Annotated in this window: 57 protein-coding genes, 1 pseudogene and 1 riboswitch (2 of these 59 cut by a window edge); of the genes and pseudogenes, 51 read left to right on the plus strand and 7 right to left on the minus strand. The window is 66.9% G+C overall.

All coding sequences use genetic code 11. The features are described from left to right. Positions 1–970 carry the 5' end (the start) of a penicillin-binding protein 1A gene (locus AC1Z3W_RS20220; RefSeq protein ID WP_141661776.1) on the minus strand. Its footprint begins 1418 nt before the window's first position, so 970 of the gene's 2388 nt are visible here — the first part of the coding sequence; its start codon is at positions 968–970; the stop codon falls past the left edge of the window. Positions 971–1197: 227 nt separating this feature from the next. Here AC1Z3W_RS20220 and AC1Z3W_RS20225 point away from each other — a divergent pair, with 227 nt between their 5' ends. The 12 genes from AC1Z3W_RS20225 to ugpQ all read left to right on the plus strand — a co-directional run bounded on the left by AC1Z3W_RS20225 (position 1198) and on the right by ugpQ (position 13343). Continuing rightward, positions 1198–2121 (plus strand): type IV pilus biogenesis protein PilM, encoded by a 924-nt coding sequence (locus tag AC1Z3W_RS20225; protein WP_057924799.1) that lies wholly within the window; start codon positions 1198–1200, stop codon positions 2119–2121. After that, positions 2118–2753, plus strand: coding sequence for a fimbrial protein (locus tag AC1Z3W_RS20230; RefSeq protein WP_124834837.1), 636 nt, complete (start codon positions 2118–2120; stop codon positions 2751–2753). The genes AC1Z3W_RS20225 and AC1Z3W_RS20230 overlap by 4 nt, the downstream gene beginning before the upstream one ends. Next, on the plus strand, positions 2750–3619 hold the full coding sequence (locus AC1Z3W_RS20235; RefSeq protein ID WP_483508350.1) for a pilus assembly protein: 870 nt from the start codon (positions 2750–2752) through the stop codon (positions 3617–3619). The genes AC1Z3W_RS20230 and AC1Z3W_RS20235 overlap by 4 nt, the downstream gene beginning before the upstream one ends. Next, positions 3616–5268, plus strand: coding sequence for a type IV pilus secretin PilQ (locus AC1Z3W_RS20240; protein WP_483508352.1), 1653 nt, complete (start codon positions 3616–3618; stop codon positions 5266–5268). The genes AC1Z3W_RS20235 and AC1Z3W_RS20240 overlap by 4 nt, the downstream gene beginning before the upstream one ends. Positions 5269–5308: 40 nt before the next feature. Further along, positions 5309–5863 carry a shikimate kinase gene (locus AC1Z3W_RS20245; RefSeq protein ID WP_063124306.1) on the plus strand — a complete coding sequence of 185 codons (555 nt, stop codon included), beginning with the start codon at positions 5309–5311 and terminating at the stop codon, positions 5861–5863. Then, the gene (aroB, locus tag AC1Z3W_RS20250; RefSeq protein ID WP_057924794.1) at positions 5860–6939 is read left to right on the plus strand and encodes a 3-dehydroquinate synthase; all 1080 of its coding nucleotides are present in this window, start codon (positions 5860–5862) and stop codon (positions 6937–6939) included. Before AC1Z3W_RS20245 ends, aroB begins: the two co-directional genes overlap by 4 nt. A 41-nt stretch (positions 6940–6980) precedes the next feature. Further along, positions 6981–8189, plus strand: coding sequence for a deoxyguanosinetriphosphate triphosphohydrolase (locus AC1Z3W_RS20255; RefSeq protein ID WP_124834834.1), 1209 nt, complete (start codon positions 6981–6983; stop codon positions 8187–8189). 90 nt (positions 8190–8279) lie between these two features. Continuing rightward, entirely contained in the window at positions 8280–9614 is a 1335-nt protein-coding gene (ugpB, locus tag AC1Z3W_RS20260; protein ID WP_057924792.1) for a sn-glycerol-3-phosphate ABC transporter substrate-binding protein UgpB, read from the plus strand. A gap of 92 nt (positions 9615–9706) precedes the next feature. Further along, on the plus strand, positions 9707–10591 hold the full coding sequence (gene ugpA, locus AC1Z3W_RS20265) for a sn-glycerol-3-phosphate ABC transporter permease UgpA (protein ID WP_057924841.1): 885 nt from the start codon (positions 9707–9709) through the stop codon (positions 10589–10591). Then, complete coding sequence (gene ugpE, locus AC1Z3W_RS20270) at positions 10588–11433, plus strand: sn-glycerol-3-phosphate ABC transporter permease UgpE (protein WP_057924791.1); 846 nt, start codon at positions 10588–10590, stop codon at positions 11431–11433. Before ugpA ends, ugpE begins: the two co-directional genes overlap by 4 nt. Before the next feature lie 31 nt (positions 11434–11464). After that, a complete protein-coding gene (locus AC1Z3W_RS20275; RefSeq protein WP_483508354.1) occupies positions 11465–12550 on the plus strand; it encodes a sn-glycerol-3-phosphate import ATP-binding protein UgpC in 1086 nt (361 codons plus the stop codon). Positions 12551–12578: 28 nt separating this feature from the next. Then, entirely contained in the window at positions 12579–13343 is a 765-nt protein-coding gene (ugpQ, locus tag AC1Z3W_RS20280) for a glycerophosphodiester phosphodiesterase (protein WP_483508355.1), read from the plus strand. A gap of 165 nt (positions 13344–13508) precedes the next feature. Here the strand turns inward: ugpQ and AC1Z3W_RS20285 are convergent, their stop codons facing one another. Further along, positions 13509–14240, minus strand: coding sequence for an OmpW/AlkL family protein (locus tag AC1Z3W_RS20285; protein WP_057924788.1), 732 nt, complete (start codon positions 14238–14240; stop codon positions 13509–13511). A 194-nt stretch (positions 14241–14434) separates the two neighbouring features. Here AC1Z3W_RS20285 and AC1Z3W_RS20290 point away from each other — a divergent pair, with 194 nt between their 5' ends. From AC1Z3W_RS20290 to thpR, 5 genes and pseudogenes are all read left to right on the plus strand, one after another. Next, positions 14435–15148 (plus strand): transposase, encoded by a 714-nt coding sequence (locus tag AC1Z3W_RS20290; RefSeq protein WP_057924787.1) that lies wholly within the window; start codon positions 14435–14437, stop codon positions 15146–15148. Positions 15149–15437: 289 nt separating this feature from the next. Then, positions 15438–20141, plus strand: a complete 4704-nt coding sequence (locus AC1Z3W_RS20295; RefSeq protein WP_483508356.1) for a glutamate synthase-related protein — start codon at positions 15438–15440, stop codon at positions 20139–20141. Positions 20142–20226: 85 nt separating this feature from the next. Continuing rightward, on the plus strand, positions 20227–21693 hold the full coding sequence (locus tag AC1Z3W_RS20300) for a glutamate synthase subunit beta (protein ID WP_057924785.1): 1467 nt from the start codon (positions 20227–20229) through the stop codon (positions 21691–21693). A 327-nt stretch (positions 21694–22020) separates the two neighbouring features. Continuing rightward, a pseudogene (locus AC1Z3W_RS20305) lies at positions 22021–22434 on the plus strand (alanine:cation symporter family protein); the annotation flags it as partial. Beyond that, the gene (thpR, locus tag AC1Z3W_RS20310; RefSeq protein WP_057924783.1) at positions 22431–22997 is read left to right on the plus strand and encodes an RNA 2',3'-cyclic phosphodiesterase; all 567 of its coding nucleotides are present in this window, start codon (positions 22431–22433) and stop codon (positions 22995–22997) included. The pseudogene AC1Z3W_RS20305 and the gene thpR, both read left to right, overlap by 4 nt. Before the next feature lie 97 nt (positions 22998–23094). Here the strand turns inward: thpR and AC1Z3W_RS20315 are convergent, their stop codons facing one another. The 4 genes from AC1Z3W_RS20315 to AC1Z3W_RS20330 all read right to left on the minus strand — a co-directional run bounded on the left by AC1Z3W_RS20315 (position 23095) and on the right by AC1Z3W_RS20330 (position 28445). After that, entirely contained in the window at positions 23095–24423 is a 1329-nt protein-coding gene (locus AC1Z3W_RS20315) for a D-amino acid dehydrogenase (protein ID WP_483508357.1), read from the minus strand. A 22-nt stretch (positions 24424–24445) separates the two neighbouring features. Further along, positions 24446–25708: an MFS transporter gene (locus tag AC1Z3W_RS20320; protein WP_483508358.1), complete on the minus strand. Its 1263-nt coding sequence runs from the start codon at positions 25706–25708 to the stop codon at positions 24446–24448. A gap of 194 nt (positions 25709–25902) precedes the next feature. Continuing rightward, positions 25903–26679: an SDR family NAD(P)-dependent oxidoreductase gene (locus AC1Z3W_RS20325; RefSeq protein WP_483508359.1), complete on the minus strand. Its 777-nt coding sequence runs from the start codon at positions 26677–26679 to the stop codon at positions 25903–25905. After that, positions 26676–28445, minus strand: coding sequence for an ABC transporter ATP-binding protein/permease (locus AC1Z3W_RS20330; protein WP_057924779.1), 1770 nt, complete (start codon positions 28443–28445; stop codon positions 26676–26678). The genes AC1Z3W_RS20325 and AC1Z3W_RS20330 overlap by 4 nt, the downstream gene beginning before the upstream one ends. A gap of 268 nt (positions 28446–28713) precedes the next feature. Beyond that, positions 28714–28837, plus strand: a riboswitch (TPP riboswitch). A gap of 234 nt (positions 28838–29071) precedes the next feature. Here AC1Z3W_RS20330 and AC1Z3W_RS20335 point away from each other — a divergent pair. From AC1Z3W_RS20335 to tatC, 29 genes are all read left to right on the plus strand, one after another. Then, positions 29072–30208 carry an FAD-dependent oxidoreductase gene (locus AC1Z3W_RS20335; protein WP_057924778.1) on the plus strand — a complete coding sequence of 379 codons (1137 nt, stop codon included), beginning with the start codon at positions 29072–29074 and terminating at the stop codon, positions 30206–30208. 32 nt (positions 30209–30240) lie between these two features. Then, entirely contained in the window at positions 30241–30438 is a 198-nt protein-coding gene (gene thiS, locus AC1Z3W_RS20340; RefSeq protein ID WP_014898319.1) for a sulfur carrier protein ThiS, read from the plus strand. Between the two features lie 39 nt (positions 30439–30477). Further along, the gene (locus tag AC1Z3W_RS20345) at positions 30478–31293 is read left to right on the plus strand and encodes a thiazole synthase (protein ID WP_039322226.1); all 816 of its coding nucleotides are present in this window, start codon (positions 30478–30480) and stop codon (positions 31291–31293) included. Then, positions 31290–32414 (plus strand): thiamine phosphate synthase, encoded by a 1125-nt coding sequence (thiE, locus tag AC1Z3W_RS20350; RefSeq protein WP_483508360.1) that lies wholly within the window; start codon positions 31290–31292, stop codon positions 32412–32414. Before AC1Z3W_RS20345 ends, thiE begins: the two co-directional genes overlap by 4 nt. Before the next feature lie 84 nt (positions 32415–32498). Next, complete coding sequence (locus tag AC1Z3W_RS20355; RefSeq protein WP_057924777.1) at positions 32499–33320, plus strand: ABC transporter ATP-binding protein; 822 nt, start codon at positions 32499–32501, stop codon at positions 33318–33320. Beyond that, a complete protein-coding gene (mlaE, locus tag AC1Z3W_RS20360) occupies positions 33317–34084 on the plus strand; it encodes a lipid asymmetry maintenance ABC transporter permease subunit MlaE (protein WP_057924776.1) in 768 nt (255 codons plus the stop codon). The genes AC1Z3W_RS20355 and mlaE overlap by 4 nt, the downstream gene beginning before the upstream one ends. A gap of 24 nt (positions 34085–34108) precedes the next feature. Continuing rightward, positions 34109–34678 (plus strand): outer membrane lipid asymmetry maintenance protein MlaD, encoded by a 570-nt coding sequence (gene mlaD / locus AC1Z3W_RS20365; RefSeq protein ID WP_057924775.1) that lies wholly within the window; start codon positions 34109–34111, stop codon positions 34676–34678. A 32-nt stretch (positions 34679–34710) separates the two neighbouring features. Next, positions 34711–35676 (plus strand): MlaA family lipoprotein, encoded by a 966-nt coding sequence (locus tag AC1Z3W_RS20370; protein ID WP_057924774.1) that lies wholly within the window; start codon positions 34711–34713, stop codon positions 35674–35676. A gap of 110 nt (positions 35677–35786) precedes the next feature. Next, the gene (locus tag AC1Z3W_RS20375; protein WP_057924839.1) at positions 35787–36416 is read left to right on the plus strand and encodes an MlaC/ttg2D family ABC transporter substrate-binding protein; all 630 of its coding nucleotides are present in this window, start codon (positions 35787–35789) and stop codon (positions 36414–36416) included. After that, positions 36413–36688: an STAS domain-containing protein gene (locus AC1Z3W_RS20380; protein WP_057924773.1), complete on the plus strand. Its 276-nt coding sequence runs from the start codon at positions 36413–36415 to the stop codon at positions 36686–36688. The genes AC1Z3W_RS20375 and AC1Z3W_RS20380 overlap by 4 nt, the downstream gene beginning before the upstream one ends. Positions 36689–36880: 192 nt before the next feature. After that, positions 36881–37807, plus strand: a complete 927-nt coding sequence (locus AC1Z3W_RS20385) for an ABC transporter ATP-binding protein (protein ID WP_057924772.1) — start codon at positions 36881–36883, stop codon at positions 37805–37807. Further along, on the plus strand, positions 37804–38658 hold the full coding sequence (locus AC1Z3W_RS20390; RefSeq protein ID WP_242431758.1) for an ABC transporter permease: 855 nt from the start codon (positions 37804–37806) through the stop codon (positions 38656–38658). The genes AC1Z3W_RS20385 and AC1Z3W_RS20390 overlap by 4 nt, the downstream gene beginning before the upstream one ends. 51 nt (positions 38659–38709) lie before the next feature. Continuing rightward, a complete protein-coding gene (locus AC1Z3W_RS20395) occupies positions 38710–38949 on the plus strand; it encodes a BolA family protein (protein ID WP_006477131.1) in 240 nt (79 codons plus the stop codon). A gap of 13 nt (positions 38950–38962) precedes the next feature. Continuing rightward, complete coding sequence (gene murA, locus AC1Z3W_RS20400; protein WP_483508363.1) at positions 38963–40312, plus strand: UDP-N-acetylglucosamine 1-carboxyvinyltransferase; 1350 nt, start codon at positions 38963–38965, stop codon at positions 40310–40312. Continuing rightward, positions 40309–40962: an ATP phosphoribosyltransferase gene (gene hisG / locus AC1Z3W_RS20405; protein WP_006751807.1), complete on the plus strand. Its 654-nt coding sequence runs from the start codon at positions 40309–40311 to the stop codon at positions 40960–40962. Before murA ends, hisG begins: the two co-directional genes overlap by 4 nt. A gap of 24 nt (positions 40963–40986) precedes the next feature. Continuing rightward, positions 40987–42303, plus strand: coding sequence for a histidinol dehydrogenase (gene hisD / locus AC1Z3W_RS20410; protein ID WP_483508364.1), 1317 nt, complete (start codon positions 40987–40989; stop codon positions 42301–42303). Between the two features lie 119 nt (positions 42304–42422). Beyond that, on the plus strand, positions 42423–43496 hold the full coding sequence (hisC, locus tag AC1Z3W_RS20415; protein ID WP_057924768.1) for a histidinol-phosphate transaminase: 1074 nt from the start codon (positions 42423–42425) through the stop codon (positions 43494–43496). A 65-nt stretch (positions 43497–43561) separates the two neighbouring features. Continuing rightward, positions 43562–44149, plus strand: coding sequence for an imidazoleglycerol-phosphate dehydratase HisB (gene hisB, locus AC1Z3W_RS20420; RefSeq protein WP_057924767.1), 588 nt, complete (start codon positions 43562–43564; stop codon positions 44147–44149). Between the two features lie 61 nt (positions 44150–44210). Further along, the gene (locus AC1Z3W_RS20425; RefSeq protein ID WP_057924766.1) at positions 44211–44831 is read left to right on the plus strand and encodes a MarC family protein; all 621 of its coding nucleotides are present in this window, start codon (positions 44211–44213) and stop codon (positions 44829–44831) included. Then, on the plus strand, positions 44828–45469 hold the full coding sequence (gene hisH / locus AC1Z3W_RS20430; protein ID WP_057924765.1) for an imidazole glycerol phosphate synthase subunit HisH: 642 nt from the start codon (positions 44828–44830) through the stop codon (positions 45467–45469). Before AC1Z3W_RS20425 ends, hisH begins: the two co-directional genes overlap by 4 nt. Positions 45470–45632: 163 nt before the next feature. Continuing rightward, positions 45633–46388: a 1-(5-phosphoribosyl)-5-[(5-phosphoribosylamino)methylideneamino]imidazole-4-carboxamide isomerase gene (gene hisA / locus AC1Z3W_RS20435; protein ID WP_057924764.1), complete on the plus strand. Its 756-nt coding sequence runs from the start codon at positions 45633–45635 to the stop codon at positions 46386–46388. A gap of 119 nt (positions 46389–46507) precedes the next feature. Beyond that, positions 46508–47281 (plus strand): imidazole glycerol phosphate synthase subunit HisF, encoded by a 774-nt coding sequence (gene hisF, locus AC1Z3W_RS20440; protein WP_483508365.1) that lies wholly within the window; start codon positions 46508–46510, stop codon positions 47279–47281. Next, positions 47281–47697 carry a phosphoribosyl-AMP cyclohydrolase gene (gene hisI / locus AC1Z3W_RS20445; RefSeq protein WP_048251404.1) on the plus strand — a complete coding sequence of 139 codons (417 nt, stop codon included), beginning with the start codon at positions 47281–47283 and terminating at the stop codon, positions 47695–47697. Before hisF ends, hisI begins: the two co-directional genes overlap by 1 nt. Further along, a complete protein-coding gene (locus AC1Z3W_RS20450) occupies positions 47694–48059 on the plus strand; it encodes a phosphoribosyl-ATP diphosphatase (protein ID WP_044845953.1) in 366 nt (121 codons plus the stop codon). The genes hisI and AC1Z3W_RS20450 overlap by 4 nt, the downstream gene beginning before the upstream one ends. Before the next feature lie 71 nt (positions 48060–48130). Continuing rightward, entirely contained in the window at positions 48131–48523 is a 393-nt protein-coding gene (locus tag AC1Z3W_RS20455; RefSeq protein WP_057924762.1) for a DUF4870 family protein, read from the plus strand. A 29-nt stretch (positions 48524–48552) separates the two neighbouring features. Continuing rightward, positions 48553–48918, plus strand: a complete 366-nt coding sequence (locus tag AC1Z3W_RS20460; RefSeq protein WP_057924761.1) for a histidine triad nucleotide-binding protein — start codon at positions 48553–48555, stop codon at positions 48916–48918. 93 nt (positions 48919–49011) lie between these two features. Then, positions 49012–49242 carry a Sec-independent protein translocase subunit TatA gene (tatA, locus tag AC1Z3W_RS20465; protein WP_057924760.1) on the plus strand — a complete coding sequence of 77 codons (231 nt, stop codon included), beginning with the start codon at positions 49012–49014 and terminating at the stop codon, positions 49240–49242. A 26-nt stretch (positions 49243–49268) separates the two neighbouring features. Further along, positions 49269–49799, plus strand: a complete 531-nt coding sequence (gene tatB / locus AC1Z3W_RS20470; RefSeq protein WP_057924759.1) for a Sec-independent protein translocase protein TatB — start codon at positions 49269–49271, stop codon at positions 49797–49799. Between the two features lie 41 nt (positions 49800–49840). After that, on the plus strand, positions 49841–50623 hold the full coding sequence (gene tatC / locus AC1Z3W_RS20475; RefSeq protein WP_057924758.1) for a twin-arginine translocase subunit TatC: 783 nt from the start codon (positions 49841–49843) through the stop codon (positions 50621–50623). A 227-nt stretch (positions 50624–50850) separates the two neighbouring features. Here tatC and AC1Z3W_RS20480 read toward each other — a convergent pair whose 3' ends face one another. Further along, entirely contained in the window at positions 50851–52056 is a 1206-nt protein-coding gene (locus AC1Z3W_RS20480) for a Do family serine endopeptidase (RefSeq protein WP_057924757.1), read from the minus strand. Positions 52057–52077: 21 nt separating this feature from the next. Here AC1Z3W_RS20480 and AC1Z3W_RS20485 point away from each other — a divergent pair, with 21 nt between their 5' ends. From AC1Z3W_RS20485 to AC1Z3W_RS20505, 5 genes are all read left to right on the plus strand, one after another. Next, on the plus strand, positions 52078–52824 hold the full coding sequence (locus tag AC1Z3W_RS20485) for a Nif3-like dinuclear metal center hexameric protein (protein ID WP_057924756.1): 747 nt from the start codon (positions 52078–52080) through the stop codon (positions 52822–52824). A 218-nt stretch (positions 52825–53042) separates the two neighbouring features. Then, complete coding sequence (gene petA / locus AC1Z3W_RS20490) at positions 53043–53663, plus strand: ubiquinol-cytochrome c reductase iron-sulfur subunit (RefSeq protein WP_057924755.1); 621 nt, start codon at positions 53043–53045, stop codon at positions 53661–53663. Beyond that, entirely contained in the window at positions 53660–55042 is a 1383-nt protein-coding gene (locus tag AC1Z3W_RS20495) for a cytochrome b (RefSeq protein WP_124834822.1), read from the plus strand. Before petA ends, AC1Z3W_RS20495 begins: the two co-directional genes overlap by 4 nt. A 21-nt stretch (positions 55043–55063) precedes the next feature. Further along, entirely contained in the window at positions 55064–55822 is a 759-nt protein-coding gene (locus AC1Z3W_RS20500; protein WP_057924753.1) for a cytochrome c1, read from the plus strand. 94 nt (positions 55823–55916) lie between these two features. Continuing rightward, positions 55917–56193, plus strand: partial view of a glutathione S-transferase N-terminal domain-containing protein gene (locus AC1Z3W_RS20505; protein ID WP_006400565.1) — the start only. The gene runs 335 nt beyond the window's last position; the window shows 277 of its 612 coding nt (coding positions 1–277); its start codon is at positions 55917–55919; its stop codon lies off the right edge, out of view.

The raw sequence follows: 56193 nt of genomic DNA on the forward strand, positions 1-56193 counted from the left end.
GCGCGGTGTACGCGACCTGCTGGTCGGCGGAATCGATCGTCGTGACGACATTGAAGCCGCGCGTATAGGTTTCCTCGCGGTACTGCGCGTACATCATCTGCCGGACCATTTCCGCGACGTACTCGGCGTGCACGCTGAACTCGCGACCCGCGCCCTTGACGACGAGCGGTTGCGCGACGGCCTCGTCGTACTGCTCGCGCGTGATGAAGTTCAGCTCGAGCATCCGCTGCAGGATGTATTCCTGGCGGACTTTCGCGCGCTTCGGATTGACGACCGGGTTATACGCGGACGGCGCCTTCGGCAGCCCCGCGAGCATCGCCGCTTCGGCGAGCGTGATGTCCTTCAGGTCCTTGCCGAAATACACGCGCGCGGCGCTCGCGAAGCCGTACGCACGCTGGCCGAGATAGATCTGATTCATGTACACCTCGAGAATCTGATCCTTCGTCAGCGCGCGCTCGATCCGGTACGCGAGCAGCATCTCGTAGATCTTGCGCGTGTAGGTCTTTTCGCTCGACAGGAAGAAGTTGCGCGCGACCTGCATCGTGATCGTGCTCGCGCCCTGCGACGCATGGCCGTTCGTCAGCGCGACGAAGCCCGCGCGGGCGATGCCGGTGAGGTCGACGCCGCCGTGATCGTAGAAGCGCGCATCCTCGATCGCGAGGATCGCTTTCTTGAGCGAGTCGGGCACGTCCTTGAAATGGACGATGTCGCGGCGTTCCTCGCCGAATTCGCCGATCAGCACGTGATCGGACGTATAGATGCGCAGCGGTACCTTCGGACGATAGTCGGTCAGTGCGTCGAGCGACGGCATGTTCGGCCACGCGACGACGAGCGCGTAGCCGAGCACGAGGCCGCCGGCCACGACGAGGGCCACGCACATCGCGGCGACGCCGATCAGGACTTTCTGCCACCAGGGCCGCTTCTTCGGCTCGGGCGCGGGAGGCGGGGACGTAGGAGACGTGGATTGCATAGGCATACCGGAAAACAGTCCCGCGATTATAGCTGCCCGGTAAGACCGGTCCTGACGCGGGCGGGCGCCCGCCGGAAAGCGGCGGATCGCGGTGCCCCCAGCATAGCGTCCGCGAGGCCGTTGCGCGCCATGCCTGGCCGTTCGGCCGACTGTCGGACAAACGCGCCGCTTTGCAGAATCAGGCATCGGAAACGCGGCGTGGGCCGCAACGATCGCGGGAGGCAGGGATGACAGGACGATGGGCGGCGCGGTTCGCGCCGGGCAGGCACCGTTCGACGGGAATCGACGTCGGGGCGGACGAGGTGAGGGTGGCCGTGCTGAGCCGGCGCGGCCGGGTCGCGGATGTGCGGGTCGAAGGGCTCGAGCGGGAGCCGGTGGGGCTGGCGGACGGTCCGGAGGACGCGCGCTGGGCCGCGGTCGCAAGGGCGCTGGCGGCAGCTATGTCGCGGCTGTCGGCGGCTGGTGTGCGCTGCGATGCGCGCGGCGTGATGGCGCTGCGCGACGACGAGATGCGGACCGCGACGCTCGACCTGGCCGGGCGCGACGACGTCGCCCATGCCGCCCGGCAGGCGGCTGAGCGCATTTCGGGGCTGGCGCCGGACAGCCTCGCGTTCGACTGGCGGCAGGACGACGGCGCGTGTCCTGATGAGATTGCGGTCGCCGTGGCGCCGCAGGCATTGCTCGAGCGGCGGATCGACGTGGCCGCGCAGGCCGGCATTGACCTGACGGCCGTTGACGGCGAGTCGGCTGCCGCGCTGCGCGCGTTGCGCTATGCCGCGCAGTTCGAAATCGACGCGCACGGCCCGTACGCCGCGTTCTGGTTCTGCGACACGGGCGTGCACGGCTGGCGGGTCGACGGCGCGGTCGCCGCACCGGTGCTCGCGGTGTCTGGCGACGTGCAGGCGGCGCTCCCCGACGCATTGCGCCAGTGCGCATTCGCGCCGGTGCGCTGCGTGCTCGTGGCCGGCGACACGCGCTGCATCGCCCGCTGCGGCACATCGGTCGCCGATATCGGCGATGCGCTCGGTGTGGCTGCGGTGCCGTTCGACTGCACCGGATGGAACGGGCTGCCCCGCGGGCCCGCCGGTGGGCCGGGCGCTCCGGCATTTGCCGTCGCGGTCGGGCTGGCGCTGCGCGGGGTGTGGGAATGATGGCCGATACGGGGGGCGGGCGGGTTGTCGTCGGCCACGCCGCGCTCGGCGGCTTCAATCTGCTGCCGTATCGTGAGCGGCTGGCGCAGGCGTTGCGGCGGCGCCGTGCCACGCAGTGCGGGGCAGCGATCGTACTCGGCGTATTCGGGGCCAGCGTCTGGGCGGGGGCGCAGACAGTGTGGAGATGGCGCGTGGATGCCGAGCGTACGCGTGTGGAGGCGCAATTGCGGCAATTGCAGCCACAGGTCGATGCCGCGCGGCGCGCCGCTGGCGCGGCCGCTGATCTTGCGCAACGCGATGCGCGGTCGGTCGTACTTGCCGCGCCTTACCGGCGTGCCACCGGGCTCCTCGCGACGCTGGCGCGGGTGCGCGACGACACCGTTCGGCTCGACGCATTGCGCGCGACTTCGTCTGGCGCCGTGCTCGACGCACGCGCGACGAGTTACCGGGCGGCCGCACGATGGCTCGCGCGGATTGCGGCCGGCCAGCGCGACTGGCGATTCGATATCGGTGCGCTGACGCCGGCTTCGGTCACGCCGGTCACGGGGGCAGTCGTGCCGTTCCGGTTTTCCGTACAGGTGCGCTGGCACGACGCGTCGCCGCGGCAGGGCGCAGCGGGAGGCGGTGCATGACAGCGGTCGCGCAACGGTTCATGCCAGGCGTTGCCGGGTCGCTCGGCCGCATGACGCGGGTGTCGCCGGCCACGGCACACGCCGTTGGCTGCGTGGTGGCATTCGTGTTCGTGATGGCGGGCGGCATTCATCTGACGGATGCCGTCGACTGGAGCGGACTCGCACGCAGTCGCGCGCTGCTGGCAACGGCACGGGTGCGTGCCGCCGACACACAGCGGTTGCTCGCGACCGCCGCGCGGCGGCGCGACACCGACCCGGCTGCCGGGCGCAATGTCCGCTCGCCGAGTGCGCTGGCGTGGCCCGCGCTGATGCTGGAGCTGGCCGACTTGGCCGGGGCGAGCGGATTGCGGATCGTGTCGATCGAGCCGCGGCGCCCGGACGAGGCGGCGCCGGATGGCCGGCGCACGGTGCGGATCGTCGCGGACGGTGGCTTTGCAGCGCTGCTGCGGCTGATGGGCGGGCTGGCGGGTTTTCCCGCGCTGGTGGTGCCGTCGGTGCTGTATATCGAGCGAAAACCGCCCACGTCGCGGGTGGACATGACGATCGACGTGTTTCCGGCGCTGACGGGTGCCCGTTTTCCGGGCGGCTCGCTGCCCGTGCTGGCCGGTACACCCGGCGACGATCCATTCGGTGGCGCAGGTTTGCCCACGGTGGCCGACGATGCTGTGCCGCGCCTGGCCGGTACGTTTCGCGACGCGCGCACCGGGCTTGCGTTGTTCGACGCCGGTGACGGCGTGTTCGCGGCCGTCGCGCCGGGCGAAGCGCTCGGGGCGTCGCGAGTGATGCGTGTCGACGCCGAAGCCGTTACGCTTGCGACGGCCGATGGCGCGCGCCGGTTGGTCGTGGACGACGGAGGCCGCCCATGACGAAGTTCGGAGGATGGGCAATCACGTGCTGGATCGGATTGGGCGTGGCTGCGGCACACGCGGCGCTACCGCCTCTGCCGCCCTTGCCACCGGCAGGCTGGCCGATCGCACCGCCGCAGGTGCTCACTCAGGACACGCCGCTGCCGCAGGACGCGCTCGATGGCGCGGCCGGTATGAATGGGACCGCATCCGCGCAGGAGGGGCCACCGCCGTTCGATCAGGCAGCACGTGCAGCGCGTCAGGCGGACACAACCGCACCGGTGCCGCTGCTGGAAGGGCCGCCGGTCCCATTGCCGCCGCCGACGCGCATGAGCGACGCCGCCGCGCGGCACCCCGGCGATGCGGACGACGCGCGGCGGATCTCGCTGAATCTGCAAGGCGCCGGGCTCGCGGCCGCGTTCGACGCGCTCGCGCGCTTCACCGGACTCAACATCATCGTCGGCGAACAGGTGCGCGGCACCGTGACGTTACGTCTGAACAAAGTCCGCTGGCGCGATGCGTTCGATACGTTGCTCGACACGCACGGGCTCGCGATGTCCCGGCGCGGCAACGTGATCTGGGTCACGCCGGCGGCCGAGCTCGCCGCGCGGGAGCGCGAGCGCTTCGAAACGCACGCCCGTGCGGCCGAACTGGAGCCGCTCGCGAGCCGGACCTTCGCACTGCGCTACCCGCGCGCGCTGGACGTGCAGCGGCTGCTGGCCGGTGCGACCGGCCAGCGCCTGCTGTCGAAACGTGGTGCCGCCGCGGCCGATCCGCGCACGAACCTGCTGTTCGTCACCGACCTCGAGCCGCGCATCGTGCAGATCGCGGGCCTGATCGACGCGATCGACCGGCCGTCGCGGCAAGTCCGGATCGAGGCGCGCATCGTCGAAGGCGAACAGGGCTTCTCGCGCAACCTCGGCGCACGCGTCGCGCTGCGCGCGCAGGGGCGGGCGCCCGCCACCGACGGTGCGGCATTCGCGACAGACACGCGTAACGCGCTCGACCTGGCCGCGCGGCCGCTCGGCGGGTTCGAGGCGGCGACGGCGGGCTTCACATTGTTCGCCGCGCCGCTCAGCCGCGTACTCGACGTCGAGCTGAGCGCGCTCGAGGCACAGGGGCGGGGCCAGATCGTCTCCAGCCCGCGCGTGGTGACGGCCGACCGCGTGAAGGCGATCGTCGAGCAGGGTTCGGAGCTGCCGTACCAGGCCAAGGTCGGCAACGGCGTGAGCGGCGTGCAGTTCCGCCGCGCGACGCTGAAGCTCGAGGTTGAGCCGCAGATCACACCCGACGGGCGCGTCGTGCTCGACCTGGACGTGACGAAGGACAGCATCGGCGAGCCGACCGCGGCCGGCCCGGCGATTCATACGAAGCACGTGCAGACGCGCGTGGAGGTCGAGGATGGCGGGACGGTCGCGATCGGCGGGATTTACGAGCAGTTGAACAGAGACGATGTGACGCGGGTGCCGCTCTTGGGCAAAATACCGGTTCTGGGCGCGCTTTTCCGGCACCGCGCGCGGCGCGACCAGCGCAGCGAACTGGTCGTCTTCATTACGCCGACGGTCGTCGTCGCGCGTTGCGGGACAGCCAGCGCGGGCGACGCGGATGCAGGAAAAACGGGGCCTGAAGCCGATGGCGCAGGCTCGACAAGGCAGCCGCTTTGCCAGTAAGCTGCGCCACACACCAGCAAGATTCAAGCAGAGGAAGCCGTTGCAAGCGCGGGACCCACATGCAAACGTATTTTTCGTCGGCCTTATGGGAGCGGGTAAGACCACCGTGGGCCGTGCGGTCGCGCGCCGGCTCGACAGGACGTTCTTCGATTCCGACCACGAAATCGAGGCCCGCACGGGTGCGCGCATTCCTGTGATCTTCGAGATGGAAGGCGAGGCCGGCTTCCGCGACCGCGAATCGCAGGTGATCGCCGATCTGACGCAGCGCGAGAACATCGTGCTCGCGACGGGCGGCGGCGCGGTGCTGCGCCCCGAAAATCGCGATTGCCTGAAAGGCAACGGCATCGTGATCTATCTGCGTGCCAATCCGCACGATCTGTGGCTGCGCACGCGCAAGGACAAGAACCGCCCGCTGTTGCAGACCGAAGATCCGAAGGCGCGTCTCGAAGCGCTCTACGAAGTGCGCGACCCGCTGTACCGCGAATGCGCGGACTTCATCATCGAGACCGGCCGTCCGTCGGTCAACGGCCTCGTCAACATGGTGCTGATGCAACTCGAACTGGCAGGCGTCATCGCCAAGCCGCTACAAGCATGATTACCGTCAACGTCGATCTGGGCGACCGCGCCTACCCGATTCACATTGGTGCCGGCCTGATCGGCCGCACCGAACTGTTCGCTCCTCACATCACCGGTTCGTCGGTCACGATCGTCACGAACACGACGGTCGATCCGCTCTACGGCGACGCGCTGCGCGCGGCGCTCGCGCCGCTCGGCAAGCGCGTATCGACGGTCGTGCTGCCTGACGGAGAGGCCTACAAGAACTGGGAAACGCTGAACTTGATCTTCGACGGCCTGCTGACCGAGCGCGCCGATCGCAAGACGACGCTCGTCGCACTCGGCGGCGGCGTGATCGGCGACATGACCGGCTTTGCCGCTGCGTGCTACATGCGCGGCGTGCCGTTCATCCAGGTGCCGACGACGCTGCTGTCGCAGGTCGATTCGTCGGTCGGCGGCAAGACCGGCATCAACCATCCGCTCGGCAAGAACATGATCGGCGCGTTCTACCAGCCGCAGGCGGTGATCGCCGATATCGGCGCGCTGACCACGCTGCCCGATCGCGAGCTGGCGGCCGGCATGGCCGAGGTCATCAAGACGGGCGCGATCGCCGATGCGGAATTCTTCGACTGGATCGAGGCGAACGTCGACGCGCTGAACCGCCGCGAGCCGGCCGCGCTCGCGCATGCGGTGAAGCGCTCGTGCGAGATCAAGGCGAGCGTGGTCGCGGCAGACGAACGCGAAGGCGGCCTGCGCGCGATCCTGAACTTCGGCCATACGTTCGGCCACGCGATCGAAGCCGGGCTCGGCTACGGCGAGTGGCTGCACGGCGAAGCGGTCGGCTGCGGGATGGTGATGGCGGGCGACCTGTCGGTGCGGCTCGGCCTCTTCGACGAAGCGTCTCGGCAGCGGCTCGATGCGGTGATCGCCGCCGCGCACCTGCCGGTCCGCGGGCCGGCACTCGGAGACGCGCGCTACATGGACCTGATGCGTGTCGACAAGAAGGCCGAAGCCGGCGCGATCAAGTTCATCCTGCTGAAGCGATTCGGCGATACGCTGATCACCCAGGCGCCCGACGAAGCCGTATTCGCTACTCTGGCGCAGACGACCCGGTAACGGCGCCCCGGATGGCCCGGCGCCCCTGACGTGGAGGAGACGTGAGCGAGACATCCAGCAGCAAACTGCCCGAGGCCGGCCGTGCATCCGTCGCGGCGCCGGCCGAGCCGCCGACGCTGGCGGCGCTGGAAGCCCATCTCGCTCCGTATGCCGCCCACGCGTCGCAGTCGCGCGGCCGCCGTCATCAGGAAACGCCGCCGGCGGCACGCACCGAATTCCAGCGCGACCGCGACCGCATCGTTCATTCGACCGCGTTCCGCCGGCTCGAATACAAGACGCAGGTCTTCGTCAATCACGAAGGCGACCTGTTCCGCACCCGCCTCACGCACAGCCTCGAAGTCGCGCAGATCGCGCGTTCGGTCGCGCGCAACCTGCGCCTGAACGAGGATCTCGTCGAAGCGATCTCGCTTGCGCACGATCTCGGCCATACGCCGTTCGGCCATGCCGGACAGGACGCGCTGAATGCGTGCATGCGCGAGCACGGCGGCTTCGAGCACAACCTGCAGAGCCTGGCCGTCGTCGACGAGCTCGAGGAGCACTACGGCGCGTTCAACGGCCTGAACCTGTGCTTCGAGACGCGCGAAGGCATCCTCAAGCACTGCTCGCGCGAGAATGCACGCAAGCTCGGCGCGCTCGGCGAGCGTTTCCTGCAAGGCCGCCAGCCGTCGCTGGAAGCGCAGCTCGCGAACATCGCGGATGAAATCGCATACAACAACCATGACGTCGACGACGGCCTGCGCTCCGGCCTGATCACGGTCGAGCAGCTCGCCGAAGTCGAGCTCTGGCAGCGCCACTACGACGCCGCGCTCGCCGAATTCCCGCACCTCGAAGGCCGCCGCCTCGTGCACGAGACGGTGCGCCGCATCATCAACACGCTGATCGTCGACCTGATCGACGAGACCACGCGCAATCTCGCCCGCGTCGCGCCCACGTCGCTCGACGACGTGCGCGCGGCGCCGCCGCTCGTCGCGCACAGCGAAGCGGTCGCCGCGCAGGCGGCCGCCCTCAAGCGCTTCCTGTTCAAGAACCTGTACCGCCACTACAAGGTGATGCGCATGGCGAACAAGGCGCAGCGTGTCGTCACCGGGTTGTTCGACGCGTTCATCGACGATCCGCGCCTGCTGCCGCCGCCATACCAGTCGGACGACGGCGCGCAGCAGCCACGCCTCGTCGCGCACTACATCGCCGGCATGACCGACCGCTTCGCGCTGAAGGAATATCAGCGCCTGTTCGTCATCAACGACAACTGACTGTCACAAACGATCACTAGACTTCGCCGGTTCAATGGCGACGGGAATGTTGCACACGCTGTTGGTAACGTTTTCATAGGAGAGAGGTCGATGAAGAAGAAGCCTGCGGGGACCCTGGTTCGTTCGATCGCGCTTGGCGGCGCGCTGATGTTCGGTGTGCAGCATGCGGCGTTCGCCGTGACGGAGATCCAGTTCTGGCATGCGATGGAGTCGGCGCTTGGCGAGCGCGTGAACGAGCTCGCCGCGCAGTTCAACGCATCGCAGAGCGACTACAAGATCGTGCCGGTCTTCAAGGGCACCTACGACCAGGCGCTCGCGGCGGGCATCGCCGCGTATCGCAGCGGCAATGCGCCGGCGATCCTCCAGGTCTATGAAGTCGGCACCGCGACCATGATGCAGGCGAAGAAGGCCGTCGTGCCCGTCTACGACGTGTTCAAGCAGGCCGGCATGCCGCTCGACGAAAAGGCGTTCGTGCCGACCATCGCGAGCTACTACAGCGATGCGAAGACGGGCCATCTCGTGTCGATGCCGTTCAACAGCTCGACGCCGGTGCTGTACTACAACAAGGACGCGTTCAAGAAGGCCGGGCTCGATCCGAACCAGCCGCCGAAGACGTGGGCCGACGTGCAGGCCGACGCGGAGAAGCTGCGCAAGTCGGGCATGGCGTGCGGCTTCACGACCGGCTGGCAGGGCTGGATCCAGCTCGAGAACTACAGCGCGTGGCATGCGCTGCCGTTCGCGAGCCGCAACAACGGCTTCGACGGCACCGACGCGGTGCTCGAATTCAACAAGCCGCAGCAGATCGCCCACATCGCGTTCCTGCAGCAGATGATGAAGGACGGCACGTTCACGTATGCGGGCCGCAAGGACGAAGCGTCGGCGAAGTTCTACAGCGGCGACTGCGGGATCATGACGACGTCGTCCGGCGCGCTCGCGAACGTGCAGAAGTTCGCGAAGTTCAGCTACGGCACCGGGATGATGCCGTACGACGCGAACGTGAAGGGCGCACCGCAGAACGCGATCATCGGCGGTGCGAGCCTGTGGGTGCTGGCCGGCAAGGATCCGGCGACCTACAAGGGCGTCGCGAAATTCCTCGCGTTCCTGGCCTCGCCGCCGATCGCCGCGAAGTGGCACCAGGAAACGGGCTACCTGCCGGTCACGACGGCCGCGTACGACCTCACGCGCCAGCAGGGTTTCTATGCGAAGAACCCGAGCGCGGAAACCGCGATCAAGCAGATGATGAACAAGCCGCCGCTGCCCTACACAAAGGGGCTGCGTCTCGGCAACATGCCGCAGATCCGCACGGTCGTCGACGAAGAGCTGGAGCAGGTCTGGGCGCAGAAGAAGTCGCCGAAGGACGCGCTCGACTCGGCGGCCTCGCGCGGCGACGAACTGCTGCGCCGCTTCGAGAAGTCGGGCGGCTGAGCCCGCATCGCGTTCGTGCCGCCGGCCGCCGCGTCGCGCGTGCGCGCCGGCGGCGCGGCTCCCTTTCCGTTTTGCCTGACCGGATGCCCGCGATGCAATCCCGTTCCCGTTTCGGCGCGAGCCTGCTGCCGTACCTGCTGATCGCGCCGCAGCTCGCGATCACCGCCGTATTCTTCCTGTGGCCGGCCGGCGTCGCGCTGTGGCAGTCAACGCAGATGCAGGACGCGTTCGGCACGTCGAGCGAATTCGTCGGCTTCGCGAACTTCACGCACCTGTTTGCCGATCCGCTGTACCTCGACTCGTTCCGCACGACGCTGGTGTTCAGTTCGCTCGTCACGGTCAGTGGGCTCGTCGTGTCGCTGCTGCTCGCCGCGTGCGCCGACCGCGTGATCCGCGGCGCGCGTGTGTACCGCACGCTGCTGATCTGGCCGTACGCGGTCGCCCCGACGATCGCCGCCGTGCTGTGGGCGTTCCTGTTCAACCCGAGCATCGGCCTCGTCACCTATGCGCTCGCGAAGGGCGGCATCGTGTGGAATCACGCGCTGAACGGCGGCCAGGCGATGTTCCTCGTCGTGCTCGCATCGGTGTGGAAGCAGGTGAGCTACAACTTCCTGTTCTTCTACGCGGGGCTGCAGGCGATCCCGCGCTCGCTGATCGAGGCGGCGGCGATCGACGGCGCGGGGCCGGTGCGGCGCTTCTTCAACATCGTGCTGCCGCTGCTGTCGCCGACGAGCTTCTTCCTGCTGGTCGTGAACCTCGTCTACGCGTTCTTCGACACCTTCCCGGTGATCGACGCGGCCACCGCGGGCGGCCCCGCGCAAAGCACGAAGACGCTGATCTACAAGATCTTCACGGAAGGTTTCCAGGGGCTCGACATCGGCAGTTCGGGTGCGCAGTCGGTCGTGCTGATGATCATCGTGGTCGGGCTCACGGTAATCCAGTTCCGCTTCGTCGAACGCAGGGTGCAATACGCATGATCGAAAATCGCAAGGGCTTCGACCTGTTCTGCCACGCGGTACTGATCGCGGGCGTCGTGCTGATCGTGTTCCCCGTGTACGTCGCGTTCTGCGCGGCGACGATGAACGCGCAGGAAGTGTTCACGATCCCGCTGTCGCTGGTGCCGAGCACGCACCTGCTGGAGAACATCGCGTACATCTGGGGGCACGGCAGCGGCGGCACGACCGCGCCGTTCGGCCGGCTGCTCGTGAACAGCTTCGTGATGGCGCTCGGCATCGCGGTCGGCAAGATCGCGATGTCGATCCTGTCCGCGTACGCGATCGTCTACTTCCGCTTCCCGTTCCGCAACACGGCGTTCTGGCTGATCTTCATCACGCTGATGCTGCCGGTCGAGGTGCGGATCTTTCCGACGGTGCAGGTCGTGTCGACGCTGCATCTGACGAACACCTACGCCGGACTCACGCTGCCACTGATCGCGTCGGCGACCGCGACGTTCCTGTTCCGCCAGTTCTTCATGACGCTGCCCGACGAGCTGATGGACGCCGCACGCATCGACGGCGCGGGGCCGCTGCGCTTCTTCTGGGACGTCGTGCTGCCGCTGTCGAAGACGAGCATCGCGGCGCTGTTCGTGATCACGTTCATCTACGGCTGGAACCAGTATCTGTGGCCGATCCTGATCACGACGGAGGCGTCGCTGTCGACGGCGGTGGTCGGCATCAAGACGATGATCGCGAGCGGTGACGCCGCGACCGAATGGCAATACGTGATGGCGGCGACGCTGCTGGCGATGATTCCGCCGCTCGTCGTCGTGCTGGCGATGCAGCGCTGGTTCGTGCGCGGCCTCGTCGATTCCGAGAAGTAACCAACGACGGTAACCGGGAGAAGGACCAAGTATGGCTGCGCTGAGCTTGAAGGGCGTCAGGAAATCCTACGACGGCAAGCAGCACGTGTTGCATGGCATCGACGTGGAGATCGCCGATGGCGAATTCATCGTGCTGGTCGGCCCGTCGGGCTGTGGCAAGTCGACGCTGCTGCGAATGATCGCGGGGCTCGAGACGGTGACGGACGGTGAGATCGCGATCGGCGATCGCGTGGTCAACGCGCTGGAGCCGAAGGATCGCGACATCGCGATGGTGTTCCAGAACTACGCGCTGTATCCGCACATGACGGTCGCGCAGAACATGGGCTACGGGCTGAAGATCCGTGGCATCGAGCGCGCGGCGATCGACGCGCGGGTGGCAGCGGCCGCGAAGATCCTCGAACTCGAGCCGCTGCTCGCGCGGCGGCCGCGTGAGCTGTCGGGCGGCCAGCGGCAGCGCGTCGCGATGGGGCGTGCGATCGTGCGCGAGCCGTCGGTGTTCCTGTTCGACGAGCCGCTGTCGAACCTCGATGCGAAGCTGCGCGTGCAGATGCGGCTCGAGATCCAGCGGCTGCATGCGCGGCTCGCGACGACGAGCGTGTATGTGACGCACGACCAGATCGAGGCGATGACGCTCGCGCAGCGCGTGATCGTGATGAACCGCGGCTATGCGGAGCAGATCGGCGCGCCGGTCGACGTGTACGAGAAGCCGGCGACGGTGTTCGTCGCGGGCTTCATCGGCTCGCCGGCGATGAACCTGATGCACGGCCGGCTGTCGGAGGATGGCGCGACGTTTACGGTCGCGGGCGGCGGCCTGGCGCTGCCGGTCGCCGGCGCGCCCGGCATCGGCACCGCGATCGCCACCGGGCGCGACTGGGTGCTCGGCGTGCGTCCCGAACACATGACGCCGCAGCCGGGTGTCGCGCAGGCGGCGCTGCCGGTCGACTCGTGCGAGCTGCTCGGCGCGGACAACCTCGCGCACGGCCGCTGGGGCAACCACGACGTCGCGGTGCGCCTGCCGCACGCGGATCGTCCCGCGCGCGGCACGGCACTCGCCGCCGCGCTGCCCGCGCACCGGCTGCATTTCTTCGATCCCGAGACCGGCAAGCGCGCCGGCTGATCCTGACGAACCTGCTGCGAGGCCCACGATGACTTCCCGTACCGACTGGCCCTATCCGCGCGTCGTAGCCCATCGCGGCGGCGGCACGCTCGCGCCGGAGAACACGCTCGCCGCGCTCGACGAGGGCGCGCGGCGGGGTCACCGGATGGTCGAGTTCGACGCGAAGCTGTCCGCCGACGACGTGACGTTCCTGCTGCACGACGATACGGTCGACCGCACGTCGAGCGGCAGCGGGCCGGCGGCAGGCATGCGTTATGCGGCGCTGGCCGCGCTCGACGCGGGCGCCTGGTTCGACGCGTGCTTCGCAGGCGAACGGATGCCGACGCTCGAGGCGGCGGCGGCGCGCTGCATCGCGCATGGGCTGGCGGCGAACGTCGAGATCAAGCCGTGCCTGGGCCGCGAGCGCGACACGGGGCAGCGGGTGGCGGCCGATGCGGCCGCGTACTGGCTTGGCGCGGCGGTGCCGCCGCTGCTGTCGTCGTTCTCGTTCGACGCGCTGCAACAGGCGCGCGCGAGCGCACCGGCGCTGCCGCGCGGGATGCTGTACGAGGCGGTGCCGGACGACTGGCACGCGCAGGTCGTCGGCGCGCTCGGCTGTGTATCGTTGCACGCAAACCACAAGGAACTCGACGAACCACGCGTGCGAGCGATCAAGGCGGCCGGGCTGCGCATCCTGGTTTATACGGTCAACGACCTCGCCCGGGCGCGCGAACTCGTGCGCTGGGGTGTCGATGCGGTCTGCACGGACCGCATCGACCTGATCGGCCCGACGGCACTCGACGACATCGTGTAACGCTGCGCATCCGGCAAAACCCTGCACGGGAACGTGCCTGACGCGAAAAAACGACGCCCCGGCGGGATTCCGACCGGGGCGTTTTGCATCGCGGGCCCGTTACTCGAGGAAAAATCCGCTACAAATTGCAGCAGGATTAACCATTCCCCAAATATTCGACTACGCTTAGAAGCGGTAGCCGACGTTGAGGTACGTGACGATCGGGTTGAGTGAGATCTTCGCTTTCGACGTCTCGGTCAGGGTGCCGACCGGCGTCCGGCGGGCCGTCGTGAAGGTTGCGGTCACGCTGACCGGAATGTACGAGATCGACAGCCCCCCGAACCAGTGTTTCGTGAAGTTGTACGTGAAGCCGGCATTGAACACGGGCGCCCACTGGTTGCTGGTCGTAGCGCTGGTCGGGCCACCGAGCACGCCGTTCTCGAAGCTGCTGTTTGTGATCTTTGCGCCGGTGAACCAGACATACGTCGCGCCGACGCCGACATACGGACGGAACTTCGCGTTGGCGTCGTTGAAGTGGTAGCGAAGCAATAGGGCGGGGCTCCACTGATACGCGCGGCCGAGTACGCCGAACTTTTCGAACTGACCCTTGCCGGTAATGTCGAACTTCGGCGGTATCCCCATGACGAGTTCGGTGGAGATGTGGTCGGTGACGAAGTAGCCAGCTGCGAGCCCAATCGTATCGGCGTCGTTGATGCCGGCTCCCGTGTTGGGGATCGATTGGTTGATGGGCGTGCCGCCGACACCGTACAGGAACAGCGGGTCGCTGCTGTCCTGCGGCGAAAGGTGCAGCCAGCCGGTGCTGACGTAGAAATCACCGGCGGATTGTGCATGTGCCGTACCGCCCGCGAACGTAAATGCGAGCGCTGCAGCCCCCGTAATGGCCAGTTTTCGTTTCATTGTGTCTCCTCCGATCAAAAGGCGTGCTCATTATGACGACTGCGTTTAAAACCAAACAAGCTCGCAAGTTAGAGTTTTCACCCTAGGATTAGTACGACCGTACGCTTCCGCGCCCCGCAGGGACAGGCATTCTACGCAGGTGCGCAATTTCGGACCTCCGGGTATTTCCTAACGCGTTCAAACGGACATTCAGCATGGCACGGTTAGCACGACTCTACGTTCCCGACCAGCCGCAGCACGTGATACTGCGCGGCCTGGATCAGCAACCCGCGTTCGTCGACGACCAGGACTACGAACTCTTCATCGATTGTCTGAAGGCCGCGGCACGCGATCACCATCTTTCGGTACATGCCTATGTGCTGCTCCCGCGTCAGGTGCAGCTTCTCGTGACGCCGAGCGACGAGGCGAGCCTGCCGAAGGCGATGCAGGCGGTCGGTCGCCGCTACGTCGCGCATTTCAACCGGCGCTACTCGCGCCGCGGCACCTTGTGGGAAGGCCGCTATCGCGCGACCGTGATCGAAGGCGAGCGCTATTTCCTGCTCGCGAGCCGCGTGGTCGAGATGAGCCCCGTGCGTTCGCAGCTGGCCGCGACGCCCGAGGCCTATCGCTGGTCGAGCTACCGGCACCACGTCGGGCTCACCGTCGACAGCCTGATCACCGACCATCCGCTCTACTGGGCGCTCGGCAACACGCCGTTCGACCGTCAGCGCGCGTACAAGGAGCTGTGCGAACAGCCGCTCGACGAACGGCAGGCCGATCAGCTCCAGCAGGCGACGCTCAAGGGCTGGGTGCTCGGCGGCGAGAACTACCGCGAGTGGGCGGCGCGCACCGCGAATCGCCGCGTGTCGCCGCTGCCGCGCGGACGCCCCAGAAAGGTGCGTGAAAACACACCGCCGATCCAGCAGTAATGCAGGAACGGCGGTTCAGGAGGCGGCGCTGCGGGCGCCGCTTCTTTTTGCACCAATACGATACAGCCCCAATAAAATGGCACCAGATAGAGGCATCCGTTTAATTGGGGTTCGATCATGCGGTTTTTGTTGCTATTCCTTTGATTCGTCGCGTATATTCCGAATTCCGGTGGCCTGGGCGAAGCTCGCCCAACCACTGTCGGCCGTGCCGTCTCCCGTCGGGAGCGGGATCGACGGCAACAAAAAAATGGTTCAACGGCCCTCGAGGCCCCTTTACGACGGTGTCCCCATGAACGACCACCAGAAGCCGCTCGCCGCGGTGCCCGCCGCACAAGGTCTGTACGACCCGCAAAACGAACATGACGCCTGTGGCGTCGGTTTCGTCGCTCACATCAAGGGCAAGAAGAGCCACGAGATCATTCAGCAGGGTCTGAAGATCCTCGAGAACCTCGATCACCGTGGCGCGGTCGGTGCCGATCCGCTGATGGGTGACGGCGCCGGCATCCTGATCCAGATTCCGGACGCGTTCTATCGCGAGGAAATGTCGAAGCAGGGCGTGACGCTGCCGCCGGCCGGTGAATATGGGGTCGGCATGATCTTCCTGCCGAAGGAAAACGCGTCGCGTCTCGCGTGCGAGCAGGAGCTCGAGCGGACGGTGCGGGCAGAGGGCCAGGTCGTGCTCGGCTGGCGCGACGTGCCGGTCGATCACGCGATGCCGATCTCGCCGACAGTCAAGGCGAGCGAGCCGCTGATCCGCCAGATCTTCATCGGCCGCGGCAAGGACATCATGGTGACGGACGCGCTCGAGCGGAAGCTGTACGTGATCCGCAAGACCGCGAGCCACCGCATCCAGGCGCTGAAGCTCAAGCACGGCAAGGAATACTTCGTGCCGTCGATGTCGGCGCGCACGATCGTCTACAAGGGGCTGCTGCTGGCGGGCCAGGTCGGCGTGTACTACCGCGACCTGCAGGACGAGCGCGTCGTGTCGGCGCTCGCGCTCGTGCACCAGCGCTTCTCGACCAACACGTTCCCGGCATGGGAACTCGCTCACCCGTACCGGATGATCGCGCACAACGGCGAGATCAACACCGTGAAGGGCAACGTGAACTGGCTGAACGCGCGTACCGGCGCGATCGCGTCGCACGTGCTCGCCGATGATCTTCCGAAGCTGTGGCCGCTGATCTACCCGGGCCAGTCCGACACGGCATCGTTCGACAACTGTCTCGAGCTGCTGGTGATGGCCGGCTACCCGCTCGTGCACGCGGTGATGATGATGATCCCGGAAGCGTGGGAACAGCACACGCTGATGGACGAGAACCGCCGCGCGTTCTACGAATACCACGCCGCGATGATGGAGCCGTGGGACGGCCCCGCCGCGATCGCGTTCACCGACGGCCGCCAGATCGGCGCGACGCTCGACCGTAACGGCCTGCGCCCGGCGCGCTACATCGTGACCGACGACGACCTCGTCATCATGGCGTCGGAAGCCGGCACGCTGCCGATCCCCGAATCGAAGATCGTCAAGAAGTGGCGCCTGCAGCCGGGCAAGATGTTCCTGATCGACATGGAACACGGCCGCATCATCGACGACAAGGAGCTCAAGGACAACCTCGCGAACGCGAAGCCGTACAAGAGCTGGATCGACGCCGTGCGCATCAAGCTCGACGAGATCGAGCCGAACGCCGAGGACGTCGCGGCCGGCCGCACGCAGGGCGCCGCGCTGCTCGATCGCCAGCAGGCGTTCGGCTACACGCAGGAAGACCTGAAGTTCCTGATGGCGCCGATGGCGCAGCAGGGTGAAGAGGCCGTCGGTTCGATGGGCAACGACTCGCCGCTCGCGGTGATGTCGAACAAGAACAAGACGCTCTACCACTACTTCAAGCAGTTGTTCGCGCAGGTCACGAACCCGCCGATCGACCCGATCCGCGAGAACATGGTCATGTCGCTCGTGTCGTTCATCGGCCCGAAGCCGAACCTGCTCGACACGAACAACATCAACCCGCCGATGCGTCTCGAAGTGTCGCAGCCGGTGCTCGACTTCAAGGACATCGCGAAGATCCGCGCGATCGACCAGTACACGGGCGGCAAGTTCAGCGCATACGAACTGAACATCTGCTACCCGGTCGCATGGGGCAAGGAAGGCATCGAGGCGCGCCTCGCATCGCTGTGCGCGGAAGCCGTCGACGCGGTGAAGTCGGGCTACAACATGCTGATCGTGTCGGACCGCAAGACGGACGCCGAGCACGTTGCGATTCCGGCGCTGCTCGCCACGTCGGCGATCCACTCGCACCTCGTCCAGCAAGGGCTGCGCACGAGCACGGGCCTCGTCGTCGAGACGGGCTCCGCACGTGAGACGCACCACTTCGCGCTGCTCGCGGGCTACGGCGCGGAAGCCGTGCACCCGTACCTCGCGATGGAAACGCTCGCGAAGATGGCCGAAGGCCTGTCGGGCGACCTGTCGCCGGAGAAGGCCGTCTACAACTTCACGAAGGCGGTCGGCAAGGGCCTGCAGAAGGTGATGTCGAAGATGGGCATCTCGACGTACATGTCGTACACGGGCGCGCAGATCTTCGAAGCGCTCGGCCTGTCGAGCGACCTCGTCGAGAAGTACTTCAAGGGCACGGCCTCGAAGGTCGGCGGTATCGGCCTGTTCGAAGTCGCGGAAGAAGCGATCCGCCTGCACCGCGATGCATTCGGCGACAGCCCGGTCCTGCGCGACATGCTCGACGCGGGCGGCGAGTACGCATACCGCGTGCGCGGCGAAGATCACATGTGGACGCCGGACTCGATCGCGAAGCTCCAGCACGCGACGCGCAGCAACTCGTACCAGACGTACAAGGAGTACGCGCACCTGATCAACGACCAGACCAAGCGTCACATGACGTTCCGCGGCCTGTTCGAGTTCAAGGTCGAGCCGACCAAGGCCATCCCGATCGACGACGTCGAGTCGGCGAAGGACATCGTCAAGCGCTTCGCGACGGGCGCGATGTCGCTCGGTTCGATCAGCACCGAAGCGCACGCGACGCTCGCGATCGCGATGAACCGGATCGGCGGCAAGTCGAACACCGGCGAAGGCGGCGAGGACGAAAAGCGCTACCGCAACGAACTGCGCGGCATCCCGATCAAGTCGGGCGAGACGCTGAAGTCGGTGATCGGCGACGAGATCGTCAGCGACATTCCGCTGAAGGACGGCGATTCGCTGCGCTCGAAGATCAAGCAGGTCGCGTCGGGCCGCTTCGGCGTCACCGCCGAGTACCTCGCATCGGCCGACCAGATCCAGATCAAGATGGCGCAGGGCGCGAAGCCGGGCGAAGGCGGCCAGCTGCCGGGTCACAAGGTGTCCGAATACATCGGCAAGCTGCGTTACTCGGTGCCGGGCGTCGGCCTGATCTCGCCGCCGCCGCACCACGACATCTACTCGATCGAGGATCTGGCGCAGCTGATCCACGACCTGAAGAATGTGAACCCGAGCTCGAGCATCTCGGTGAAGCTGGTGTCGGAAGTCGGCGTCGGCACGGTTGCGGCCGGTGTCGCGAAGGCGAAGGCCGACCACGTCGTGATCGCCGGCCATGACGGCGGCACGGGCGCATCGCCGCTGTCGTCGGTCAAGCATGCGGGCACGCCGTGGGAACTCGGCCTCGCCGAAACGCAGCAGACGCTGGTGCTGAACCGCCTGCGCGGCCGGATCCGCGTGCAGGCCGACGGCCAGATGAAGACGGGCCGCGACGTCGTGATCGGCGCGCTGCTCGGCGCGGACGAATTCGGCTTCGCGACGGCACCGCTCGTCGTCGAAGGCTGCATCATGATGCGCAAGTGCCACCTGAACACGTGCCCGGTCGGCGTCGCGACGCAGGATCCGGTGCTGCGTGCGAAGTTCAAGGGCCAGCCCGAGCACGTCGTGAACTACTTCTTCTTCGTCGCCGAGGAAGTGCGCGAGATCATGGCGCAGCTCGGCGTCGCGAAGTTCGACGACCTGATCGGTCGCGCCGACCTGCTCGATACGCGCAAGGGCATCGAGCACTGGAAGGCGAAGGGCCTCGACTTCTCGCGCGTGTTCTACCAGCCGGAAGAGTGCGAAGACGTCGCACCGCGTCACGTCGACGTGCAGGATCACGGCCTCGAGCGCGCGCTCGACCACGTGCTGATCGAAAAAGCGAAGGCCGCGATCGAGAATGGCGAGCACGTGTCGTTCATCCAGCCGGTGCGCAACGTGAACCGCACGGTCGGCGCAATGCTGTCGGGCGTGATCGCGAAGAAGCACGGCCACGACGGCTTGGCCGACGACGCGGTGCACATCCAGCTGAAGGGCACGGCCGGCCAGAGCTTCGGCGCGTTCCTCGCGAAGGGCGTGACGCTCGACCTCGTCGGCGACGGCAACGACTACGTCGGCAAGGGCCTGTCGGGCGGCCGGATCATTATCCGTCCGACCAACGACTTCCGCGGCAAGTCCGAGGAAAACATCATCTGCGGCAACACGGTGATGTACGGCGCGATCGAAGGCGAATCGTTCTTCCGCGGTGTGGCGGGCGAGCGCTTCTGCGTGCGCAACTCGGGCGCGACGGCGGTCGTCGAAGGCACGGGCGACCACGGCTGCGAATACATGACGGGCGGCACGGTCGTCGTGCTCGGCGAAACCGGGCGCAACTTCGCGGCCGGCATGTCGGGCGGTCTCGCGTACATCTACGATCCGGAAGGCACGTTTGCGGCGAAGTGCAACAAGTCGATGGTCGCGCTCGAGCCGGTGCTGCAGCAGGCCGAGCAGGAGCGCACGGTCGACCGCGCGCTCTGGCACGAAGGCACGACGGACGAAGCGCTGCTCAAGGGGCTCGTCGAGCGTCATTTCCAGTTCACGGGTTCGCCGCGCGCGAAGTCGCTGCTGGAAAACTGGGACGCGGCGCGCCGCCAGTTCGTGAAGGTGTTCCCGCACGAATACAAGCGCGCGCTGGGCGAGATCGGTGCGAAGAAGGCGGCGAAGGAAGTGCTGGCCGCCTGAGCGACGAACGACATAGCGAATGCCGCGCGCGCATGATTGCCGCGCGCGGCTCCCCCACCCGATACACCGAACAGAAGAGCACCTTATGGGCAAGGCAACCGGTTTTCTGGAGTTCGAACGCCGCCACGAGGCGTACGAAGCACCGCTCACGCGCGTGAAGCATTACAAGGAATTCGTCGCGGCGCTGACCGACGCGGACGCGAAGGCGCAGGGCGCGCGCTGCATGGATTGCGGCATCCCGTTCTGCAACAACGGCTGCCCGGTCAACAACATCATTCCGGACTTCAACGATCTCGTTTACCGCCAGGACTGGCAGCAGGCGATCGAAGTCCTGCATTCGACCAACAACTTCCCCGAGTTCACGGGCCGCATCTGCCCGGCGCCGTGCGAGGCGGCATGCACGCTCGGGATCAACAACGATCCGGTCGGCATCAAGTCGATCGAGCACGCGATCATCGACAAGGCCTGGGCGGAAGGCTGGGTGAAGCCACTGCCGGCCGAGCACAAGACGGGCAAGAAGGTCGCGGTCGTCGGTTCGGGCCCCGCCGGCCTCGCCGCCGCGCAGCAGCTCGCGCGTGCGGGCCACGACGTGACGGTGTTCGAGAAGAACGATCGCGTCGGCGGCCTGCTGCGTTACGGGATCCCCGACTTCAAGCTCGAGAAGTGGCTGATCGATCGCCGCATGCGCCAGATGGAAGCGGAAGGCGTGACGTTCCGCACCAGCGTGTTCATCGGCAAGGATCCGCTGCCCGAGTCGATCGGCAGCCTCGCGAAGGAAACCATTTCGCCGGAGAAGCTGAAGGAAGAGTTCGACGCGGTCGTGATCGCGGGCGGTTCGGAAACGCCGCGCGACCTGCCGGTGCCGGGCCGCGAGCTCGCCGGCGTCCATTTCGCGATGGACTTCCTGCCGCAGCAGAACCGTGTGAACGCGGGCGACAAGCTCGTCGACCAGCTGCTCGCGAAGGGCAAGCACGTGATCGTGATCGGCGGCGGCGATACGGGTTCGGACTGCGTCGGCACGTCGAACCGTCACGGCGCGAAGCAGGTCACGCAGTTCGAGCTGCTGCCGCAGCCGCCGGAAGAGGAAAACAAGCCGCTCGTGTGGCCGTACTGGCCGATCAAGCTGCGCACGTCGTCGTCGCACGAAGAAGGCTGCGAGCGTGACTGGGCGGTCGCGACGAAGCGTCTCGAAGGCAAGAACGGCAAGGTCGAGAAGCTGATCGCGGTGCGCGTCGAATGGAAGGACGGCAAGATGCAGGAAGTGCCGGGCTCCGAGTTCGAGATGAAGGCCGACCTGGTGCTGCTCGCGATGGGCTTCACGCAGCCGGCAGCCACCGTGCTCGAGGCGTTCGGCGTCGCGAAGGACGCGCGCGGCAACGCACGTGCGGCGACCGAAGGCGATCGCTCGTACTACACGTCGGTCGACAAGGTGTTCGCGGCAGGCGACATGCGTCGCGGCCAGTCGCTCGTCGTCTGGGCGATCCGCGAAGGCCGCCAGTGCGCGCGCTCGGTCGACGCGTACCTGATGGGGCATTCGGAACTGCCGCGCTGAGCTGAATCGCTCGAGCGGGTTTCGATGACAACCGGGCGTCCGAAAGGGCGCTCGGTTTTTTTATGGTCGGCACCTGCTGGTGCCGATGTCGGCCAGCCAGCCTCCGGTTCCGCTCGCGCGTGTTCGCGGTTGCCGCATCCCTCGTCATTTTCCCGAGGCGTCGCCTAACCTGATCACATCGGGTGTCGATTTTCCACGATCCTGTTATCTTTCATTTTGTAATGTTCGTTGGAAACGGTCATGTCATGGCGCCCCTTCGGCCGTGTTCGCGCGGTTGCCGCATATGACCGACGCCATTTACAAGGACTCTGGATGGAAGCATTCGTGCAAGGGTTGATCCGGATGCCCGGCGTGTTCGTCGACACGATCGTGATCTGCAGCGCGACCGCATTCGTGATCCTGCTGTCGGGCCAGTACGAGCTCGGCACCGGTATGGTGATGTCCGGCAGCGTCGGGCAGTTGCCGCTCGTGTGGGCGGTGGCCGATACGAGCATGGGGCTGATGGCGATCATCAACCTGGTCGCGATCCTCGCGCTCGGCAAGCATGCGCACGCGGCATGGCGCGATTATCGTCGCCAGCGCGCGGAAGGTGTCGCCGATCCGGTGTTTACGCGCAACATGATCCCGGAACTCGCGAATGTGCCGCCGCCCGACGTGTGGGGCGAGCACGGCCCGCTGCCGCAGCGTCCGGCCGCGGCCGATGCGGACAATACCGTGCGCGTGGCGGTGCGCGCGTCATGAACGGTGACCGGCTGCGCGTGTTTGTCGCGCTGATGCCCGATGCGGCGTCGCGCGATGCGCTGCATGCGTTGCCGGTCACCCGAGGCGCGCGGCGTCCGCTGCCCGCACAGCTGCATGTGACGCTTGCGTTCGTCGGCGCGATCGAACGGGCGCGCTGCGACGCACTGGCCGCGTGCATGCCGGCGCTCGCGGCCGCGCATCCGCTGCCGTCGATGCCGGTCGAACGGATCGCGTGGTGGCCGAGCCTGCCGCGCGCCCGGCTGATCGTCGCGGAACTGGCTGCCGTGCCGGCATGCGAGGCGTTGAATGCCGCGCTGTCGGCAACATTGCGCGAGCTCGGCGTGCCGGCCGACCGGCGGCCGTTCCGTCCGCACGTAACGCTCGCGCGGCTGCCGCACGACGCGGTCGGGCAGCCGGCGCACGGCGGCGCGGTGGGGCGGCCGGTCGCGCTGCGGTTCGACGCGCTCACGCTGTTCGAAAGCCGGCTGTCGAACGAAGGCGTGTCGCATCGGCCGATCGTGTCGGCGCCGATTGCGCGGGCGGACGGCGCGGGGGCGCAATGAAGCGTTCCGGCGACATACGGCGAACGGCCGCCATTCTCGTCAGGCTCCACGCAGCTGTTCCGGCGCGGCGCTTCGACGCTGCTGCCTTCAGTCCAGGCTACCGCCCGTAGCGCGCGAGCGTCAGCCCAGCCAGATCGATCTCCGGTTCCCGCCCCGTGACGAGATCCGCCAGCACCTTCCCCGAACCCATCGACATCGCCCAGCCGGTCGACCCGTGGCCGACGTTCAGCCAGAGTCCGCCGATTCCGCTCGCCCCCAGTAGCGGCGGCCCGTCGGGCGTCATCGGCCGGCGGCCGACCCAGAAGCGCACCGACGCGCGATCGGCCGCTTGCGGGAACCAGTCGTCGAGCACCTTCATCAGCGTATCGAGCGCTTGCTGGCGCAGCGCCGCATGCCGGTTGCCGAGCTCCGCCGTGCCCGCTACACGCAGCGTCGGGCCGAAGCGCGTGATTGCCGTCTTCAGCGATTCGTCCATCAGGGCGGCGCGCGGTGCCTTTTCATCGTCGACGACGGCCAGCGTCGCCGAGTAGCCTTTCACCGGATACAACGGCACGTCGATGCCGTGCGGCCGCAGCAGGCCGGCGCTGTCGACGCCGAGTGCGACGACGATCGCGTCGGCGGCGAGCCGCGCGTCGCGGTGCGTGCCGCCGTCATTCGAGGCGAGTGGATCCGGTCGCCCCCGATCCTGCGACTCGTCGGCGTTTTCTCCGACGATCCGTATGCCGAGCACCTTGCCGGCTTCGACATCGAGCGCCTGTACCGCCGTGCGAAAGCGGAACGTCACGCCGTTCGCTTCGCACAGCGCACGCAGTTCGCGCGTGAAGCGAGCGCAGTCGCCGGCTTCGTCGTCGGGCAGGTAGATGCCGCCGAGGGGCGCTTGCCGGGCCCAGCGCAGGCCCGGCTCGATCGCGGTACAGCCGGCCGCGTCGAGTTCGCGAAACGCGATGCCGGCGTCGCGCAGCACCTTCAGCGCGGGCTGCACCATCTCGACGTCGAACGGGCCGCGCAGCAGCTGCAGGTAGCCGCGGCTCGCGCCATAGTCGAACGGATGACGATCGCGAAACGCATGCAGGCACGCGCGGCTGTAGTACGCGATGCGCTGCATTCGCTGCTTGTTCACGCGGAAGCGCTCGAATTCGCATTCGCGCAGCCAGCGCGCGATCCAGCGCCACTGCGCGGCATCGAGCGTTGGCCGGAAGATCAGCGGCGACGCGGGCTTGAACAGGTATTTGAGGATCTTGCCGGGCATCCCGGGTGCAGCCCACGGCGTCACGTAGCCGGGCGCGATCACGCCCGCGTTGCCGAGGCTCGTCGCCTGCGCGACGTCGGCCTCGCGCTCGATCACGGTGACGTCGCAGCCCGCTTCGCGCAGGTGCCACGCGGTGGCGACGCCGATCACGCCGGCGCCGAGAACGATCACATGCATGCGGTTTCCGGAGGGAGGGCGTTCAGGACACGACGGCCGGATCGTCGACGAGCGACTTGCCGCGCGTTTCCGGCAGCACGAGCGCGGCGACGATCACGAGCAGGTAGCCGGCGCCCGCGACGAGGCCGATCGCCTTCACGAGCGACATCGTCTGCGACAGCGAGCCGACGAGGATCGGGAAGAACGACCCGAGCCCGCGGCCGAGGTTGTAGCAGAAGCCCTGGCCCGACCCGCGGATGGCGCCCGGATACAGCTCGGACAGGTAGGCGCCAATGCCCGCGAAGATGCCCTGCACGACGATGCCGAGCGGGAAGCCGAGCAGCAGCATCGCGGTGTCGGTGATCGGCAGCATCGTGTACGCCATGCCGAGCGCGAACGAGCCGACCGCGAACAGGATGAACGACGCGCGCCGGCCGAGCCGGTCGGACAGGATCGCGCCGACCACATAACCGACGAACGAGCCGACGATCAGCACGACGAGATACCCGCTCGTGTTGAACACGGACAGGTGGCGGGCGGTTTTCAGGTAGGTGGGCAGCCACGTCGTGATCGCGTAGTAGCCGCCGAGCATGCCGGTGCATAGCACGCTGCCGAACAGCGTCGCGCGCAGGTGTTGCGGCGCGAAGATCTCGAGGAAGTGGCCCGACACGCGGCCTTCGTCGCGCGCGCGGCGGGTGGCCGTGTAGATGTCGGGATCGCTGACGTTGCGACGGATGTAGAGAATCCACAGCGCGGGCACGATGCCGATCCAGAAGCACGCGCGCCACGCGATCTGCTCGGGCAGCAGCGCGAAGAACGCCCAGTAGAGGATCGCGGCCGCGGCCCAGCCGAACGACCAGCTGCTCTGCACGGTGCCGACCGCCTTCGCGCGGTGCTCGGGTGAGCGGATCGTCTCGGCCATCATGATCGTCACGACCGACCATTCGCCGCCGAAGCCGAAGCCCTGCAGCGTGCGCGTGGCGAGCAGTTGCCAGAACGAATGCGTGAAACCGGACAGGCAGGTGAACAGCGCGAACGTCGCGATCGTCCACTGCAGCACGCGCACGCGGCCGTAACGGTCGGCGAGGATGCCGGCGGCCCAGCCACCGATCGCCGACGAGATCAGTGAACTCGTCGCGATCATCCCTGCCTCGCTCTTTGTCATCCCCCACGAGGCGATCAGCGTCGGAATCAGGAACGAGTAGATCATGAAGTCGAACGCATCGACCGCGTAGCCGCCGAAACCGGCGTACAGCGTCCTGCGCTCGCGCGTCGACAGTTCGTGAAACCACTGGATTGCCTGCATCTCGCCATCTCCGTGTCGGTTCGTGTCGTGCTGCCTGGCGTGCTGCCGTGTGGCAACCATTCTACGGGCGCGCTGCGGGGCGCCAAAATGGTCGATGCAGGGTGGTGCGGGAAACGGTAGCGATCGGCGACGCGTCGCGATGCGAATGGCTGGTGCTCGAGGAGCAGTATGTTTATGTTTGACGCGTCAGAGCGTCAGAGCGTCAGGCCGCCGTCGACGTGCACGACCTGGCCGGTGATTTGCCGCGCGGCGTCCGACAGCAGGAACGCGATCAGTGCGGCGACGTCGTCGGGTTCGGCGATCCGGCCGAGCGGCGTCGCCTGTTCGGCTTGAGCCCACGCAGCCGCATTGCCGTCGCTCGGGCCGTGATCCTTGCGCGTGAAGCCGGGGGCGACCGCATTGACGGTGATGCCGTGCGCGGCGAACTCGGCTGCCGCGGTGCGCACCAGCGATTCGAGCGCGGCTTTCGCGGCGGCGGTCGCCGCGAACGGCGCATCGGCGCGGTAGCGGTGTGCGACGAACGAACTGACCGCGACGATGCGCGGTGCCGCCGACGCCTCGAGCAGCGGCCGCGCGCGGCCCGCAAGCGCGGAGAACGCGCCGGGCATCGCCGCGAACGCGGACGCGAGCGTGTCGGGCGAAAGATCGGAAAAAGTCTGTCGTGCCGCGAAGCCGGCGTTCGCGACGAGGTGATCGAGCCCGCCGAAGCGCGCGACGGTCGCGTCGACCAGTGCCGCGGCGACGCTGGCTTCGGCGAGATCGCCGGTGAGCGTCACGCATTCCGCGCCTGCCGCCGTGCAGGAGGCGGCAACGTCGTCGAGCCGCTTGCGGGCTGCGTCGTCGGCGCCGCGCGCATGCAGCGCCAGCGCGGTGCCGGGTGCCGCCAGCCGCCGCGCGAGCGCCGCGCCGATCCCCGACCCTGCGCCGGTGATCAGCGCGATCCGTGCGAGGTGCGCGGCGCGTGCGCTCACGCCGCGACCTTGTCGTTGTCGTTCACACGCTCGACGTTGATCGTGCCGACATGGAACGCGGCCAGCGACTCGCGGTGCGCAATGCTGACGATCGCGGCCTTCGGCAGCCGCTCGGCGAACAGGTGATAGAGCCGCGCTTCGTTGTCGGCGTCGAGCGCGCTGGTCGCTTCGTCGAGGAACAGGAAGTCCGGCTTGTGCAGCAGCACGCGTGCACCGGCGAGACGCTGCTGTTCGCCCGGCGACAGCACGCGCGTCCAGTGGCCGGTCTCGTCGAGGCGCTCGACGTAGTCTTCGAGGCGGCACGCGCGCAGCGCGTCGCGGCACGCGTCGTCGGTGAATGCGTCGGGCGCGGCCGGATAGGTGAGCGCAGCCTTCAGCGAGCCGATCGGCAGGTAGCTCGTCTGCGGCACGAACATCATCCGCGCGCCGACCGGCGCGTCGATCGCGCCGTCGCCGAACGGCCACAGGCCCGCGATCGCGCGCATGAACGTGCTCTTGCCGGAACCCGATTTGCCGATCACGAGCCAGCGCGAGCCGGGCTCGATCGTCACGTTGCCGATGTTCGCGAGCGCGTTGCCGTTCGGCAGTGCGAGCTTCAGCGACGACGTCGACAGCTTCGCGGCGTCGACGTAGTGCAGGTTGATGCCGCCGTGCTCGGTCGCGGGCGACAGGCTTTCCTTCAGGTGCGAGGTGCCCATCACGCGCTTGAATTCACGCAGACGGTTGACGGTGGCGCGCCATTCGACGAGGGTCGAGTAACTGTTGATGAACCACGAGAACGAATCGCTGACGGTGCCGAACGCGGACGAGATCTGCATCAGCACGCCGAACGAGAAGGCGCCCGCGAAATAACGCGGCGCCGCGACGACGAGCGGGAAGATGATCGCGATCTGCCCGTAGAAACTCAGCACGAACGTGAGGCGCTTCGTGTACTTCATCACGCGCCACCAGTTGTCGCGGATGCGCATGAACAGGTTCTGCGCGTTGCCGGTTTCGGTTTTCTCGCCCTCGTAGAACGCGATCTGCTCGGCGTTCTCGCGCACGCGAATCAGCCCGAAGCGGAAATCGGCCTCGACGCGCTGCTGCTGGTAGTTGATCGACACGAGCGGGTGGCCGACCTTCTGGATGATCAGCGAGCCGACCACCGCGTACAGCGCGGCTGCCCACACCATGTAGCCGGGGATCGCGATCGGCGTCGCGCCGAGCGACACCGTCAGCGCGCCGGCGAGCGACCACAGGATCGTGATGAACGATACGAGCGTGACGACCGTCGACAGCAGGTCGAGCGACAGCGCGAGCGTCGTCGTCGCGAACGACTGGAGGTCGTCGGTGATCCGCTGGTCGGGGTTGTCGGCGAGGCGGTCGCGTTCGATCCGGTAGAACGCGCGATCGCCGAGCCACTGGCCGAGAAAGCGGTCGGTGAGCCACTGGCGCCAGCGGAACCCGAGCATCTGCCGCAGGTAGCGGCCGTACACCGCGAGGATGATGAAGCCGAACGCGAGCGCGGAGAACTGCATCAGCAGGTTCGGGAAGTCGTGGACGTCCTTCGACTGCAGCGCGTTGTAGAACTGCGCGTTCCACTTGTTCAGCTTGACATTGATCCAGACTACGCAGAGGTTGATCGCGATGATCGTGATCAGCAGCCCCCATGCGACTTTCCATTCGGACGACACCCAGTAGGGCTTGATGAGACTCCACGCGGATACCGGGCGCTCGTCCTGCGGCGCGTCGGAGGCGGAGCGGACGGGATCGATCGATTGGGTCATGTGCTTCCTGATGAGTAGCCGGCGCGCGGGCCGGGCGAAGCCGGGCGCGCGCCGCGATACGGCATGCCGGGACGAGGTGCCGACTGACGGCGGGCGTCCGGATGGTGGCCCGCGCGTCTTAAACGGCACTTAAGGCCGGCGGTGACGCGGCAACCGGCCGCTCGCGCGGCCGGCCTGCGGGCATTGTGCCAGAGCGGCGCGTCGCGACGGCGAATTTGCCGCAAGGGGACAGTTTGCGGCGCTTTCCGCTTTTATGGTCTAATGGCCGACGACGAAACAGGGGTGCTTCGAGCGCGGCCGACGGGTTATTCCGGGCAACGCGGCGAGGCTGAGAAAGACCCTTCGCACCCGATCCGGGTAATACCGGCGAGGGAAGTTTCTGATCCCGCCGGGCCGCGCTGGCTGCCATCCCACATGGTCAGCGCCCGAGTCCCGCCCGGCCGGCCTTTGCTGCCGGTTTCGTCCTTTTGGGTACGCGCTTTGCGCGTTACGGAAGGAATGATGACCGCTCAATCTTCAGTTTTTTGCGCTGTTCCCGAACCGCTGTCGTGTGCGCTGGCACGGGACGGCGCGCGCGCGTCGACGTCCGTCGCACGGGCCGGCTCGGTTTGCGGGGAGGGCGCGCGATGAACGTCCACGCTTCCCGGCCGGATTTCGCGGTACTCGGCGGCGGTCTCGTCGGCCGCCTGATCGCCTGGCGGCTCGCGGGCGACGGGCATCGCGTCGCGCTGTACGAGCGCGGCGGCCCGGACGGCGAGCAGTCGGCCGCGTGGGTCGCGGCCGCGATGCTCGCGCCGCTCGCCGAGGCGGCGAGTGCCGAGCTGCTGATCACCGAGCTCGGTGCCGCATCGCTCGCGCGCTGGCCGCAATGGCTCGCGGAACTGCCCGAACCGGTGTTCTTCCAGCATCGCGGCACGCTCGTCGTCTGGCATCACGCGGATCGCGCGGAGGCGCCGCTGTTCGAGCGGCGCGTGCGCGCGAATGCGCCGGCCGAGCTGTTCGACGGCGGCTTCGTCGCGCTGGCCGGCGCGCAGGTCGATGCGGCCGAGCCCGCGCTTGCGGGGCGCTTCGCGCGCGGCCTGATGCTGCCGCGCGAAGGTCAGCTCGACAACCGTCAGGCGCTGCGCGCACTCGCGGCGGGCCTCGCGCAGCGCGGGGTCGAACTGCACTGGCACGCGACGATCGACGATGCGAACCGGCCTGACGCGCATTTCACGATCGATTGCCGCGGGCTCGGCGCGAAACCCGCGCTGCCCGCGCTGCGCGGCATCCGCGGCGAAGTCGCGCGCGTGCGCGCGCCCGGCATCGGGCTCACGCGGCCCGTGCGGCTGCTGCATCCGCGCTATCCGCTGTACATCGCGCCGAAACAGGATGACCTGTACGTGATCGGCGCGACCGAGGTGGAGGGCGAGGACATGTCGCCCGTCAGCGTGCGCTCCGCGCTCGAACTGCTGAGCGCGGCGTTCTCCGTGCATCCGGCGTTCGGCGAGGCGCGCATCCTCGAACTCAATGCGCAGTGCCGCCCGACGCTGCCCGACCACCGCCCGGCGGTGATCTGGGACGGCGCGACGACGCTCGCCGTCAACGGCCTGTATCGGCACGGCTTCATGATCGCGCCGGAGGTCGCGCATGCGGCGGCCGCGTTCGCGCAAGCCGCGCTCGGCGGCACGTTCGCCGATGCCGATGCGTTCGTCGCATGGCGCGATGCCGCGCGCTGGCCGACGCTCCTTCATCACCGCGACGACGCGCGCCAGCCAGCCTGACGCGCGTCGCCCACCGAATTCGACCCAGCCTCATGGATATCCAGATCAACCAACAGACCCTGACGCTGCCCGATGGCGCGACGGTGGCCGACGCGCTCGCCGCATACGGCGCACGTCCGCCGTACGCGGTCGCGCTGAACGGCAATTTCGTCGCGCGCACGCAGCATGCGGCGCGCGCGCTCGCGACGGGCGACAAGCTCGACGTGGTGCACCCCGTCGCGGGCGGCTGAGCGCCGCCGGTTCGTCCCCCGCTCTTCCAGGAAAACGACATGACGTCCCTCACATCCGCCGACGCGCTGACGCTGTACGGTGAAACCTTCGCAAGCCGCGTGCTGCTCGGCACGTCGCGCTATCCGTCGCTGCAATCGCTGTCCGACTCGATCGCCGCGTCGCGCCCCGGGATGGTGACGGTCGCGCTGCGCCGCCAGATGACGGGCGGCACCGCCGAGGCCGGCTTCTTCGACCTGCTCAAGCGTCACGCGGTGCCGCTGCTGCCGAACACGGCCGGCTGCCAGACCGTCGCCGAGGCGGTGACGACCGCGCACATGGCGCGCGAGGTCTTCGACACCGACTGGATCAAGCTCGAGCTGATCGGCGACGACTACACGCTGCAGCCCGACCCGGTCGGGCTGATCGAGGCAGCCGCGCAACTGGTCAAGGACGGCTTCAAGGTGCTGCCGTACTGCACCGAGGATCTCGTGATCGGCCGGCGCCTGCTCGACGTCGGCTGCGAGGCGCTGATGCCGTGGGGCGCGCCGATCGGCACCGGCAAGGGCGTCGTGAACCCGTACGGGCTGCGCGTGCTGCGCGAGCGGCTGCCGGACGTGCCGCTGATCGTCGACGCCGGGCTCGGCGTGCCGTCGCACGCGTGCCAGGTCATGGAGTGGGGCTTCGACGGCGTGCTGCTGAACACGGCCGTGTCGCAGGCCACGCATCCGGAGATCATGGCGCGCGCGTTCGCGCAGGGTGTCGAGGCCGGCCGTGCGGCCTACCTCGCCGGGCCGATGGATGCGCGCGAGACCGCGCATGCGAGCACGCCGGTCGTCGGGATGCCGTTCTGGCACCAGGACGGAGGCGGCGCATGAGCGCGCGCTTCGCCGACGCATTCTGGCCGCCCGCCGACGAGCTGGCCGAAGCGGCCGAGCGGATTCGCGCGCGCCTCGGCGACTGGCCGGCAGGCACGAATCCGCGGCGGCTGTGCGTCGCGGCGTCGGACGTGCCGGCCGACGGCGACGTGCTGATCGTGTCGGCCGGCGACCGTGCCGCGCAGGCGCGCGCGTCGGCCGCATCGCGCCCCGTGGCGCCGGATGCGGTCGCGATCGAATTCGACGAGCACGGCGCGGCGCTGCATGCCGCGGGCGTGCGCTACGCGCTGGAAGCCGCGCATCCGCTCGCCGACGACTGGATTGCGGCGCTCGCCGCGTTCCTCGATTGCGGTTTCGCGCCGATCGACGCGTTGGTGCTCGCGCTGGCGTGGCGCGACGGCGACGAAACGCGCGGCGCGGATGCGTGGCCGGTCGACGCCGCGCGGTTTCCGCGCGTCGCCGGCCTGGCCGCCGCGCCGGAGCCGGCATTCCCGCCATGCCCCGCGCAGCTCGGCCTTTATCCGGTTGTCCCCGACGCCGAATGGGTCGAGCGCGTGCTCGATTGCGGCGCGCGGACCGTGCAGCTGCGTGTGAAAGGCGCGACCCCCGACGCGCTGCGCAGCGAAATCGCGCGTGCGGTCGCGGCCGGGCGCCGTTATCCCGATGCGCGCGTGTTCATCAACGATCACTGGAAGATCGCGGTAGAAGAAGGCGCGTACGGCGTACATCTGGGCCAGGAGGACCTCGAGACGGCCGACCTGGCCGCGATCGCGCGCGCCGGCCTGCGGCTCGGGCTGTCGAGCCACGGATATTACGAAATGTTGCGTGCATTGCACGAGCGCCCGAGCTACCTGGCGCTCGGTCCCGTGTACGCGACCGCGACCAAGGCAGTTGCGGCGCCGCCGCAAGGCCTCGCGCGGATCGCCCGCTACGCACGCTTCGCCGGGGCGCGGGCGCCGCTTGTCGCGATCGGCGGCGTGGGGCTCGACGCGTTGCCGGATGTGCTGGCGACGGGCGTCGGCAGCGTCGCGGTCGTCAGTGCGGTCACGGGTGCCAGCGATTATCGGGCGGCGATTGTCGCATTGCAGCAATACTTTGCCCGACAATTTGACAATCATTGACCGCAGGGCCCGGAACGGCTTCACGACATCATTCCAAGGCAGGCCCTATAATTCGGCGTTCTGCGTAAAAGGAATGTCAGCTCCGTGAGCCCCACTCCTCCCGACACACTGCTGGAACTTCGCGACGTCGACTTTGGCTACGGCGACCGCCTCGTCCTGTCGAACCTGAACATGCGCTTCGGGCGCGGCCGGGTCGTCGCTGTCATGGGCGGGTCGGGTTGCGGCAAGACGACCGTGCTGCGCCTGATCGGCGGCCTGGTGCGCGCACGCCGCGGCCAGGTGCTGTTCGACGGCGCCGACGTCGGCGCGCAGACGCGCGACGGCCTGTACGCGCTGCGCCGCAAGATGGGCATGCTGTTCCAGTTCGGCGCGCTGTTCACTGACATGTCGGTGTTCGAGAACGTCGCGTTCGCACTGCGCGAGCATACCGACCTGCCGGAAGACCTGATCCGCGACCTCGTGCTGATGAAGCTCAACGCGGTCGGGCTGCGCGGCGCGCGCGACCTGATGCCGTCCGAGGTGTCGGGCGGGATGGCGCGCCGCATCGCGCTCGCGCGCGCGATCGCGCTCGATCCGCAACTCATCATGTACGACGAACCGTTCGCGGGCCTCGACCCGATCTCGCTCGGCATCACCGCGAACCTGATCCGCACGCTGAACCAGGCGCTCGGCGCAACGTCGATCCTCGTCACGCACGACGTGCCGGAATCGTTCGCGATCGCCGATTACGTGTATTTCCTGGCAAACGGCGGCGTGCTCGCGCAGGGTACGCCCGACGAGCTGCGCGCGTCGACCGATCCGAGCGTGCGGCAATTCATCGACGGCGCGCTGGACGGTCCGTTCAAATTTCATTACACGAGCCCGCCGCTCGCAGCGGATTTCGGGCTCGGCGGAGGGCGCGCATGATCAGCGCGATCGGACGTTACGTCATCGGCGGCCTCGAGCGCGCGGGCTACGGCACGCGGCTGTTCGTGCGCCTCGTGCTGGAATTCTTCCCGCTGCTGCGCCGGCCGCGGCTGGTCACGAAGCAGATCCACTTCCTCGGCAACTACTCGTTCGTGATCATTGCCGTGTCGGGCCTGTTCGTCGGCTTCGTGCTGGGCCTGCAGGGCTACTACACGCTGAACCGGTACGGGTCCGAGCAGGCGCTCGGCCTGCTGGTCGCGCTGTCGCTCGTGCGCGAACTCGGCCCGGTCGTGACCGCGCTGCTGTTCGCGGGCCGCGCGGGCACGTCGCTCACGGCCGAGATCGGCCTGATGAAGGCCGGCGAGCAACTCACCGCGCTCGAGATGATGGCCGTCGACCCGATCAAGACGGTGATCGCGCCGCGCCTGTGGGCCGGCATCATCGCGATGCCGCTGCTTGCCGCGATCTTCAACGCGGTCGGCGTGCTCGGCGGCTATTTCGTCGGGGTCGTGCTGATCGGCGTCGATCCGGGCGCGTTCTGGTCGCAGATGCAGGGCGGGGTCCAGGTGTGGGCCGACGTCGGCAACGGCGTGGTCAAGAGCATCGTGTTCGGGTTCGCCGTGACCTTCATTGCACTGTTTCAGGGGTATGAAGCGAAGCCCACGCCCGAGGGCGTGTCGCGCGCGACGACCAAGACGGTCGTGTTCGCGTCGCTCGCCGTACTCGGCCTCGATTTTCTGCTGACCGCGCTGATGTTCAGCTAAGCCTCAGCCAAGCCAAATTTTGGGATGACGATGAAAAAGACTGCTCTCGACTTCTGGGTCGGCCTGTTCGTGGTGGTGGGCTTCCTCGCGGTGCTATTCCTGGCGCTCAAGGTGGGCAACATGAGTTCGCTGTCGTTTCAGCCGACCTACTCGGTGCGGATGAAATTCGACAACATCGGCGGGCTGAAGCCGCGCGCAGCCGTGAAGAGTGCGGGCGTCGTGGTCGGCCGCGTGAAGGCGATCGGCTTCGATCCCAACACCTACCAGGCGCTGGTGACGATCGATATCGATGGCCAGTACCCGTTCCCGAAGGATTCGTCGGCGAAGATCCTGACGTCGGGCCTGCTCGGCGAGCAATACATCGGCCTCGATCCGGGCGGCGACACCGAAATGCTGAAGTCGGGCGATACGATCACGATGACGCAGTCGGCGATCGTGCTCGAGAACCTGATCGGCCAGTTCCTGTACAGCAAGGCAGCCGACGCGGGCGGTGCGAAGCCGGCCGCCGGCGCATCGGCAGCGCCGGCCGCACCTGCCGCACCCGCGCCGGTCGCGGTGCCGGCGTCCGCGGTGTCCGGTTCGGCCGCCCAATAACCACACGAGAGAAAGACAAGAGGGTAATGACCATGCAGACGATCCGCATCAGGCACGCCGCGCTCGCCGTGGCGGCAGTCGCCGCGTTGAGCGGTTGCGCGACCGTGCAGACGCCGACCAAGGGCGATCCGCTCGAAGGTTTCAACCGGACGATGTACAAGTTCAACGACACGGTCGACACGTACGCGCTGAAGCCGGTCGCGAAGGGCTACCAGTACGTGGTGCCGCAGCCGGTGCGCGACAGCGTGACGAACTTCTTCTCGAACATCGGCGACGTCTATATCGCGGCGAACAACATCGTGCAGCTGCGGGTCGCGGACGGTGTCGGCGACATCATGCGCGTCGTGATCAACACGGTGTTCGGCGTCGGCGGCCTGTTCGACGTCGCGACGATCGCGAAACTGCCGAAGCACACGGCCGACTTCGGGATCACGATGGGCCGCTACGGCATGCCGTCGGGCCCGTATCTCGTGCTGCCGCTGCTCGGACCGAGCACGGTGCGCGATACGGCCGGCCTCGGCGTCGACTACGTCGGCAACCCGCTCACCTACGTGAAGCCGGACGGCCTGAGCTGGGGCCTGTTCGGCGTGAACCTCGTCAACACGCGTGCGAACCTGCTCGGCGCGGGTGACGTGCTGGATGCCGCGGCGCTCGACAAGTATTCGTTCGTGCGCAACGCATACCTGCAGCGCCGCCAGATGCTGATCGACAACGCACGTGGCGAGGCCTCGACGACGTCGAGCAACGATGCGCTGCCGAAGTACGACCTGCCGGACGATGGCGCGGCACCGGCGGCAGCCGGCGCGGCCGGTACGGCGGGTGCCGCGGCAGTCGGCGGCGCGACGGCACCGGCCGGTGCCTCGGGTGCGGCCGTTGCTGTACCGGCGTCGGGCAGCGCCGAAGCGCCGAACCCGGCCAGCGCGACGAACGTGCCGGCCATGCAGATGACGCCGCCCGCACCGGGCGGGATTCGCTTCCCGAGCATCAAGCTGCACTGACCAACTTACATTCGTTACAGCCCGAAACGATTCAGTCGGTAGCGCGCGCGAACTTGCGCGTAAGCTACCGGCTCCAACCTTTGCATCGACTCTTCATGCAGGTCACTATGATGAAAAAACTGTTCCTGATCCCCGTTTTCGCGGCGCTGTTCTCGTTCGGCAGCGCAGCTCACGCGCAAGTCGACCAGTCGAACCCGCAGTCGCTGATCAAGACGGCGACGCAGCAGGTGCTCGACGAGGTCAAGCAGCAGACGATCAAGCAGGGCGACACCAACCGCATCATTACGATCGTCAACAAGGACATCCTGCCGTACACCGATTTCCGCCGCACGACGCAGCTCGCGATGGGCCGCAACTGGCGCACGGCGTCGGCCGAGCAGCAGCAGCAGGTTCAGGAGCAGTTCAAGCTGCTGCTGATCCGCACGTATTCGGGCGCGCTCGCGCAACTGAAGCCGGATCAGCAGATCCAGTACCCGCCGTTCCGCGCCGATCCGGCCGACACCGACGTCGTCGTGAAGACGGTCGCGATGAACAACGGCCAGCCGGTCCAGATCGACTACCGCCTGTACAAGACGGCCAACGGCTGGAAGGTGTATGACCTGAACGTGCTCGGCGCGTGGCTGATCCAGACGTACCAGCAGCAGTTCAACGAGAAGATCCAGCAAAGCGGCGTGGATGGTCTGATCAAGTTCCTGACGCAGCGCAACCAGGAACTTGCCGCCGGCAAGCAGGCGTCGTGAGCGGCTTCGCAGCCAGCTCCTCGCTGACCGTCGCGAGCGCGAAGTCCGCGCTCGCGGACGGTCTCGCGCGCATCGGCGCGGGTGCCACCGCCGTCGATTGCGCGGCGCTGACGCAGTTCGACTCGTCCGCGCTCGCCGTGCTGCTCGCATGGCAACGTGCCGCGAAAGCGCGCGGCGCGACCCTCGACATCCTCAATCTTCCCCCGAAGCTCGCCAGCCTCGCGCGCGCCTACGGCGTCGACGCGCTCATCGAAGGCACCGGGCGACATTGACCCTGTCCGACCGAAGCCTGCCGCGCCACTCGGCACGCGCACGCTTCAGGCCGCGCGCCTCCGGCGCCGGCTCCACCAGCCGGTTTGCCCTATAATCAAGCGTTTTGCGGGGCCGCCAATCGGCGTCCGGCCCCCATTTTCATTCGCAGCAAGCACAGAATAGGCGTCGCGGCCCTTGCGCCGCGCACAGTCATGTCAGCCATAGAAATCCGTCACGTCAAGAAGCGCTACAAATCGCTTCAGGCGCTCAAGGGCGTCAGCCTGTCGGTCGAGGAAGGCGAGTTTTTCGGTCTGCTCGGCCCGAACGGCGCAGGCAAGACCACGCTCATCAGTATCCTCGCCGGGCTCGCCCGGGCCGATGAAGGCAGCATCTCGGTGCGCGGCCACGACGTCGTCAAGGACTTCCGCGGCGCGCGCCGCGCGCTCGGCGTCGTGCCGCAGGAACTCGTGTTCGACCCGTTCTTCACCGTTCGCGAGACGCTGCGGATCCAGTCCGGCTATTTCGGGCTGCGCCGCAACGACGACTGGATCGATGAAGTGATGGCCAATCTCGACCTCACAGAGAAGGCCGACGCGAACATGCGCGCGCTGTCGGGCGGGATGAAGCGCCGCGTGCTGGTCGCGCAGGCGCTCGTGCACCGGCCGCCCGTGATCGTGCTCGACGAGCCGACCGCCGGCGTCGACGTCGAACTGCGCCAGACGCTGTGGAAATTCATCTCGCGGCTGAATCGCGAGGGCCACACGATCGTCCTGACCACCCATTACCTCGAGGAAGCCGAGTCGCTGTGCGACCGCATCGCGATGCTGCGTCGCGGTGAAGTCGTCGCGCTCGACCGCACTGACGCGTTGCTGCGCCGCTTCGCGGGGCTGCAACTGTACCTGCGGCTCGCGACGGGCGCGTTGCCCGCCGAGCTGCGCGGGCTGGAGACCGATCCGGCCGCGCGCGCGCCGGGCGAGCATCTGCTGCGCCTGTCGAACTACGACGACGTCGAGCGTATCCTCGCGCAATGCCGCGCGGCGGGCTGCACGTTCGACGAGATCGAGGTCCGCAAGGCGGATCTCGAGGATGTGTTCGTCCAGGTGATGAACGGGGCCGAGGTGATCGAGGGACTGGCATGAATCAACAACCCCCACGCGACCTGCGTTCGCTCGGAGGGGCGCAGCCCCCCCGTTCCCGCCAAACTCCAGAGCCCGGCGCTGTCGGGCGAGTGTCGGGAAGCGGTTTTCAAACGCTGTTCTACAAGGAACTGCTGCGCTTCTGGAAGGTGTCGTTCCAGACGGTGTGCGCGCCGATCGTGACGGCGCTGCTGTACCTGACGATCTTCGGGCATGCGCTGTCGGGCCGCGTCGAGGTGTATCCGGGCGTCGAGTACGTGAGCTTTCTCGTACCCGGTCTCGTGATGATGAGCGTGCTGCAAAACGCGTTCGCGAACAGCTCATCGTCGCTGATCCAGTCGAAGATCACCGGCAACCTCGTGTTCGTGCTGCTGCCGCCGCTGTCCTACAGGGACATCTTCGGCGCATACGTGCTTGCGTCCGTCGTGCGCGGGCTCGCGGTCGGCACGGGCGTGTTCGTCGTGACGATCTGGTTTATCCCGATGCATTTCGCGGCGCCGTTGTTCATCATCGCGTTCGCGCTGCTCGGCTCGGCGATCCTCGGCACGCTCGGGCTGATCGCCGGGATCTGGGCCGAGAAGTTCGACCAGCTCGCCGCGTTCCAGAACTTCCTGATCATGCCGCTGACGTTCCTGTCCGGCGTGTTCTATTCGACGCACTCGCTGCCGCCCGTGTGGCGCGAGATCTCGCGTCTCAACCCGTTTTTCTACATGATCGACGGCTTCCGTTACGGGTTCTTCGGCGCGTCCGACATCAACCCGCTCGCGAGCCTCGCGATCGTCACCGGTTTCTTCGTGCTGCTCGCGATCTTCGCGATGCGGCTGCTCGCGACCGGCTACAAACTGCGTCATTGATATCGACAGGCAGCGGCCGCCACGGGCGGCGCGCGCCGACAGGAGCCCCTCATGTTGCCGACTCCCGAACAGGTCAAGCAATACATCGCCGGCGGTCTCGCCTGCACTCATCTGGAAGTCGAAGGCGACGGCCAGCATTTCTTCGCGACGATCGTGTCGGCGGCCTTCGAAGGCAAGCGGCCGATCCAGCGGCACCAGCTCGTCTATGCGGCGCTCGGCGATCGCATGAAGCAGGAAATTCACGCGCTCAGCATGAAGACGCTGACGCCCGCCGAATGGCAGAACGCATAACCGGAACCACTGAGTGCAAGTCACCGTCAACGAGCGCGACGCCGTCCAGAGCGTCGCCACGGCACACCCGGCCGCCAACGGGGATTCACAGGGACAGGGGATGGACAAGCTGGTGATCGAAGGCGGTCGCCGGCTGTCGGGCGAGATCGTCGTGTCGGGCGCGAAGAATGCCGCGCTGCCGATCCTGTGTGCGGGGCTGCTCAGCGCCGAGCCGGTCGAGCTCGACAACGTGCCGAACCTGAAGGACGTGCGCACCACGCTGAAGGTATTGAACCAGATGGGCGTGAAGAGCGAAACGGACGGCTGCCGCGTGCAGCTCGACGCGTCGCGCGTCGACAACCTCGTCGCGCCGTACGAGCTCGTGAAGACGATGCGCGCGTCGATCCTCGTGCTCGGGCCGCTGCTCGCGCGCTTTGGCGAGGCGAAGGTGTCGCTGCCGGGCGGCTGCGCGATCGGCGCACGCCCGGTCGACCAGCACATCAAGGGTCTGCAGGCGATGGGCGCCGAGATCAGCATCGAGCACGGCTTCATCGAAGCCCGTGCGAAGCGCCTGAAGGGTGCGCGCATCGTGACCGACATGATCACGGTGACGGGCACGGAAAACCTGCTGATGGCCGCGACGCTCGCCGACGGCGAGACGGTGATCGAAAACGCCGCGCGCGAGCCCGAAGTGAGCGATCTTGCACACTTGCTGGTCGAGATGGGCGCGAAAATCGACGGCATCGGCACCGACCGCCTCGTGATCCAGGGCGTCGAGCGGCTGCATGGCGCACGCCATTCGGTGATTCCCGACCGCATCGAGGCCGGCACGTTCCTGTGCGCGGTCGCGGCGGCCGGCGGCGACGTGATGTTGACGGGCGTGCGCCCGCACATCCTCGACGCGGTGATCGACAAGCTGCGCGAGGCCGGCGTGTCGATCGAGGAAGGCGATAGCTGGTTGCGCGTGAAGATGGACCGCCGCCCGTCGGCGGTGACGATCCGCACGTCGGAATACCCGGCGTTCCCGACCGACATGCAGGCGCAGTTCATGGCCCTCAATTCGGTCGCGACGGGCACCGCGCAGGTCGTCGAGACGATTTTCGAGAACCGCTTCATGCACGTGCAGGAACTGAACCGGCTCGGCGCGAACATCACGATCGACGGCAACACGGCGCTCGTGACGGGCGTCGACAAGCTGTCCGGCGCGAACGTGATGGCGACCGACCTGCGTGCGTCGGCGAGCCTCGTGATCGCCGGGCTGCGCGCCGAAGGCGAAACGCTCGTCGACCGCATCTATCACCTGGACCGCGGCTACGACCGCATGGAAACCAAACTGACCGCCGTCGGCGCGAACGTGCGCCGCCTCTCCGGGAGCCAAGCATGACCGCGCCGCTGACCCTCGCCCTGTCGAAGGGCCGGATTTTCGAGGAAACCTTGCCGCTGCTGGCAGCCGCCGGCGTGCAGGTGGCCGAGGATCCGGAAACCTCGCGCAAGCTGATCCTGCCGACGACCGATCCGAACCTGCGCGTGATCATCGTGCGCGCGAGCGACGTGCCGACCTACGTCGAATACGGCGCGGCCGATTTCGGCGTGGCGGGCAAGGACGTGCTGGTCGAGCACGGCGGCTCGGGCCTGTACCAGCCGATCGATCTGAACATTGCACGCTGCCGCATGTCGGTGGCCGTGCCGGCCGGCTTCGACTATGCGAACGCGGTGCGCCAGGGCGCGCGCCTGCGGGTCGCGACCAAGTACGTCGAAACGGCACGCGAACACTTTGCCGCGAAGGGCGTGCACGTCGACCTGATCAAGCTGTACGGCTCGATGGAGCTGGCGCCGCTGGTCGGGCTGGCCGACGCGATCGTCGACCTCGTCAGCTCGGGCGGCACGCTGAAGGCGAACAATCTGGTCGAGGTCGAGGAGATCATGGCGATCTCGTCGCGCCTCGTCGTGAACCAGGCTGCGCTGAAGTTGAAGCGCGCGGCGCTCAAGCCGATTCTCGACGCGTTCGAACGCGCGTCGCAGAATGGCAATTGAGCGCATCACCGTAACGGAACTCCCATGGCCATCACCATTCGCAAACTCGATTCGACGAGCGACGGCTTCAACGCCGCGCTGCGTGCGGTGCTCGCGTTCGAGGCGAGCGAGGACGAAGCGATCGAGCAGTCGGTCGCGAAGATTCTCGCCGACGTGAAGTCGCGCGGCGACGCCGCGGTGCTCGAGTACACGAACCGCTTCGACCGGCTGGACGCGAAGAGCGTCGCCGCGCTCGAGTTGCCGCAGGACGCGCTGCAGACGGCGCTCGACGGTCTCGCGCCGAAGGCGCGCGCGGCGCTCGAAGCCGCTGCCGCGCGCGTGCGTGCGTACCACGAGAAGCAGAAGATCGAGTGCGGCACCCATAGCTGGCAGTACACGGAAAGCGACGGCACGGTGCTTGGCCAGAAGGTCACGCCGCTCGACCGCGTCGGCCTGTACGTGCCGGGCGGCAAGGCCGCCTATCCGTCGTCGGTGCTGATGAACGCGATTCCCGCGCGCGTCGCGGGCGTCGGCGAGATCGTGATGGTCGTGCCGACGCCGGACGGCGTGAGGAACGAGCTCGTGCTTGCCGCGGCGCTGCTCGGCGGCGTCGATCGCGTGTTCACGATCGGCGGCGCGCAGGCGGTCGGCGCGCTCGCGTACGGCACCGAAACCGTGCCGGCCGTCGACAAGATCTGCGGGCCCGGCAATGCATACGTCGCATCGGCGAAGCGCCGCGTGTTCGGCACGGTCGGCATCGACATGATCGCCGGCCCGTCGGAAATCCTGGTGCTGTGCGACGGCACGACCGATCCGAGCTGGGTCGCGATGGACCTGTTCTCGCAGGCCGAACACGACGAGCTCGCGCAGTCGATCCTGCTGTGTCCCGATGCCGCGTTCCTCGAGCGCGTCGAGAAGGCGATCGACGAGCTGCTGCCGACGATGCCGCGCCAGGACGTGATCCGCGCGTCGCTCGAAGGCCGCGGCGCGCTGATCAAGGTGCGCGACATGGCCGAAGCGTGCCGGATCGCGAACGACATCGCGCCCGAGCACCTCGAGATTTCCGCGCTGGAGCCGCAGCAATGGGGCCAGCAGATCCGCCACGCCGGCGCGATCTTCCTCGGCCGCTACACGAGCGAAAGCCTTGGCGACTACTGCGCGGGCCCGAACCACGTGCTGCCGACGTCGCGCACCGCGCGCTTCTCGTCGCCGCTCGGCGTGTACGACTTCATCAAGCGCTCGAGCCTGATCGAGGTCAGCGCCGAAGGTGCGCAGACGCTCGGCGAGATCGCCTCCGAGCTCGCGTACGGCGAAGGGCTGCAGGCGCACGCGCGCAGCGCCGAGCTCCGGATGAAGGGGTGACGCGCGCCGGAGCCGATGCCGACGCATCGGTTCCGGTCGACGAGGAGACCCTGCGCAGGGCGGCAGCCGCCGCCTTGCCGACCATTTGACGCCGGCGCGATGCACGCCGGCTTGACACCATGACGACGCCACAAGACATCATCCGCCGCGACGTGCTCGCGATGACGAGCTACCCGGTGCCCGACGCGAGCGGGTTCGTGAAGCTCGACGCGATGGAGAACCCGTATTCGCTGCCCGCGCCGCTCGCGGCGGCGCTCGGCGAGCGTCTCGCGCAGGTCGCGCTGAACCGCTACCCGGCGCCGCGCCCGGGCGCGCTGCTCGAGAAGCTGCGCCACGCGATGGGCGTGCCGGCCGCATGCGACGTGCTGCTCGGCAACGGCTCGGACGAAATCATCAGCATGATGTCGGTGGCGTGCGCGAAGCCGGGCGCGAAGGTGCTCGCGCCGGTGCCGGGCTTCGTGATGTACGAACTGTCGGCGAAGTTCGCGCAGCTCGAGTTCGTCGGCGTGCCGCTCAAGGCCGACCTGACGCTCGACGCCGACGCGATGATCGCGGCGATCGCCGAGCACCGGCCCGCGCTCGTCTATCTCGCGTACCCGAACAACCCGACCGGCACGCTGTACGACGAAGCCGACGTCGAGCGGATCATCGCGGCCGCGCGGCACAGCCTGATCGTGATCGACGAGGCGTACCAGCCGTTCGCGGAGCGCTCGTGGCTGCCGCGCGCCGCCGAGTTCGACAACGTCGTCGTGATGCGCACGGTGTCGAAGCTCGGCCTCGCGGGGATCCGCCTCGGCTATCTTGCCGGGCTGCCCGCGTGGCTGACCGAGTTCGACAAGGTGCGCCCGCCGTACAACATCAACGTGCTGACCCAGGCGAGCGCCGATTTCCTGCTCGACCACCTCGACGTGCTCGACGCACAGGCGGCCGAACTGCGCGCGGAACGCACGCGTCTCGCGCAGGCCGTGGCCGCGCTGCCGGGCACGACAGTGTTCCCGAGCGCCGGTAATTTCCTGCTGGTGCGCGTGCCGGACGCGGCGGCCGTGTTCGATGCGCTGCTCACCGAGCGGGTGCTGGTCAAAAACGTGAGTAAAATGCATCCGTTGCTGGCCGAATGCGTGCGGCTGACCGTCGGTTCTCCCGACGAAAACGCGCGCCTGCTGGCTGCTTTGAAAATCGCGCTGCCCGGTTGAGCCCAGGGCGCGGCGGCGCGCGACGATCAATCCCCATTTACATCAGACTCATTCAAGGAATTGCCATGCGTGTGGCGGAAGTCGTTCGCAATACCAGCGAAACGCAGATCCGTGTGAAGCTCGATCTCGACGGTACGGGCCGGCAGAAGCTGGCCACCGGCGTGCCGTTTCTCGACCATATGCTCGATCAGATCGCGCGACACGGTCTGATCGATCTCGAGGTCGAAGCGCACGGCGACACGCATATCGACGACCACCATACGGTCGAGGACGTCGGCATCACGCTCGGCCAGGCCGTCGCGAAGGCGATCGGCGACAGGAAGGGCATCCGCCGCTACGGCCATTCGTACGTGCCGCTCGACGAGGCGCTGTCGCGCGTCGTGATCGACTTCTCGGGCCGGCCGGGTCTCGAATTCCACGTGCCGTTCACGCGCGCGCGGATCGGCACCTTCGACGTCGACCTGTCGATCGAATTCTTCCGCGGGTTCGTGAACCACGCGGGCGTCACGCTGCACATCGACAACCTGCGCGGGATCAACGCGCACCATCAGCTCGAAACGGTGTTCAAGGCCTTCGGCCGGGCGCTGCGTGCGGCGGTGGAGCTCGACGAGCGCGCGGCGGGGCAGATTCCGTCGACGAAGGGCAGCCTCTAACTTCCGAACGGACGGACGCCAGGATTAATCTGACGGCTTCGGCGCGGCGCGCCGGCTTGCGATGGATCTGCTCAAATCGTTCATTTCGCTGCTGGCGCTGATCAACCCGGTCGGCGCGGTGCCGTTCTTCCTGAGCCTGACGGCGCAGCAGACGGACGGCGAGCGGCGCCGCACGATCCGGATCGCGTCGGTGTCGGTGTTCTGCGTGATGACGGTGACGACGCTGCTCGGGCAGCAGATCATCAACTTCTTCGGTATTTCGGTCGGCTCCCTTGAAGTGGGCGGCGGGATCATCATGTTGCTGATGGCGATCAACATGCTGAACGCGCAGATCGGCAACACGCGATCGACACCGGAGGAGCGCCACGAGGCCGAGTTGAAGGACAACATCGCGGTCGTGCCGCTGGCGATTCCGCTGCTCACGGGCCCCGGCTCGATCAGCACGGTGATCATCTATGCGGCGAACTCGCAGCACTGGTATGAACGAGCGGGGCTGGTCGCGATCGGCGCGGTCCTGGCTCTTCTGTGTTTTGTCGCGATGCGGCTCGCCGAGCCGATCGCGAACTGGATCGGCCGCACCGGCATCAACATCGCCACGCGGCTGATGGGTCTGATGCTGTCGGCGCTGGCGGTGGAATTCATCGTCAATGGACTGAGGGCGCTACTGCCTGCACTGAGATGAAAACTTCGATTGCGATTGTGGATTATGGGATGGGCAACCTGCGCTCGGTCGCGCAGGCGCTCAAGAAGGCCGAACCGGCCGCCGACGTGGCGATCGTCGACACGCCGGCCGCGATTCGCGCGGCCGACCGCGTCGTGCTGCCCGGCCAGGGCGCGATGCCGGACTGCATGCGCTGCCTCGGCGAATCGGGGCTGCAGGAAGCGGTGATCGAGGCATCGCGCACGAAGCCGCTGCTCGGCGTGTGCGTCGGCGAGCAGATGCTGTTCGACTGGAGCGCGGAGGGCGACACGAAGGGCCTGGGCCTGTTGCCCGGCAAGGTCGTGCGCTTCGAGCTCGACGGCCAGCTGCAGGACGACGGCTCGCGCTTCAAGGTTCCGCAGATGGGCTGGAACCGCGTGCGCCAGTCGCAGCCGCACCCGCTGTGGGACGGCGTGCCCGACGACGCGTATTTCTACTTCGTGCACAGCTATTACGTGAAGCCGGACAACCCGGCGCACACGGTCGGCGAAACGGCATACGGCGCGCCGTTTACGTCCGCGGTCGCGCGGGACAATCTCTTCGCGACCCAATTCCACCCCGAGAAAAGCGCGGAAGTCGGGTTGCGTCTGTACCGCAACTTCGTACACTGGAAGCCGTGAACGTGGCGCGCGAGCCACAGTCGACGGGGCGGAACACCCTGTCGTGCCGGGCTCTCGCGCTTAAGCGCCGAAAGAGTTGTACTAAACTAGCGAGACGGCGCGGCACCGGTTTGGCCGGTGCGCGCCGGATTCTTTTCATTTTCCACGACGACACCCGATTGCTATGTTGCTGATTCCGGCCATCGATCTCAAAGACGGTCAGTGTGTGCGCCTCAAACAGGGCGATATGGACCAGGCCACGATTTTCTCCGAGGACCCGGCGGCGATGGCCCGCAAATGGGTCGATCTCGGCGCCCGGCGGCTGCATCTGGTCGACCTGAACGGCGCGTTCGCCGGCAAACCGAAGAATCTCGAGGCGATCGAAGCGATCCTCGACGAAGTCGGCGACGAAATCCCCGTGCAGCTCGGCGGCGGCATCCGCAGCCTCGAGACGATCGAGAAGTATCTCGACGCCGGCCTGTCCTACGTGATCATCGGCACGGCGGCCGTGAAGGATCCGGGCTTCCTCCAGGACGCCTGCACCGCGTTCGCGGGCAGCATCATCGTCGGCCTTGATGCGAAGGACGGCAAGGTCGCGACCGACGGCTGGAGCAAGCTGACGGGTCACGAGGTGATCGATCTCGCGCGCAAGTTCGAGGACTACGGCGTCGAATCGATCGTCTACACCGACATCGGCCGCGACGGGATGCTGCAGGGCATCAACATCGAGGCGACCGTGAAGCTCGCGCAGGCGGTCGGCATTCCGGTGATCGCAAGCGGCGGCCTGTCGAACCTCACCGACATCGAGAACCTCTGCGAAGTGGAAGAGGACGGCGTCGAGGGCGTGATCTGCGGCCGTGCGATCTACTCCGGCGATCTCGATTTCGCGGCCGCGCAAAAGCGCGCGGACGAACTGAACGGCGAACTCGACGACGCCTGAGCGCGGTCGTTCCGTTCGCCGGGGCTGCCAGCAGGCGGCCCCGACCGGGCGCCTCGCGCGAGGCGCCCGAACCCGGCCGTCCGCAATCGGCCACCCATCGCGGCATTTGGCGCAACATCATGGCTCTAGCTAAACGCATCATCCCCTGCCTGGACGTGACTGCCGGGCGTGTCGTCAAGGGCGTCAACTTCGTCGAACTGCGCGATGCCGGCGACCCCGTCGAAATCGCTCGCCGCTACGACGACCAGGGCGCAGACGAACTGACGTTCCTCGACATCACCGCGACCTCCGACCAGCGCGACCTGATCCTGCCGATCATCGAAGCCGTTGCGTCGCAGGTCTTCATTCCGCTGACCGTCGGCGGCGGCGTGCGCGCCGTCGAGGACGTGCGCCGCCTGCTGAACGCGGGCGCGGACAAGGTCAGCATGAATTCGTCGGCGGTCGCGAACCCGCAACTCGTGCGCGACGCGGCCGACAAGTACGGCTCGCAGTGCATCGTCGTCGCGATCGACGCGAAGCGCGTGTCGGCCGACAGCGAAGCGCCGCGCTGGGAAGTCTTCACGCACGGCGGCCGCAAGAACACGGGCCTCGACGCGATCGAGTGGGCGCGCAAGATGGCCGAGCTCGGCGCGGGCGAGATCCTGCTCACGAGCATGGACCGCGACGGCACGAAGTCGGGCTTCGACCTCGCGCTCACGCGCGGCGTGTCGGATGCGGTGCCGGTGCCGGTGATTGCATCGGGCGGCGTCGGCTCGCTGCAGCACCTGGCCGACGGCATCAAGGACGGCCGTGCCGACGCGGTGCTGGCGGCGAGCATCTTCCACTACGGCGAGCACACGGTCGGCGAGGCGAAGCGCTTCATGTCCGACCAGGGCATCCCGGTGAGGCTGTGATGAATACGGAAACGAAATCCCTGCCCGCGTGGCTCGACAAGGTCCGCTGGGACGACAACGGCCTCGTGCCGGTGATCGCGCAGGAAGCGTCGACGAACGACGTGCTGATGTTCGCGTGGATGAACCGCGAGGCACTGGCGAAGACGATCGAGACGCAGCGCGCGGTCTATTATTCGCGCTCGCGCAAGCGCCTGTGGTTCAAGGGCGAGGAGTCGGGCCACGTGCAGCACGTGCACGAGGTGCGGCTCGACTGCGACGAGGACGTCGTGCTGCTGAAGGTCGAACAGGTGTCGGGCATCGCATGCCACACCGGCCGGCATTCGTGCTTCTTCCAGAAATTCGAAGGCAACGTGGACAGCGGCGACTGGGTCGCGGTCGATCCGGTGCTGAAAGATCCCGAACACATCTACAAATGACGCAATCGACCGAAGACACGCTGCTGCGCCTCGCGGCCGTGATCGATAGCCGCAAGGGCGGCGACCCCGAGCAATCCTACGTATCGCGCCTGTTCCACAAGGGCGACGACGCGGTGCTGAAGAAGATCGGCGAGGAAGCAACCGAAGTCGTGCTGGCCGCGAAGGACGTGCGCCAGGGCGGCGCGCCGACGGCGCTGGTCGGCGAAGTGGCCGATCTGTGGTTCCACTGCCTCGTGATGCTGTCGCATTTCGATCTGAGCCCGGCCGACGTGATCGCCGAGCTCGAGCGTCGCGAAGGGCTGTCGGGCATCGAGGAAAAGGCGCTGCGCAAGCGCCGCGAGCGCGAGGAAAACGGCGGGTGACGGCCGACGGCCTGCCGCGCCGGCAACAGTGCGGTAAGCTGTAAGAATTGTCATCTGACGAGGGTAGCATCATGACCGATACGCCGAGCCAGTTTCCGACACCGTCGGTGCCGAGCGCAGCGGACGCCGAGCGACTGAACGGTTTGCGCACGCTGACGCACGTGCTGTACGGCCTCTACGCGATTCATTGGCTGACGGGCGGCGTCACCGGCATCATCGCGATCATCATCAACTACGTGAAGCGCGGCGACGTGGCCGGCACGCCGTACGCCGACCATTTCGAGTGGCAGATCCGTACGTTCTGGCGCGCGCTGATCGCGTACGTGATCGGCTTCGCGCTGATGTTCGTGGCGGTGGGATTCGTTGTCATGTTTGTCACATGGATCTGGACGCTATACCGTATCATCAAGGGTTGGCTGTACCTGAACGACAACAAGACGCTCGATCCGCAGGCCTGGTTCTGACCGGCGAGCGGGCGTTTCGCAGGAGCAACATGAGTCACGATCCGAATTGCCTGTTCTGCAAGATCGCGGCGGGCGAGATCCCGAGCACGAAGGTGCACGAGGACGACGAATTCGTCGCATTCCACGACATCCGCCCGGCGGCCGAGACGCACGTGCTCGTGATTCCGCGCCGGCACTTGCCGACGCTGTCGGCGGCGAGCGAGGCCGATGCGCCGATGCTCGGCCGGCTGATGCTGCTCGTCGCGCGTCTGGCCGATCAGCTCGGCGTCGCGTACACGGGCGGCGAAACCGGTTTTCGCACGGTGATCAACACGGGCCCGGGCGGCGGGCAGGAGGTCTACCACCTGCACGCGCATATCCTGGCCGGCCCGCGCCCGTGGCTGCGGATGGGTTGACGTGGCGGGGCGTTTCCCCGCATCGATAGTCGAAGCCGGCGTGCCGCCGGCGATTTGCGCCGCGACGCGGCGTGGTTGAGGAGAGGTTTCATCATGGGTGGATTGAGCATTTGGCACTGGCTGATCGTGCTGCTGATCGTCGCGCTGGTTTTCGGTACGAAGAAGCTGCGCAACATCGGCAATGACCTCGGCAGCGCCGTGAAGGGTTTCAAGGACGGCATGAAGGAAGGCGAGACGCCGGCGGACGCGCAGCAACTGCCGCGCTCGGATTCGGTCGACGTCAACGCGAAGGAAACGACGCGTTCCGACTCGAACAAGGCATAACGCCGGCACGCTGACAGGCATTCGCGATGCTGGATCTCGGTCTTTCGAAGATGGCGCTGATCGGCGTCGTCGCGCTCGTGGTGCTCGGCCCCGAGCGCCTGCCGCGCGTTGCGCGCACGGCTGGCGCATTGTTCGGCCGCGCGCAGCGGTACATCAACGACGTGAAGGCCGAGGTCTCGCGCGAAATCGAACTCGACGCGCTGCGGACGATGAAGACCGATTTCGAGACGGCCGCGCGCAATGTCGAGACGACGATTCACGACAACCTGCGCGAGCACGAGAAGGACCTGAACGACACGTGGAATTCCGCGGTCGGCGGTCTTAACGAGGGCTCGGTCGATGCCGGCACGTATGGCTCCGACACACCCGCGGCGCCGTCGTGGCGCGGCAGCGCGGCCGCGCTCGCGCCGAAGCGTCGTAACTGGCGGGTGAAACAGGCGGCGACGCCTGTCTGGTACAAGCGTGCGACGACCCGCCGCACGCACGTGCAGTCGGGCGCCGCGCGTGTCGCGCGCCACCAGCCGGCCAGCCTGCGCCGGCCGACGCGCTTCTTCTGAGCCGAGCGCATGCTCGCTCGTCAATCCTACCGAGGGCCGGTGTGAGCGACCCCCAGCAGAACCCGGGCGACGCCCCGGAAGAAACCTTCATTTCCCATCTCGTCGAGCTTCGCGATCGCATCATTCGCGCAGGGCTGGCCGTGATCGTCGTGTTCCTCGGGCTCGTGTACTGGGCGCCCGACATCTTCCGGCTGCTCGCGCGGCCGCTGATGGAAAACCTGCCGAAGGGCGGCAGGATGATCGTGACCGACGTCACCGGTTCGTTCTTTGTGCCGATGAAGGTCACGATGCTCGTCGCGCTCGTGATCGCGCTGCCGGTCGTGCTGTACCAGATCTGGGCGTTCGTCGCGCCGGGGCTGTATCAGCACGAGAAGAAGCTCGTCGCGCCGCTCGTCGGCAGCAGCTACGTGCTGTTCCTGTGCGGGATGGCGTTCGCGTACTTCCTCGTGTTCCCGACGATCTTCCGCGTGATGGCGCACTACAACGCACCGCTCGGCGCGGAGATGTCGACCGATATCGACAACTACCTGAGTTTCGTGCTCGGGATGTTCATCGCATTCGGGGTCACGTTCGAGGTGCCCATCATCGTCGTGCTGCTCGTCCGGATGGGCGTGCTGACGCTGAAGAAGCTGAAGGAGATGCGGCCGTACGTGATCGTCGGCGCGTTCGTCGTCGCGGCGGTCGTCACGCCGCCGGACGTGTTTTCGCAGCTGATGCTCGCGTTGCCGCTCGTCGTGCTGTTCGAGGTCGGCCTGCTTGCCGCGCGATTCTTCGTGCCGAAGCCGACTGAAGAACCCGAGGCGGAGAACGGCGCCGCAAGTTGACGAAGGAATGGCGCGTGGCGGCAGGCATGGTGACCGCCGCCGATGCGCTCGCACTGCAATGTTGACGCAGGGCGATCGATCGAAAGGGGCGGACGGTGACGGCGAACGCAGCTTCACCGCGACGAAAGCGCTTCGATGCAAAGCAAAAGGGCAGCCGATGAGGCTGCCCTTATTCATTTCCGTCTGTTGTCGCCTGCAAGCGGTGCAGGCGCGCCACCCGGCGGGTGTTACTCGCTGTCGCTGTCCTGTTCGTCGAGCGTCTGCTTCGGCGGCGGCGGGCGCTTGCCGATCACGACGTTCACGTCGAACTCCTTGCCCTTGCGCACGACATGCACCTTGGTGGGCGTGCCCGGCTTGATCTGCGCGACGGTGTTCAGCAGCTTCGTCGTATCGGTGATTTCATCGCCGTTCACGCTCACGAGGATGTCGCCCGGCTTGATGCCGGCCTTGTCGGCCGGGCCGCCCTGCAGCACGCCGGCGACGATCGCGCCTGATTTCTGCTGGAGCCCGAACGACTCGGCGATCTCCGGCGTGACGTCCTGCGGCTCGACGCCGATCCAGCCGCGCGTGACCGAGCCCGTCGTGATGATGCTTTCGAGCACGGTGCGCGCGGTCGATACAGGGATCGCGAAGCCGATGCCGAGCGAGCCGCCCGAGCGCGAATAGATCGCCGTGTTGATGCCGAGCAGGTTGCCGTTCACGTCGACCAGCGCGCCGCCCGAGTTGCCGGGATTGATCGGCGCGTCGGTCTGGATGAAGTTCTCGAACGTATTGATGCCGAGGTGATTGCGGCCGAGCGCGCTGATGATCCCCATCGTGACCGTCTGGCCGACGCCGAACGGGTTGCCGATCGCGAGCACGACGTCGCCAACCCGCGACTGGTCCGAACGGCCGAGCGTGATCGTCGGCAGGTTCGTCATGTTGATCTTCAGGACGGCGAGATCGGTTTCGGGGTCGCTGCCGATCACCTTGGCGGTGGCCGTGCGGCCGTCGGCGAGCGCGACTTCGATCTGGTCGGCGCCGTCCACGACGTGCTGGTTCGTTAGAATGTAACCTTCCGGGCTCACGATAACGCCGGAGCCAAGGTTGGCGGCCGGTTCGTCCTGCTGCTTGCGGGCGTTGCGGTCGCCGAAGAAGTAGCGGAACAGCGGATCTTTCGCGCGCGGATCGGGCGGCAGCGAGCCATCCTTGCTGGAGAATACGTTGACGACGGCGGGCATCGCCTTTTGCGCAGCCTCGGCGTACGACGTGGTCGCCGGTGCCCCGCCGATGCCCGGCGCGACTTCCCGCAGCGCGACGATCGGCGTGGCGAGCTGCTTGCCGAGCTGTCCTTGCCGTTGCAGCCATTGCGGCTTGAGCGTCACGACGATGAACATCAGCGCGAGCAGTACGGTCACCGCCTGCGCGAAGAACAGCCAGAAGCGTCTAAGCATCTGAATGGATTAGAGGTTTATATGGATCGGATCGAACTTGAATTGTACTTGAACAATACCCTTGAAACCGCGCGCTTCAAGGACTATTGCCCGAACGGCCTGCAGGTCGAGGGGCGCCGCAAGATCGAGAAGATCGCTACCGGCGTGACGGCGTCGGTCGCGTTGCTCGAGGCTGCGCTTGAATGGGGGGCGGATGCGGTGCTCGTCCATCACGGCTACTTCTGGCGCAACGAGGCGCCGCAGATCACCGGCCGCAAGTACCAGCGCCTGAAGCTGCTGCTTGCGAACGACCTGAATCTGTTCGCGTTCCACCTGCCGCTCGACGCGCACCCCGAGTTCGGCAACAACGCGCAGCTCGGCGAGAAGCTCGGGCTGATCGGCGAACAGCGTTTCGGCGACGGCGACCTCGGCTGGATGGCCACGCTGCCGATGCCTGTCTCCCTCGAGCACTTCGTCGCGAAGGTCGGGCGCACACTTGGCCGCACGCCGCTCGTGCTCGGCGATCCGGAGATGCAACTGCGCCGCATCGCGTGGTGCACGGGCGCAGCGCAGAGCTATTTCGACGCGGCGATCGACGCCGGCGCCGATGTGTTCCTGACCGGCGAGGTGTCGGAACCGGTCACGCACGCGTCGGCCGAGAGCGGCGTCGCGTTCGTTGCGGCAGGGCACCATGCGACCGAACGCTACGGAATCCAGGCGCTTGGGCGCCACTTGTCCGAAGAATTCGATATCGAACACCTTTTTATCGATATTCATAACCCGGTCTGACTGACGGATTTGCGGCAGCGCATCGAAATTCCACAATGTAGTGGATGCTTAAAAACGAAATGATTTAATCGCTCCGATAGTGGGGGATAACCCTTAACTATCAATCACTTCGAAGGGATTTTCATCTCCGGGCCTTGTAAATGGCGACTCCATTCGAGCAAACTAGCGGCGGAATGGAAAGTCGTGACGGAAAATCCAACTCAGAAGTGGGGCGTGTGATGCGAGACAAGGAAGAGAAACGCGTCGACAGCGGCCGCCGTACCTGGCTGATTGCGACATCCGTAGCAGGTGGCGTGGGAGGCGTAGCCACCGTCATACCTTTCGCGGCGTCGCTTGCGCCGTCCGCGAAAGCGAAAGCGGCCGGAGCCCCGGTCGAGGTCGACATCAGCGGCCTGAAGCCCGGCGAAATGGTCACTGTGCCGTGGCGCGGCAAGCCGGTCTGGATCCTGAACCGCACCGATTCGATGCTGGCCGACGTGGTCAAGGCCGACAAGGAAGTGGCCGATCCGACCTCCGAAAAGCCCTATACGATGCCGTTGCCCGCGTATTGCGCGAACGAATATCGCTCGCGGGCCGATCGCAAGAACATTCTCGTCGTGATGGCCGTGTGTACGCACCTCGGCTGCACGCCAAGCCAACGCTTCACGCCGGGTCCGCAGCCGAACCTGCCGGACGACTGGCCGGGCGGTTTCCTCTGCCCGTGCCATGGTTCGACCTACGACCTCGCCGGCCGTGTGTTCAAGAACAAACCGGCGCCTCAGAATCTCGACATCCCGCCCTACATGTTCACGTCGGCAACGACCCTCGTGATCGGCAAGGACGAGAAAGGAGAAGCGTGATGGCCGACAACAAGGAAGTCTCCACGACAGGTCTCACCGGCTGGATCGATCAGCGCTTCCCGCTCACGTCCACCTGGAAGAAGCACGTTTCCGAGTACTACGCGCCGAAGAACTTCAACTTCTGGTACTTCTTCGGCTCCCTCGCGCTGCTGGTGCTCGTCAACCAGATCGTCACGGGCATCTTCCTGACGATGAACTACAAGCCCGACTCGACGCTTGCGTTCGCGTCGGTCGAGTACATCATGCGCGAGGTGCCGTGGGGCTGGCTGATCCGCTACCTGCACTCGACCGGTGCGTCGATGTTCTTCGTCGTCGTGTACCTGCACATGTTTCGCGGGCTGATGTACGGGTCGTACCGCAAGCCGCGCGAGCTCGTGTGGATCTTCGGTTGTGCGATCTTCCTGTGCCTGATGGCCGAGGCGTTCTTCGGCTACCTGCTGCCGTGGGGCCAGATGTCGTTCTGGGGCGCGCAGGTGATCGTGAACCTGTTCTCTGCGATCCCGTTCGTCGGCCCGGACCTGTCGCTGTGGATCCGCGGCGACTACGTCGTCTCCGACGTCACGCTGAACCGCTTCTTCGCGTTTCACGTGATCGCGATTCCGCTCGTGCTGGTCGGCCTCGTGATCGCGCACCTCGTCGCGCTGCACGAAGTGGGGTCAAATAACCCGGACGGTATCGAAATCAAGGCGAAGAAGGACGCGAACGGCATCCCGCTCGACGGCATCCCGTTCCACCCGTACTACTCGGTGCACGACTTTTTCGGCGTCTGCGTGTTCCTGATGGTGTTCGCGCTGATCGTGTTCTTCGCGCCGGAGATGGGCGGCTACTTCCTCGAGTCGAACAACTTCGTCCCGGCGAACCCGCTGCAGACGCCGCCGGAGATCGCGCCGGTCTGGTATTTCACCGCGTTCTACGCGATGCTGCGTGCGACCACCGACCCGTTCAAGATCGTGTTGATGATCGTGATTGCGCTGCTCGGCGTGCTCGCGCTGATCCGCGCGCGCGGCAAGTGGAAGGTCGGCCTGCCGGTGCTGGCCGCGGCGATCGTCGTGTTCATGTTCCTGACGGAGTCGAAGTTCTGGGGTGTCGTCGTGATGGGCTCGGCGGTGATCACGCTGTTCTTCCTGCCGTGGCTCGACCGCAGCCCGGTGAAGTCGATCCGCTACCGGCCGCTGTTCCACAAGGTGTTCCTCGGGATCTTCGTCGCGGCGTTCCTGACCCTCGCGTTCCTCGGCACACGGCCGCCATCGCCGGCCGCGACGCTGATTGCGCAGGGCTGCGCGCTGATCTACTTCGCGTTCTTCCTCGGCATGCCCGTCTGGACGCCGCTTGGCACGTTCAAGCAGCCGCCGGAACGGGTGCGCTTCAAGCCCCATTAACGTGAGCGAGGAGAGAACGACATGAAGAAACTGCTTTCGACGCTCGCGCTGATCGGGGCGACGGCCGTTGCGCTGCTGGCGGCGCCGGCCGTGCGCGCGGAAGGTAATTTTCCGCTCGACCGGGCGCCCGATAACACGGAAAATCTCGTTTCGCTTCAGCACGGCGCGCAATTGTTTGTAAACTATTGCCTGAACTGCCACAGCGCGAACCTGATGCGCTACAACCGTCTGACGGATCTGGGCATATCCCAGAAGGAGATCGAAACGAATCTCCTGTTCACGACCGACAAGGTCGGGAACACGATGTCCGTTGCGATGCGGCCCGACGACGCGAAGAACTGGCTTGGCACTACGCCGCCCGACCTGTCGGTCGAGGAGCGGGCGCGCGGCCGCGACTGGCTGTACACGTATCTGCGGAGTTTCTACCGCGACGATACGCGGCCGACCGGCTGGAACAACGCGGTGTTCGAGAACGTCGGCATGCCCCATGTATTGTGGCAACTGCAGGGGCAGCGCACTGCCAAATTCGAAGACAAGACGGACGAGGAGACGGGCGAGAAGGTCCACACGCTCGTTGGCTTCCAGCAAGTCACGCCGGGGACGCTGTCGCCGCCGGACTATGACGCTGCGGTGGCCGACCTGGTGGCCTATATGACATGGATGTCCGAGCCGGCCCAGCAGACCCGCAAACGCCTCGGCGTGTGGGTGCTGATCTTTCTCGGTGTCCTGACTTTCCTGTCCTGGCGGCTCAATGCCGCGTACTGGAAAGATATCAAGTAAACACGCCTGACCGGCGTGGGGCCGGCGCAAGGCGGAACCCGTGAAAGGGGTTGCGCCGCGTGCCGGCCCTCGGCTTTTTTGAGGAAACGCAAATATGATGGTTCTGTATTCCGGCACAACTTGCCCGTTCTCCCAGCGTTGCCGGCTGGTGCTGTTCGAGAAGGGCATGGATTTCGAGATCCGTGACGTCGACCTGTTCAACAAGCCGGAAGACATCTCGGTGATGAACCCGTACGGTCAGGTGCCGATTCTGGTCGAGCGCGACCTGATCCTGTACGAATCGAACATCATCAACGAATACATCGACGAGCGCTTCCCGCACCCGCAACTGATGCCGGCCGACCCGGTGCAGCGCGCACGTGCACGCCTGT

This window comes from Burkholderia sp. 10_S31 (genome assembly GCF_056930375.1).

Coding starts and splice junctions, on each gene's coding strand:
- AC1Z3W_RS20225 (WP_057924799.1), top strand. CDS start 1,198: ATGACAGGACGATGGGCGGCGCGGTTCGCGCCGGGCAGGCACCGTTCG.
- AC1Z3W_RS20230 (WP_124834837.1), top strand. CDS start 2,118: ATGATGGCCGATACGGGGGGCGGGCGGGTTGTCGTCGGCCACGCCGCG.
- AC1Z3W_RS20235 (WP_483508350.1), top strand. CDS start 2,750: ATGACAGCGGTCGCGCAACGGTTCATGCCAGGCGTTGCCGGGTCGCTC.
- AC1Z3W_RS20240 (WP_483508352.1), top strand. CDS start 3,616: ATGACGAAGTTCGGAGGATGGGCAATCACGTGCTGGATCGGATTGGGC.
- aroB (WP_057924794.1), top strand. CDS start 5,860: ATGATTACCGTCAACGTCGATCTGGGCGACCGCGCCTACCCGATTCAC.
- ugpB (WP_057924792.1), top strand. CDS start 8,280: ATGAAGAAGAAGCCTGCGGGGACCCTGGTTCGTTCGATCGCGCTTGGC.
- ugpA (WP_057924841.1), top strand. CDS start 9,707: ATGCAATCCCGTTCCCGTTTCGGCGCGAGCCTGCTGCCGTACCTGCTG.
- ugpE (WP_057924791.1), top strand. CDS start 10,588: ATGATCGAAAATCGCAAGGGCTTCGACCTGTTCTGCCACGCGGTACTG.
- AC1Z3W_RS20275 (WP_483508354.1), top strand. CDS start 11,465: ATGGCTGCGCTGAGCTTGAAGGGCGTCAGGAAATCCTACGACGGCAAG.
- ugpQ (WP_483508355.1), top strand. CDS start 12,579: ATGACTTCCCGTACCGACTGGCCCTATCCGCGCGTCGTAGCCCATCGC.
- AC1Z3W_RS20285 (WP_057924788.1), bottom strand. CDS start 14,240: ATGAAACGAAAACTGGCCATTACGGGGGCTGCAGCGCTCGCATTTACG.
- AC1Z3W_RS20290 (WP_057924787.1), top strand. CDS start 14,435: ATGGCACGGTTAGCACGACTCTACGTTCCCGACCAGCCGCAGCACGTG.
- AC1Z3W_RS20295 (WP_483508356.1), top strand. CDS start 15,438: ATGAACGACCACCAGAAGCCGCTCGCCGCGGTGCCCGCCGCACAAGGT.
- AC1Z3W_RS20300 (WP_057924785.1), top strand. CDS start 20,227: ATGGGCAAGGCAACCGGTTTTCTGGAGTTCGAACGCCGCCACGAGGCG.
- thpR (WP_057924783.1), top strand. CDS start 22,431: ATGAACGGTGACCGGCTGCGCGTGTTTGTCGCGCTGATGCCCGATGCG.
- AC1Z3W_RS20315 (WP_483508357.1), bottom strand. CDS start 24,423: ATGCATGTGATCGTTCTCGGCGCCGGCGTGATCGGCGTCGCCACCGCG.
- AC1Z3W_RS20320 (WP_483508358.1), bottom strand. CDS start 25,708: ATGCAGGCAATCCAGTGGTTTCACGAACTGTCGACGCGCGAGCGCAGG.
- AC1Z3W_RS20330 (WP_057924779.1), bottom strand. CDS start 28,445: ATGACCCAATCGATCGATCCCGTCCGCTCCGCCTCCGACGCGCCGCAG.
- AC1Z3W_RS20335 (WP_057924778.1), top strand. CDS start 29,072: ATGAACGTCCACGCTTCCCGGCCGGATTTCGCGGTACTCGGCGGCGGT.
- thiS (WP_014898319.1), top strand. CDS start 30,241: ATGGATATCCAGATCAACCAACAGACCCTGACGCTGCCCGATGGCGCG.
- AC1Z3W_RS20345 (WP_039322226.1), top strand. CDS start 30,478: ATGACGTCCCTCACATCCGCCGACGCGCTGACGCTGTACGGTGAAACC.
- thiE (WP_483508360.1), top strand. CDS start 31,290: ATGAGCGCGCGCTTCGCCGACGCATTCTGGCCGCCCGCCGACGAGCTG.
- mlaE (WP_057924776.1), top strand. CDS start 33,317: ATGATCAGCGCGATCGGACGTTACGTCATCGGCGGCCTCGAGCGCGCG.
- mlaD (WP_057924775.1), top strand. CDS start 34,109: ATGACGATGAAAAAGACTGCTCTCGACTTCTGGGTCGGCCTGTTCGTG.
- AC1Z3W_RS20370 (WP_057924774.1), top strand. CDS start 34,711: ATGCAGACGATCCGCATCAGGCACGCCGCGCTCGCCGTGGCGGCAGTC.
- AC1Z3W_RS20375 (WP_057924839.1), top strand. CDS start 35,787: ATGAAAAAACTGTTCCTGATCCCCGTTTTCGCGGCGCTGTTCTCGTTC.
- AC1Z3W_RS20385 (WP_057924772.1), top strand. CDS start 36,881: ATGTCAGCCATAGAAATCCGTCACGTCAAGAAGCGCTACAAATCGCTT.
- AC1Z3W_RS20390 (WP_242431758.1), top strand. CDS start 37,804: ATGAATCAACAACCCCCACGCGACCTGCGTTCGCTCGGAGGGGCGCAG.
- AC1Z3W_RS20395 (WP_006477131.1), top strand. CDS start 38,710: ATGTTGCCGACTCCCGAACAGGTCAAGCAATACATCGCCGGCGGTCTC.
- hisG (WP_006751807.1), top strand. CDS start 40,309: ATGACCGCGCCGCTGACCCTCGCCCTGTCGAAGGGCCGGATTTTCGAG.
- hisD (WP_483508364.1), top strand. CDS start 40,987: ATGGCCATCACCATTCGCAAACTCGATTCGACGAGCGACGGCTTCAAC.
- hisC (WP_057924768.1), top strand. CDS start 42,423: ATGACGACGCCACAAGACATCATCCGCCGCGACGTGCTCGCGATGACG.
- hisB (WP_057924767.1), top strand. CDS start 43,562: ATGCGTGTGGCGGAAGTCGTTCGCAATACCAGCGAAACGCAGATCCGT.
- AC1Z3W_RS20425 (WP_057924766.1), top strand. CDS start 44,211: ATGGATCTGCTCAAATCGTTCATTTCGCTGCTGGCGCTGATCAACCCG.
- hisH (WP_057924765.1), top strand. CDS start 44,828: ATGAAAACTTCGATTGCGATTGTGGATTATGGGATGGGCAACCTGCGC.
- hisA (WP_057924764.1), top strand. CDS start 45,633: ATGTTGCTGATTCCGGCCATCGATCTCAAAGACGGTCAGTGTGTGCGC.
- hisF (WP_483508365.1), top strand. CDS start 46,508: ATGGCTCTAGCTAAACGCATCATCCCCTGCCTGGACGTGACTGCCGGG.
- hisI (WP_048251404.1), top strand. CDS start 47,281: ATGAATACGGAAACGAAATCCCTGCCCGCGTGGCTCGACAAGGTCCGC.
- AC1Z3W_RS20450 (WP_044845953.1), top strand. CDS start 47,694: ATGACGCAATCGACCGAAGACACGCTGCTGCGCCTCGCGGCCGTGATC.
- AC1Z3W_RS20455 (WP_057924762.1), top strand. CDS start 48,131: ATGACCGATACGCCGAGCCAGTTTCCGACACCGTCGGTGCCGAGCGCA.
- AC1Z3W_RS20460 (WP_057924761.1), top strand. CDS start 48,553: ATGAGTCACGATCCGAATTGCCTGTTCTGCAAGATCGCGGCGGGCGAG.
- tatA (WP_057924760.1), top strand. CDS start 49,012: ATGGGTGGATTGAGCATTTGGCACTGGCTGATCGTGCTGCTGATCGTC.
- tatB (WP_057924759.1), top strand. CDS start 49,269: ATGCTGGATCTCGGTCTTTCGAAGATGGCGCTGATCGGCGTCGTCGCG.
- AC1Z3W_RS20480 (WP_057924757.1), bottom strand. CDS start 52,056: ATGCTTAGACGCTTCTGGCTGTTCTTCGCGCAGGCGGTGACCGTACTG.
- AC1Z3W_RS20485 (WP_057924756.1), top strand. CDS start 52,078: ATGGATCGGATCGAACTTGAATTGTACTTGAACAATACCCTTGAAACC.
- petA (WP_057924755.1), top strand. CDS start 53,043: ATGCGAGACAAGGAAGAGAAACGCGTCGACAGCGGCCGCCGTACCTGG.
- AC1Z3W_RS20500 (WP_057924753.1), top strand. CDS start 55,064: ATGAAGAAACTGCTTTCGACGCTCGCGCTGATCGGGGCGACGGCCGTT.